Origin of the sequence: Aliivibrio sp. EL58 (genome assembly GCF_900312675.1) — a bacterium.
Lineage (GTDB): Bacteria > Pseudomonadota > Gammaproteobacteria > Enterobacterales > Vibrionaceae > Aliivibrio.
The window spans coordinates 173015-230685 of record NZ_OMPC01000006.1 but is presented as its reverse complement, the minus strand read 5'-3'; the positions used below and the strand labels follow the sequence as shown (position 1 = coordinate 230685).

Genomic DNA, 57671 nt, shown 5'->3' with positions numbered 1-57671 from the left:
TCTACAGTACGAGCATCAATACGTGGTGGAGTACCTGTTTTTAGGCGATCGATCCTAAATGGACGATCTCGTAAACGTTGAGCAAGAGTGATCGAAGAAGGATCCCCTGCGCGGCCTCCTGAGAAATTTTCCATGCCAATATGTATCTGACCCCCTAAAAAGGTACCAGCCGTTAATACAACGGATTTAGCACGGAATTTAAGGCCCATTTGAGTAACAGCACCGATAACTTTATCGTTTTCAATGATCAGATCATCTACTGCTTGCTGAAATAGGGTTAGGTTTGGTTGGTTTTCCAATACTGAACGAACATACGCTTTGTATAAGGCTCTATCTGCTTGAGCGCGTGTTGCTCGAACCGCTGGGCCTTTAGAAGCATTTAGTGTTCTAAACTGAATACCGGCATGATCAGTGGCTTGTGCCATTAATCCACCTAAAGCATCCACTTCTTTTACCAAATGGCCTTTGCCGATCCCACCGATAGCAGGATTACATGACATTTGACCTAATGTGTCGATGTTATGCGTGAGTAGAAGTGTCTTTTGTCCTGTTCTTGCAGCTGCTAATGCTGCTTCAGTACCAGCATGACCACCGCCAATAACAATGACATCAAAGTTTTCTTGGTAAAACATGAGTTGACCTTAGGTGTTATGAAAATAGTGAGAAGAATTTAATTTTAAGAGATCCATTTTACCCTTTTTCTAGCTTGGAAAGAAATGAAAAAGTGACGAAGTTCAAAAAATAAAGATCACTTAATATATATAAGATCTTTTAAAGAGATCTCTTATTAGATCTATTATATAGATCGTCGATCTCTGTGGATAAGTAGTAAATGATCAATAGGATCATATACTTTAGTAAGATCCTAAGTTGTGATGAATCTTTGATCTTCGATCGGACTGCTTGAGGATAAAAGAAGTACTTATCCACAAGGGGGTAGGGCGTTAGATCTTATTCAATGGATAACTATAACTTGATCACTGGATCATTGCCTAGTTATCCACATAGTAGCAGTTTTCTATTTAATAACTTTAACTGATAAATACATACAAAAAATTAACAAATATGTTGTTTTAACCACAATTCAGCAGGCTCTTCAGGAATACTATGTTGAGTTACATCTATCTCTAAAAGTGGGAATTTCTCTATCGCACCTAATTCAATCAATGTATTTTGTAATGATTTTCCTGCTGCACAGAAGGTGTCATAGCTTGAATCACCAATAGCAACGATAGCAAACGAGACTTTTGAAAGATGTTGAGCTTGCTCTGTGAGTTGTTGAATAAAAGGCTTTATATTGTCTGGATAATCACCAGCACCATGGGTGGATATGGCAATAATCCAGAGACTATCTATGTCTATTTCATTCAAATTTGGTTGATTATGGATATCTGTCGCAAACTCCATCTCTTCTAATAAATCGGCAAGGTGATCGCCAACGTACTCAGCGCCACCAAGGGTGCTTCCTGTAATAATAGATACGTTTTTCATGAATTTTTCCTATAAAAAATGGGCCATAATAGCCCATGATTGTTGGTGTGATTTGGGGGATTATTTACCGATACAGAAAGAGGTAAATATTCGACCTAGTAGATCATCTGAAGTAAATTCTCCTGTGATCTCGCTAAGATGCTGTTGTGCAATTCTAAGCTCTTCTGCCAGGATCTCACCGGCCATGTAACCTTCAAGTTGTTGTTGGCCTATATCAAGATGCTGAGCCGCTTTCTCTAACGCTTCTAGGTGACGACGGCGAGCCATAAAGCCACCTTCTTGATTACCTGAGAAACCCATACATTCTTTTAAATGCAGACGTAAAGCATCGACACCTTCCCCCGTTTTTGCAGACAAACGAATAAGGGTAGGATCGTTAACGTGGCAAATACCTAGATCTTCACCGGTTTGATCCGCTTTATTTCTGATCACTGTCATGCCCATGTTTTTAGGTAAGCGATCAAGAAACTCTGGCCAGATTACTTTAGGGTCTGTTGCGTCAGTGGTTGTGCCATCAACCATAAATAAAACGCGATCGGCTTGAGCAATTTCATCCCATGCTCGTTCAATACCAATACGCTCTACTTCATCAGAGGCTTCACGAAGGCCAGCAGTATCAATGATATGCAAAGGCATACCATCAATGTGAATGTGCTCTCTGAGTACATCACGCGTGGTTCCTGCGATATCAGTAACGATAGCGCTGTCTTTACCTGATAAGGCATTTAGTAGGCTAGATTTACCTGCATTAGGGCGTCCAGCAATAACGACTTTCATCCCTTCACGCATGATCGCCCCTTGATTAGCTTCTTGGCGAACGGCATTAAGGTTATCAATGATCCCTTGTAAATCACCACTGACTTTGCCATCAGCTAAAAAGTCGATCTCTTCTTCTGGGAAATCAATGGCGGCTTCAACATAAATTCGAAGGTAAATAAGGGATTCAACTAAGGTGTTAATTTTATTTGAAAAGACACCTTGTAGTGAATTTAATGCAGATTTTGCTGCTTCTTCAGAACTTGCATCGATTAAATCGGCAATGGCTTCGGCTTGAGCTAAATCCATTTTATCATTCAAAAAAGCTCTTTCTGAAAATTCGCCAGGTCGAGCAGGGCGAACGCCATCAATTTTTAAGATGCGTTTAATCAGCATATCCATGACAACAGGACCACCATGTCCTTGAAGCTCTAAAACATCTTCACCGGTAAATGAATGAGGGTTAGGGAAGTAAAGTGCAATCCCTTGATCGAGTTCAAGGCCATTATCATTTTTAAATGGGGTGTATTCTGCATAGCGAGGTTTAAGGGTCTTTCCTACCACTTCTAAAGCGACTTGTTGAGCTTTAGGTCCGGATACACGAATGATGCCTACGCCGCCTCGGCCTGGTGCTGTTGCTTGTGCAACGATGGTGTCTGTATGTAATGTCATGATTATTCTTAATGTCTATTGCTTGAGCATATTGTAAGCCGATAAAACAAAAAAGGCGACCATAGGCCGCCTTTTGTTTACTTCTTTAGAAATTCAACTTACTTAGAATGTAAGCCTTTTTTCTCAAGAGCACGGTAAATCAGCGTTTGCTGAATTAACGTTACGATGTTTGAAACTAACCAGTAAAGAACTAGGCCAGCTGGGAACCATAAGAAGAATACAGTGAACATTACAGGCATGAATGTCATGATCTTCTGTTGCATTGGATCCGTTACTGTTGTTGGGCTCATCTTCTGGATTAAGAACATACTTGCACCCATTAGTAATGGCAGGATGTAGTATGGGTCTTGTGCTGATAAATCCGTGATCCAACCAAAGAATGGAGAATGACGAAGTTCAACTGATTCCATTAGTGCCCAGTACAGAGAAATGAAGATTGGCATTTGAAGAACTATTGGTAAACAGCCACCTAGTGGGTTTACTTTTTCTTTCTTATAAAGCTCCATCATTTCTTGGCTCATACGTTGGCGGTCATCACCAATACGTTCACGCATTGCAGTCAACTTAGGTTGAAGCATACGCATTTTAGCCATTGACGTGTATTGTGCTTTCGTTAGTGGGTACATTGCACCACGAACGATGAACGTTAAGAACATGATCGCCAGACCCCAGTTCCCAACAATACCGTGAATGAAAGACAGTAGTTTGTGAAGAGGAGAAGCGATGAACCATAACCAACCGTAATCAACACTTAAGTCTAAGTATTTAGCAGTTGCAGCCATTTCTGGTTGAAGTTTTGGACCAGTCCAAAGCGTTGCTGTAAGCGTCGCTTCTTGACCAGCAGGAATTGTTACCGAAGGCATACGAACGCCAATGTAACCGTAATCGCCAGCAACACGTGATGTTAGTGTTGCGTCATTCACGTTACGTGGGATCCAAGCTGATGCGAAATAGTGTTGTAGCATACCCGCCCAACCTTGACCATTTGTCATGTCGATAGATAAGTTCTTATCTTCCATGTCGTCAAAGCTGTATTTTTTATAGCGTGTATCTTCAGTAGAGTAAGCACCACCACGGTACGTAGGCATTGTTAAACTGCCGCCGTCATCCAATAAGTTTTGCTTTAGGTTTGCGTACATTTCTACTGTTGCAGGTGCTGAAGATTGGTTATCAACCGTATAATCAACATCAATAGCGTAGCTGTCACGTTTAAGCACTAGTGTTTTAGTATAAGTAATACCATCTTTCACCAATGTTAACGGAACGCGTAATTCGTTTTGGCCATCCGCTAAAACATAATCTGTTTTTTGCGCTGTAAATTGTGCACGACCAGCGTTTGAATCGATGCCTTGAGGACCGATTAAACCACTTTGAGCAATATAGCTGTGATCAGCATCGTTTCTAAGAAGAACGAATTTTGCTTTAGAGTCTAGTTCTGCATCGTATTTATTAAGAACAGATTCAATGATGTCACCACCCAACGTATCTACTTTTAAAGTAAGCACATCAGTTGTGATTGTAATCAGCTTATCAGACTGTGCTGAATCTGCTGGAGTATCACTGTTTGCTGTTGAAGAAGTTGGAACATCACCATCCGTCTGTGTTTGTTGAACGGTACTAACTGTAGCTGGTTGCTGCGGATTAGTTTCTACTTGCCATTGTTGGAAAAGTAAAAAAGAAACTAAAGCCAGTGCTAGCAACAGAATATTACGTTGGGTATCCATCGTTATTGTTCTCTGTCTTTATGCTGCTTGGGTGGGATGGGGTCATAGCCCCCATCATTCAAAGGATGACATTTTAATAGACGTTTGCCAGTTAGCCAACACCCTTTTACTAAACCGTGTGACTTTAGTGCTTCAATTGCATAATGTGAACACGTTGGAGTAAATCGACAGCGAGGTCCAATCATTGGACTGATGACGAGTTGATAAAAACGGATTAGACCGATTGCTATCCACGAGAAGGGCGAGACAGGCGATGCCATAATTTATCTAATAGCTTGTTAAAGTCTTCGTTACTCAGTTCTTGAGCACTCTTTTTAGCGATAACCACAAAGTCTTTCGCAGGTAAGGAATGTTGCTTATTGCGGAAACTTTCACGTGTAATACGTTTAAACTTATTGCGACCAACAGCAGTTTTAATTTGCTTCTTAGGAACAGCAAGACCTAAACGAGGGTGTGATAGTGAGTTTTCTCTGGCAAGAATGGTGAAGTGAGGTGAGCCGGCTCGATGAGCTTGCTTGAAGACTGATTTGTAATCTTCGGGAGTTAACAAGCGTAACTCCCGAGAGAAGTCGTAATTCATCAAAATAATCTATTGATTACTTAGATAGACGCTTACGGCCTTTAGCACGACGAGCGTTGATTGTGTTACGACCGTTCTTAGTTGCCATACGAGCACGGAAGCCGTGAGAACGTTTACGCTTAAGAACTGAAGGTTGGAAAGTGCGTTTCATGGTATTACCTTATTACTGATCAGTAGTTATAGGTTTAATTTAAACCCGGCGTGGGACGTACATTCCGACGCCTCTCAACAAAGAGGCGGAATTGTAATCATTGACAGAAAAATAGTCAATAAGAGGTTCCACGTATTTTCCGGACGATGAATTATACGTTTTGTGAGCGAGAGCGCAAGGATCTTTATGCGATCCCGACTTGATTCAAGAATTTTTGTAATTTTGGATCCTGTGGATAACCAAAAATTTGTTCAGGAGTCCCTTGTTCGACGATCTTTCCATCGGCCATATAGATAACTCTATCGGCGACTTCTTTGGCAAATTGCATTTCGTGAGTTACAACCAGCATCGTTTGGTGTTGAGTCGCTAATTTTTTCATTAATGCGAGAACCTCGCTAACCCACTCCGGATCGAGTGCTGACGTGGGTTCATCAAACAATAATAGCTCTGCTTCAAGAGCCATTGCACGACCAATACCTACTCGCTGCTGTTGGCCTCCAGAGAGGGCCGCAGGGTAGTTATCGCCCTTATCGCCAAGGCCTATATCATCTAATATTTGCTGGGCTTTTCTAAGAGCATCAGCCTTGTTCCACTTGTGGACAGTTATTAGGCCTTCAGCAATATTTTGTCGAGCGGTTAAATGAGAGAATAAGGCATAGTTTTGGAAGATAAAGCCTGTTTTTCGTCGTAAAGCTAATATTTCTGCTTTGGTATTTTTTTCACTGTCCACACTGACATCATCAATACTTATGATGCCCTTGTCTGCAGTTTCAAGAAAATTCACACATCTTAGTAGGGTTGATTTCCCCGTACCACTAGAGCCGATAATGGCAATTATCTCACCTTTATTGATCGTTAGGTCTATACCTGAAAGAACTTCGGTATCACCAAAGCTTTTATGTAGATTCGTTATTTTTATCATCGTACATAGGCCTTATTAAGTTTGGTTTCAGCCCAAGTTTGTACTCGGGTAAGAATAACGACGACACCCCAATAGATTAGAGCGACTGCTAGGAAGGCTTCAAAAAACTTAAAGCTGGAAGAGGCTTCCATTTGTGCTTTAGCCATTATTTCAGACACCCCAAGCGTAAAGGCTAAAGAGGTGGATTTGATCATATCAATGAAATAATTCATTAAAGAGGGCAAAGCCACTCGAGTCGCTTGAGGAAGAATAATACGACGCATCGCTTGAGGCGTTGTCATGCCGATAGATAAGCTAGCTTCCATCTGACTGCGATCAACGCCAATGATAGCGGCACGAATACTCTCAGCCATATAGGCAGCAAAGTGAAGAGTTAATCCAATAACTGCCGCACTAAAGGCATCTAAGCCAACAAAAATTGGAAATACCTGCGGTAAACCATAATAAAGTAGGAACAATTGAACCAGTAGTGGTGTTCCTCGAAAAAAGCTGATGTACAGCTGGCTAAGTTGATCCAATACAGGCACTTTAAATACTCTTAAGTTAGCCAGTACTAACGCCAGAGCCAGTGCAAAGAATAACCCCCATATCGCCATTTCTAATGTCGTACCTAAATACTTAAATAGTATAGGTAGGAGTTCAATCATATACGCAAAATCAAATCCCATGATGTCTCTCTGTTATTTAGTATAAGAAAAGTGATGAGTAAACAGTGTTGACTATATATATTTGATAAGCAATAAACACAAAACCCACTACGTTATGATAGTGGGCTTTATTGTTTACGAAAGTAAATGCTTACTTAGTAATAAGTATGGCTTACTTTGTTACATCAGCATCAAACCATTTTTGAGATATTTTAGCGAGTATTCCATCTTCACGCATCTCAGCTAAAGCCTTATTCACTTCTTGTTGAAGCTTTTGGCCTTTTTCATCTTTTACGAACGGCCATGCATTCTCGATCGTTTCAAATGGTTCACCTGCAAGCTGTAGTGGTAATCCTGATTTTTTAATCAGTTGAGCTGCTGATAGACGATCCATCACAAACGCATCTGAACGGCCTAGTGCCACATCATGTTCAATACCAGTATCGTACGTTTTAATGTTTATTTGACCAGATTTGTCGTTATCTCGCAGTAACTTCTCAAAATTAGAGCCTAAGTTAACAGCAACTGTTTTACCTGCTAAGTCATCAATGCCCTTGATACTGTCGTTACCTTTACGAACGGTAATTTGCGCACCATCGACAACATAAGGGTCTGCAAAAAGGTATTTTGCTTCACGCGCTTCTGTTTTGGTAATCTGGTTTGAAATCGTATCAATACGACCGGTTTCTAATAAGCCAAATAAGCCCGAAAAGCTCGCCGTTACGTATTCAACTTGATAGTCATTACGGCGACCGATCTCATCCCATAAATCGACTTCAAAACCTTGCAGTTTATCTTGCTTAACAAAGGTGAATGGGAAATAACGACCAGACATCCCTACTTTTACTTCAGTTGCCGCTTGTGCAAATTGTGTCGCGGCTAAGGTTAACGCTAATCCTGTAAGAATGTTCTTTGTCCATTTCATGATTGATACTCCCATTATTCATCAGTAGTGAACATAATACTTTTTTTGCGATTGACCTCTAAATACCCTCTGGTTATTTATAATAACTAAACGATTAATAGCGTTTATTTTTTATCCATTGTTGATGGTTTTGGGTATAACTCAGGTAAAAAGTGTGTTGATCTAGGTAAAAAAGCGTGATCAGTGTGAATAACTCCGATCTTATTCACTGGATCATCGATCTAACACTGGCACAATAGTTATCCACAGTATAAAATTAGCGACCTTTTTTAATATTTATGAGTGGGGTTGTCCGTGTCTTCATCGCTTTGGCTGCAGTGTTTACAGCGCCTTCAAGAAGAATTACCTTCCGCAGAATTCAGCATGTGGGTTAGACCACTGCAAGCTGAATTAAATGACAATACCCTTACGCTATTTGCGCCGAACCGCTTCGTATTGGATTGGGTTCGTGATAAATACCTAAATAGCATTAACTCATTATTAAATGAGTTCTGCGGTAGTGATGTTCCTACTTTACGTTTTGAAGTAGGAAGCAAGCCTGTATCTGCTCCACTAGAGCCAAAAAGAACGGCTGCAGATGTTGCTGCCTCAACTTCAGCTCCTGCACAGCTTCAAGCTCGACAATCAGTGAATAAGCCATGGGAATCTCAGGGAGCTGAGCCTGCATCTGCTGATTTAAATCACCGTTCTAATGTTAACCCTAAGCATAAATTTACTAACTTCGTTGAAGGTAAGTCAAACCAGCTTGGTTTAGCTGCTGCTCGCCAAGTCTCTGATAACCCAGGAACGGCGTATAATCCACTTTTCTTATATGGTGGAACTGGCTTAGGTAAAACCCACTTATTGCAAGCGGTTGGTAATGCGATTCTTGAACGTAAACCAGATGCTAAAGTGGTATACATGCACTCTGAACGTTTTGTGCAAGATATGGTTAAAGCACTGCAAAATAATGCGATTGAAGAATTCAAACGTTATTACCGCAGTGTTGATGCATTACTTATCGATGATATTCAATTTTTTGCGAATAAAGAGCGTTCGCAAGAAGAGTTCTTCCATACCTTTAATGCGCTATTGGAAGGCAATCAACAAATTATTCTGACATCAGATAAATACCCAAGAGAAATCAATGGGGTTGAAGACCGTCTTAAGTCTCGCTTTGGTTGGGGTCTTACGGTTGCGATTGAACCGCCAGAATTAGAAACACGTGTTGCTATCTTAATGAAGAAAGCAGAAGATCATCAGATTCATCTGGCCGATGAAGTTGCTTTCTTTATTGCAAAACGTTTACGCTCAAATGTGCGTGAATTAGAAGGGGCATTAAACCGTGTAATTGCCAATGCAAATTTTACTGGTCGCGCAATTACGATTGATTTTGTACGTGAAGCTCTACGAGATTTATTAGCACTTCAAGAAAAGTTAGTCACGATCGATAATATTCAAAAAACCGTTGCTGAGTACTACAAGATCAAAATGGCGGATTTACTTTCTAAGCGTCGTTCTCGTTCTGTTGCTCGTCCACGTCAATTGGCGATGGCGTTATCAAAAGAATTAACCAACCACAGCTTACCTGAGATCGGTGATGCATTTGGTGGTCGAGACCATACAACAGTACTTCATGCTTGTCGTAAAATAGCGCAATTACGTGAAGAGAGTCATGATATAAAAGAAGACTACTCTAACTTAATCCGAACGTTATCATCGTAAGTCATTATCTACTTTTAAATAAACGAGTATTATGAAATTTTCTATTGAACGCAGCTTGCTATTAAAGCCACTGCAACAAGTATCTGGTGCCCTAGGTGGCCGTCCATCATTGCCAATCTTAGGTAATATCTTACTTCAGGTAGAAAATGGTCAACTTTCAATGACCGCAACCGATTTAGAAGTAGAGCTGATCAGTCGAATTACTCTGGAAGGTGATTTTGAAGCGGGTGCCGTGACGGTTCCATCGCGTAAGTTCCTAGACATTTGTCGTGGTTTGCCTGACAGCGCAACGATTACTATTATATTGGAAGGCGATCGTGTATTAGTTCGTTCTGGCCGCAGTCGATTCACATTGGCAACATTACCGGCTAATGACTTTCCAAATATTGAAGGTTGGCAGAGTGAGGTAGAAATTACCCTTTCTCAGGCACAGCTTCGCAAGCTAATTGAAAGCACACAATTTTCAATGGCGAACCAAGATGTTCGTTACTACCTCAATGGTATGATGTTTGAAACGCAAGGCAATATCTTCCGTTCTGTAGCAACCGACGGTCACCGAATGGCAGTATGTAATATGCCTGTAGAGTCTGAGCTTCCTGAACAACAAGTGATCATGCCACGCAAAGGCATCCAAGAGCTGGTTCGTCTACTTGACTCACCAGATCAGAGTGTTACTTTACAGTTTGGTAATTCGAATGTACGAGCTGAAGTGAATAATTTTGTTTTTACTTCTAAGCTTGTTGATGGACGTTTTCCTGATTATCGACGTGTAATGCCGCAAAGCAGCAACAAAACATTAGAAGCGGATTGTGATGAGTTGCGCCAAGCATTTGCTCGAGCGGCGATCTTATCGAATGAGAAATTCCGTGGGGTTCGTGTTAATTTAGCGAACAACCAAATGCGTATTACTGCAAATAACCCTGAGCAAGAAGAAGCAGAAGAAATCTTAGACGTTGATTTCCAGGGCGATGATATCGAGATCGGTTTTAATGTTAGCTATGTTATCGATGTATTGAATACATTAAAATGTGAGCGTGTACGAATCTCAATGACAACTGCGAATGCAAGTGCGTTAGTAGAAGATTGCGCTAATGATGAAGCACAATATGTTGTTATGCCAATTCGTCTATAAGATATTAAATTTCAATGCCATTATCACGCTTAATTATTAATGATTTTCGCAATATAAAGACGTGCGATATTCAATTATCATCAGGATTTAACTTTGTTACTGGTGCTAATGGCAGTGGCAAAACCAGTGTTTTAGAAGCGATATATTTGCTCGGACACGGTCGTTCATTTAAAAGCTCGTTAACAGGTCGAATTATTCGAAATGACTGTGACGAGCTTTTTATTCATGGACGTTTTACCACTCCAGATAAGCTTGAATTGCCAATCGGCATAAATAAACAGCGTGATGGGACAACTGAAGTTAAAATAGGCGGAGAAAGTGGTCAAAAACTGGCACAATTAGCCAAGGTTTTACCACTTCAACTGATCCACCCAGAAGGGTTTGAATTAGTTACTGATGGCCCTAAATTTCGCCGAGCGTTTATTGATTGGGGAGTGTTTCACGTGGAACCTGCTTTTTATGAAGCATGGAGTCGAGTGAAGCGACTAACTAAACAACGTAACGCATTATTAAAAACGGCACACAGTTATCGAGAGTTAAGCTACTGGGATTTAGAACTGGCGCAATTGGCTGAAAAAATAGATCAATGGCGTGTAGACTACATCAATCACATATCTGAAGCGACTCAACAAATATGTCAGGCATTCTTACCTGAATATGACATAAAGCTGTCATACTATCGCGGTTGGGACAGAGAAACCCCATACGCAGATTTGCTCAAGAAAAACTTTGAGCGAGATAAACAGCTGGGCTATACCGTCGGCGGCCCAAATAAAGCCGACTTACGAATTAAAGTTGCAGGCACTCCTGTTGAGGATGTGTTGTCTCGTGGTCAACTTAAGTTGATGGTATGTGCGTTACGATTAGCGCAAGGACAACATTTAACTGAGGCAACAGGAAAGCAGTGCATCTATTTAATAGACGATTTTGCTTCTGAACTGGATAGTCACCGTCGCCAATTGCTGGCTCAATATTTGAAACAGACGAAGGCACAGGTGTTTATTAGTTCAATAACTGCTGATCAGATTGCAGATATGCATGATGAAGAAAGCAAGATGTTCAAGATAGAACATGGCAAAATAGCCCAAGGATAAAAACGCGAGAGTAACTCATGTCAGAAAATTATGATTCATCGAGTATTAAAGTACTAAAAGGTCTGGATGCGGTACGTAAACGTCCGGGTATGTATATCGGCGACACCGACGACGGTACTGGTCTTCACCACATGGTGTTTGAGGTTGTCGATAACTCAATCGATGAAGCTCTTGCTGGTCACTGTAATGATATTATTGTAACGATTCACGAAGATAACTCTGTTTCTGTTACTGATGATGGCCGTGGTATTCCAACTGAAATTCACGAAGAAGAAGGCGTATCTGCAGCAGAAGTTATCATGACGGTACTTCACGCTGGTGGTAAGTTTGATGATAACTCTTATAAAGTATCTGGCGGTCTTCACGGCGTAGGTGTTTCAGTTGTAAACGCATTGTCTGAAAAAGTTGAACTAACGATTAATCGTAAAGGTGAAATCTTTCAACAAACGTATTGTCACGGTGAACCTCAAGCGCCATTAGCGGTTGTGGGCACAACAGACACAACAGGTACTAAAATTCGTTTTTGGCCTAGTGAGCAAACATTTACAAACGTTGAGTTTGTGTATGACATCTTAGCTAAACGTCTACGTGAACTTTCATTCTTGAACTCTGGCGTGTCTATTATTCTACAAGACATGCGTGAAGAAGATAAATCTGATCACTTCATGTTCGAAGGTGGTATTCAAGCGTTCGTTACTCATTTAAACCGTAATAAAACGCCTGTTCACCAAAAAATATTCTACTTTGATGCTGAGCGCAAAGAAGACGGTATTGTTGTTGAAGTTGCTATGCAGTGGAATGATTCTTACCAAGAGAACATCTTCTGTTACACCAATAACATCCCTCAACGCGATGGTGGTGCTCACTTATCTGGCTTCCGTTCAGCGTTAACGCGTACATTAAATACCTTCATGGACAAAGAAGGCTTTTCTAAGAAAGCGAAATCATCTGCATCAGGTGATGATGCGCGTGAAGGTCTAACGGCGGTTGTTTCTGTTAAAGTTCCTGATCCTAAATTCTCAAGCCAAACTAAAGACAAACTGGTTTCTTCAGAAGTGAAGTCTGCGGTTGAATCGGCAATGAATGAAAAATTAGCTGAATTCTTAGCGGAAAACCCAGGCGAAGCAAAAATGGTTTGTTCTAAAATCATTGATGCAGCTCGTGCACGTGAAGCGGCTCGTAAAGCTCGTGAAATGACTCGTCGTAAAGGCGCGTTAGATATTGCAGGTCTTCCTGGTAAGCTTGCTGATTGTCAGGAAAAAGATCCTGCACAATCTGAACTATACATAGTGGAAGGGGACTCTGCTGGCGGTTCAGCCAAGCAGGGACGTAACCGTAAAAACCAAGCGATCCTTCCGCTTAAAGGTAAAATTCTTAACGTAGAAAAAGCACGTTTTGATAAAATGATCTCTTCTCAAGAGGTTGGTACGCTAATTACTGCATTAGGTTGTGGTATTGGTCGTGACGAATACAATCCGGATAAACTGCGTTACCACAACATCATCATCATGACCGATGCCGATGTCGATGGTTCTCACATCCGTACTCTACTTTTGACTTTCTTCTACCGTCAAATGCCTGAGTTGATTGAACGTGGCTACATCTACATTGCTCAACCACCACTTTACAAAGTGAAGAAAGGTAAACAAGAGCAATACATTAAAGATGAAGAAGCGATGGGTGAATACCAAATCACGCAAGCGTTAGATAACGCAGCGTTATTTGTTAATCCAAACGAGTCTATCTTTGGTCAAGAGCTTGAGAATTTAATTCGTACCTTTAATGGTGTGGTTAAGTTGATTGAGCGTATGAGTCGTCGTTACCCATTAGCGCTATTAAATCGTTTAGTTTACACGCCTCGTTTAACTCAAGAAGAGTGTGAAAACGAAGCGACAGTTCAAGCATGGACTGAGGCATTAGTTGCTGATCTTAACGAGCACGAAACTGGTGCAAGCCAATACAATCCAGCGCTAGATTTTAACGAAGAGTTAAATATTCACCAGCCTAAGCTTGTTGTTCGTACTCACGGTGTTCAGCATGAATACGTATTAAGTGCAGATCTGCTTAACTCGAAAGAGTACGGTCGTATCGCTGATTTATCAGAAGCACTTAATGGTCTGATTGAAGAAGGTGCTTATGCACAACGTGGTGAGCGTAAACAACCAGTAGAAACACTGGATGAAGCGATTGCATGGTTGATCAAGGACTCTCGTCGTGGCGTTTACTTACAACGTTACAAAGGTCTAGGTGAGATGAACCCTGAGCAGCTTTGGGAAACAACGATGGATCCTGATTCTCGCCGTATGATGCAAGTAACGATTAATGACGCAGTAAGTGCGGATGAGTTGTTTACTACGCTAATGGGTGATCATGTTGAGCCGCGTCGTAACTTCATTGAAGAAAACGCATTGCGCGTTGCTAACTTAGACGTCTAAGCTGAGTAAATATTTGCTGTAATCACTAATTTCTGCGTCGAAGGTGCTCGCTTATATTCATAAGCTCCGCGCCTTCTCCTTGAACTAAGCGATTACAGCGGCAATTTATCTCAACTTAGAATTTAGAGTTATTAGAAAGCACTGCTAATTAGCGGTGCTTTTTTTTGTCTATTCTCTTGAAAGTAAACCCACTGAGCCGCATATCTAGTTATGAAGAGGATGCCGAAAGGGTCTTTTGAAAATGACTTGTCCAAAATGGAAAGTCTTATAATTTGATAGAGTCAACTAAGGACCCAAGTTTGGGGTAGTTGTGCTCACTATTGCTTAAAGTAAAGGATAGTATTATGCGTAATGTAGATTTCACTCCACTGTACCGTTCAGCAATTGGTTTTGATCGTCTTTTCAATCTAATGGAAAATAACACGGCAAAAACAAATGGCGGTTACCCTCCGTACAACATCGAGCAAAAATCTGAACATAACTACCGTATAACCATGGCGGTGGCGGGTTTTGCTGAAGAACAAATCGATTTAACTCAACACGAAAATATGCTGATTGTACGTGGTGAACGTCCTGACGCTGATGAAACTAAAACCTATTTATACCAAGGTATTGCAGAGCGTAACTTTGAGCGTAAATTCCAGTTAGCGGATTACGTGAAAGTGGTGGGCGCAACCATGGAGAATGGTTTACTGCATGTTGATTTAGAACGTGAAATTCCAGAAGCGATGCAACCACGTAAGATTGCTATTAACGGCAGTAACTTACTGGAAAGCTAATCGTATATTGGTAAAAATTTGAAATGAAGGCGCTGTGATAGCGCCTTTTTTATGTCTGTATTTTATTACCGCGGGTATTAGAAATAGTGATGACTTATTGCTTTGGAATCACCAATGCTGTTTGTCATTGATGATCATTCAACACTTGATATTGCCATTTGTTGGTGATGGAAAAGCAATGAGTCATGAGTACAGTTTATCTACTCTGAATACGCCTTCAACACTTCTTCAGCAATGATATCGATGCCTTTTTGCATCATGGCTTCATCTTGTACGTAGTTCATACGTAAGCATTGGTGAGCATGATCCCAGCTGTCGTCTTGGCCAATAAAGAAGTATTCACCAGGGACAATTAATACGCCGCGTGCTTTCAAGCGTTTGTATAGTTCCATTGTGGTGATTGGCAGTTCATCAAACCATAACCACAAGAAAATAGCGCCTTCTGGTTTGTGAATTCGAAAGCGAGGATCGGTAATCGCCGTTTGTAGCATCTTAACGGCAGCTTGAGATTTGTGACGGTAGAACGGCTGTATTACGTCTTCACTTAAACGCAATAAATCACCCGACTCAATCATGTGCAGACCAATAGCAGGTCCCATACTTCCCGGCGCTAAACTGATAATGCCGTTTAGATTGGTCATCGCTTCTGTCATTTTCTCATTGGCAATCACGATGCCACAGCGTAAGCCCGGTAAACCTAATTTAGAAAGGCTCATACAAAGAATGGTATTTTCATTCCAAAATGGCGTGACTTCTTCAAAGATAATATTCGGGAAAGGGGTGCCATAAGCATTATCGAGAATTAATGGAATATTATTTTCACGCGCTAGTTTATCCAGTTTAATCACTTCATCATCAGTAATTACATTGCCTGTCGGATTTGTAGGGCGAGAAATACAGATAGCCCCAACAGAATCATCAACTTTTAGTTGGCTAAAATCGACATGGTATTTAAACAAACCGTTGTCGAGCAATTCAATCTCTGGACGATAAGAAATGAAGCTATCAACTTCTAATTCAGAATCCGCATAACCAATGTATTCAGGCGCAAGAGGCAATAAAATTTTCTTTTTAGAGCCATCAGCATAAGTACCTGCTAATAAATTGAATAAGCTAAAAAATGCACTTTGAGAACCATTGGTTAGGCTGATGTTTTTAGAGCTGATATCCCAACCGTAGGTTTCTTTAAGTAAATTAGCCAACGCTTTCACAAAGCTGTCTTTGCCTTGCGGGCCATCATAGTTGGCCATTGCTGCTACCAATTCACCTGAATCGAGCATTTTTTGTGAGGCGCCTTTAAAGTAGTCGAGCATGGCGGGAATGCCTGCAGGGTTACCGCCACCGAGCATGATCGCGCCAGGGGTGCGTAAGCCATCATTTAGGTCATCCATTAATTGGGTGATCCCGCTGTAACGAGTAAATTTTTCGCCAAATTGAGTAAACTTCATTACGACTACCGTGATAATTAGAGAGTGGATGTACTGATTGTTTTAACAACATACCTCAACACCAAACAGAGATAAAGAGCCAAGATAAGCCCTTATTTCATTGCTTAGGCCGTAAACTCAACGTGATTTTTCATAAAGTGCTTATTTTTGCTACTCCCAAAGGGGTCAGCGAGGTATACTTCTTGGTTATATTTATCAACCATCGCGCGAATTAAATTATGCAAAAATACGATATCAAAACCTTCCAGGGAATGATCCTCGCGCTGCAGGATTATTGGGCACAACAGGGTTGTACGATTGTACAGCCATTAGATATGGAAGTGGGCGCAGGTACGTCTCACCCAATGACATGTCTGCGTGCACTTGGCCCAGAGCCAATGGCTACCGCTTATGTTCAACCATCTCGTCGTCCTACGGATGGCCGTTATGGTGAAAACCCTAACCGTCTGCAGCACTACTATCAATTTCAGGTAGCGTTAAAGCCTTCTCCAGATAACATTCAAGAGCTGTACTTAGGTTCTTTAGAAGTGCTTGGTATCGATCCTCTTGTTCATGATATTCGTTTCGTAGAAGACAACTGGGAAAACCCAACATTGGGCGCTTGGGGTCTAGGCTGGGAAATCTGGCTAAATGGTATGGAAGTAACGCAATTTACCTACTTCCAACAAGTTGGTGGCCTTGAGTGTAAACCAGTTACTGGTGAAATCACTTACGGTATTGAGCGTCTTGCTATGTACATCCAAGAAGTAGATTCGGTTTACGATCTTGTATGGAACAACGGCCCTCAAGGTGTGGTTACTTACGGTGACATTTTCCACCAAAACGAAGTTGAGCAATCTACGTACAACTTTGAACACGCAGACGTTGATTTCCTATTTGGTTTCTTCGATCAGTGTGAGAAAGAGTGTAAAGAGTTGCTTGAGCTTGAAAAGCCGCTACCTCTTCCAGCGTACGAGCGCATTCTAAAAGCAGGTCATGCATTCAACCTGTTAGATGCTCGTAAAGCGATCTCAGTAACTGAGCGCCAACGTTACATTCTTCGTATTCGTAACTTAACTAAATCGGTTGCAGAAGCATACTATGCATCACGTGAAGCATTAGGCTTCCCTATGTGTCGTTCTAATAAACCGACAGCAACTGAGGAGAAGTAATCATGGCGAAGAATTTTCTAATCGAATTAGGTACTGAAGAGCTTCCACCAAAAGCACTTCGTTCATTAGCTGAAGCGTTTGCTGCTAACTTTGAAGCTGGTCTTAAAGCGGCAGATTTAGCACACCAAGGTGTTAAATGGTACGCAACCCCTCGTCGTTTAGCGCTTAAAGTGGCTGAATTAGACGAAGGCCAAGCAGATAAAATCGTTGAAAAGCGTGGTCCTGCAATTGCTTCTGCGTTTGATGCTGACGGTAACCCGACTAAAGCGGCTCAAGGTTGGGCTCGTGGTAATGGTATTACTGTAGAACAAGCTGAGCGTCTAAAAACAGACAAAGGCGAATGGTTACTTCATAAAGAAGCAGTTAAAGGCCAACCGGTACAAGAGCTTGTTGTTGAATTAGCAGCAAAAGCACTTGCTGGCTTACCAATTCCTAAAGCAATGCGTTGGGGTAACTCAGACATTCAATTCATTCGTCCAGTGAAAACACTGACTATCCTATTGGGTGACGAATTAGTTGAAGGCTCTATCCTAGGTGTTGCTTCTACTCGTACTATCCGTGGTCACCGTTTCATGGGTGAAAGCGAGTTTACGATTGATTCTGCTGACCAATACCCTGCTATCTTAGAAGAGCGCGGTAAAGTAATGGCTGACTACGATGCGCGTAAAGCGATCATCCTTGCTGATGCTCAAAAAGCAGCTCAAGAAGTTGGTGGTATTGCAGATCTAGAAGATGAATTAGTTGAAGAAGTAACGTCTCTGGTTGAATGGCCTGTTGTATTAACCGCTAAGTTCGAGCAAGAGTTCTTAAACGTTCCTTCTGAAGCGCTAGTTTACACAATGAAGGGCGATCAAAAATACTTCCCAGTATATGATCAAGAGAAGAACCTACTTCCTAACTTCATCTTTGTTACTAACATCGAATCTAAAGAGCCTCGTCACATTATCGAAGGTAATGAGAAAGTGGTTCGTCCGCGTCTTGCTGATGCTGAGTTCTTCTTCAATACAGACCGTAAGCGTCCGCTTATCGACCGTCTGCCTGAATTAGAACAAGCTATCTTCCAAAAGCAATTGGGCACAATTAAAGACAAAACAGACCGTATTACTGAGCTTGCTGGCTACATCGCAGAGCAAATTGGTGCGGATGTTGAGAAATCTCAACGTGCAGGTCTACTTGCTAAATGTGACTTAATGACATCAATGGTATTTGAATTTACAGATACTCAAGGTGTTATGGGTATGCACTATGCAACTCACGATGGTGAAGATGCACAAGTTGCATTAGCGCTTTACGAGCAATACATGCCTCGTTTCGCTGGTGATGATCTACCAAGTACTGACGTATCTGCATCAGTAGCAATGGCAGATAAACTAGATACACTTGTGGGTATCTTCGGCATTGGTCAAGCACCAAAAGGTTCTGATCCATTTGCACTTCGTCGTGCTGCACTGGGTATCCTACGAATCATCGTTGAAAAAGATTACAACTTAGACCTAGTTGATCTAGTGGCTAAAGCGCAATCTCTATTTGCTCTAGAAGATGGGTCAACTAAGCTAACGAATGCAAATGTAGACACTGACGTGATTGATTTCATGCTAGGTCGTTTCCGTGCATGGTACCAAGATGAAGGTTTCAGCGTAGACATCATCCAAGCGGTACTTGCTCGTCGCCCAACTAAGCCTGCTGATTTTGATAAGCGTGTGAAAGCGGTATCTCACTTCCGTGAACTAGACGCTGCTGAATCTCTAGCGGCTGCGAATAAGCGTGTAGGTAATATCCTTGCGAAATTCGATGGTGAACTGGCTCAAGAAATCGATCTTGCTCTTCTTCAAGAAGGTGCAGAGAAAGTATTGGCTGAGAAAGTAGAGATCCTAGCTGAAGCACTAGAGCCTGTATTTGCTGCAGGTAACTATCAAGAAGCACTAAGTCGTTTAGCTGAGTTACGTGAACCTGTTGATGCCTTCTTTGATGGTGTAATGGTTATGGCTGATGATGAAGCACTTAAGATTAACCGCTTAACGCTGCTTAACAAGCTTCGTAATCTGTTCTTAGATATTGCGGATATTTCTCTTCTTCAAAAATAAGAAATAACTCTATTTCATGAAATGCCTCGCTTTTGCGGGGTATTTTTTTGTCTAGATCTCGTATTTTCGAAAATTAGAGGTTAATTATATGACTAACAGTGACTACAATTGATGTTCTTCTTTTTTATTAGGCCGCTGGTTTCGATGAAATTATCTGTGTGTGCAACGTTTATCTCTCTTTCTTTTCTGGCCGGGTGTCAAAGTACCTCGTTACCATCTACGGATAATTCAAACGCTTCTATAACAACTGAGGTTACTTCAGCAGATCAAACTATTCATAAAGAGACTGTATGTCCTTCATTAGGTATTCAGCCTGTTACAGTGACGGTTTCTGAACTGTGGTCTGAAGGTGATGTGGTTACAGATGCTTACTCTGGCGATATTGCTCAGGTTAAAGACGGCCAGATAACATTAACGCCAAGCCGTCATAGTGGTGGATTACTTTTATTAGAATCTATATCAGTATTAGAATCAGAAAAAGAGAAGATTGATTTTCAATGGCAGAGTGCCACGTTTTATCATATCGCCACTGATCGTTTTTATAATGGAAACAGTTGGAATGACCACAGTTATGGTCGTCAAACATCAGCTCAAGGCTTTAAAGGCGGTGATATCGCAGGCTTAACGAAGAAGTTAGATTATTTGGCTGAGTTAGGTGTTGATGTATTGTGGCTTTCGACGCCATTAGAACAAGTTCACGGTTGGCTTCCTGGTAAAGATGGAAACACACCTGAATACCCATATGCAGGCGGAGCAACACTAGATTGGACTCAGCTTGATACCAACATGGGTAGCGAACAAGAGATGAGGAGCTTTATAGATTCTGCTCATCAATTGGGAATGCGAGTGGTGTGGAGTATTGATTCAGCACCTTCCAAGCCAAGCCTTGCCGATCTACAGCAATTTACGGTTCAACCGCAAGATGGCAGTGAACTACCAAGTTATTGGAATGATTGGCAACCAAAAGAAGGGCAAAATCTAACTCATTATCTTGATGCATTTAACGATGAGAGTGGTCAAATTCCACAGTGGTGGTCTTCTGATTGGTCTGATCTGAAGTATGAAGGAACCGTGTCGACGCCAGAGTTTTTTATCAATAAACCGACCACAGAAGTGACTCAAGAAAGTAAAAAGAAAGACGCGCTATTAACTCAGTGGGTAACGTCATGGGTGTCTAAATTTGGTATTGATGGGCTTGTTTTATCCCAATCTACACCACAATTAACCAAACAGTTTGAAGCTCAAGGCAGCAAAGCACTTGAAGCGTGGAAGAAAGACAATCAATACAAAGCGCTTGAAGGTTCTTCATTTATTATTGTTGATTTAGAAAACCAAAATCATTTTATTCCCCAAATTCATACTATTGAATCCCAATGCTTACCGTTAAATGATCAAACTAATGCACAAGATAAAGCGCCAATACATGCACTCACTTGGTTTGATAAAGATAAACAACCAGAATTAACGACTGACAATTATGCACAGTATCGAGATGCTGCCTCGACCTTGTTACTGTCTAATGGCAGTGTTTCCATCTGGTATGGCGATGAAAGTGCCAAGCCTGGTGACTTATATAGCATGATGAATTGGGAAGATGCGACAGGCCAATATTGGTCTTTGCGTTCTCATTGGAAGAAATTACTCTCTTTTAGAGGGAATCATTCCGCGATAGTACAAGGTGATTATCAAGTCGTTAAACAAGAGCCTTATTATGCTGTTATACGCAAAAATGAATCAGATAAAGTGATGATTGTGTATACGGGGGAATAGAGGTTTGATTGTGATGAACGGTGTCATCAAACTTTCATAAAATCCGAATAAGAGTGTGATACTAGCCACATAGGTTTTGTAATAGAGGTGGTAATCTATAGCTATAATTAGTTGTATTGGTATCTGTTTCTTAAAGGAAAGGAGCTTATCATGACTCGCTTTTTAGCTATCTCACCACAAAGCCAGTGCTATTTATTTACAGTGGCATTAGCACTTAATTTATTAGGAATGGTATTAACCGATATGTGGGTACCCATGGTAGTAGGGGCGATTGTCACTACTGCATTATCTGTGGATGCTTGGGTTCGTGTTCATTACGTATTACCAATGAAGAAAGAGATGCGTAACTTACAGCATGAGATTGAAAATATTCAGAAACAAGTGCGAGACATCAGTACACAAACTCAATAGCTGTTTGTTTATAATGGAAATAGCATAAAGGCGACCAATAGGGTCGCCTTTATCATTTCTTACGCTGGAAGTCCTTTACGAATTAAAAATCGGTAAGGGAGGGTATCTGTATCTTCAGCGATAAGTTCATGATCCATAAAGCGGCAAAAACTCGGAATGTCGCGAGTTGTGGATGGGTCATCCGCTTTGATCAGCAAGGTGTCACCATCCTCCATCTGTCGAATTGTTTTTCTAACCATCATTACTGGTTCAGGACAGCGTAATCCTTCCGCTTCTAGTATTTGGGTCGCGCTATCAAAGTTGATGGTCATCGTTGTATCTCTTTACAGTTAAAGGCGACCAAGATCATACTGCTGTAAAAAAAATAATCAATACACATTGGAAAAGAACTGGAAAGAGCGTAAATTAATTATTAACAATAAATTAACACTGGACGGTTATTTTGTTGTTTTAGCTACTCTTAGCTATAGATAGAAAGCAACAGAAGGATCGCATTATGCTTACTCAAATTGACCGCTTAACTATTTATTGTGTACTTTGTCTTGTTACGATTTGCTCATTAGTTTTACGCACCCCTGAAAATATCAGTTTATTTCCTTTAATTAGTCTTGCCTCCGTTATGATCGCGCTGACGATTGAGTTAAAAACCTGGTCAGAAAGTGAAACCGCAGAAGAAAAAGATTACTAGAAACACCTTAACAATTAAAAATTACACCACACTCTAACTTTCCCGCCTTTTTATCATTCTTGATTCCAACAAGAAATGAATGAATTGCGGGATTTTTTTTATTTTTAAAACCGTTAAACTACGTAATTACCATTAAGGTATATCAAACATAGGTGTAGATAATGGAATTAGAAGAAGTTTATCGCCGTGATTTAAATTTACTCATTGCACTTAGAGTCTTATTAGAAGAAAACAGTGTTAGTCAAGCAGCTCTTCGACTTAACTTGAGTCAATCAGCAATGAGCCGTGTTTTGGGGCGATTACGAGACTTACTGGGTGACCCATTATTTACTCGACAAGGGCAGCATTTAGTCCCTACTCAAAAAGCCTTAGAGATTAATGCGCAGATAAATCAACCGCTGGAATCTTTGCGTCAATTACTCACGCCGAGTGACTTTACACCTATGTATTGTGATCAGCATTTTTTAATTGCGACCACCGATTATGCGATGCAAACGATCCTGCCTTACGCACTTCCTAAGATTTACGAACAAGCGCCGAACATATCATTGGAGTTTACTTCTCTTAATCATGAGAACTTGTTTAAACAGCTGAGTACTGAAAAAGTGGATATGGCGATATGTCGTCCAATTGGTTCTGTTTCTCCACTAAAACAAGACGTATTGGGACAGGTTGGGGTGCTGTGTTTGTTATCTAAGAACCATTCCCTTGCAGGATCAGCACTGACTCTAGATGATTATTTATCATTACCTCATGCCATGATAGCGATCAGCGATGGCGTAAAAGCATTATTAGATACGGCATTACTAGGTCAAAGAGAAAGAAGGCAAGTACTTAGGGCGTATCACCTAGAAGCTGCGTTGGCCATTGTTGATAAAATGCCACTAGTGATCACAGTTCCTGCGGATCTCGCTTACTTGGTTGCTGAAAGATATGATCTTGTGATTAAACCATTACCGTTTGAATTTACCCCATTTGATTATTCACTTATTTGGCATGCACGCTGCGATACTTCTCCAGCCCAAGCGTGGTTAAGAAAAGTGGTAAAAGAAGAGTGTGGTAAATTGATAGAAAAACGTATTGAAGACATTGGTTTTGTATAAGAAGAATATCCAGCTATCGTTATGTAAAGCATAAAAAAGGCAGCGATTAGGCTGCCTTGGTTTACTGATGTTTTCACATTAATACTAAGCTAGGTAGGGCTTAGTATTAAATTCTTCTAGTGAGTAATACTAAATTTTGATTACCACACGACCAGTGATTTGGCCGTTAGTGATGTCTTCTGCTGCTTGAATTGCTTCATCAAGAGAGACTTCTTTAGTTGCTTGAGCGTAGAACGACTCAGGTAGAAGTTCTGCCAGTTGTTCCCATGCTTTGATGCGTTTTTCACGAGGGCACATTACAGAGTCAACACCTTGCAAACGTATATTACGTAGAATGAATGGCATTACTGTTGTTGGTAAATCAAAGCCACCCGCAAGACCACATATTGCTACTGCACCGTTGTAATCAATTTGCGCTAATACTTTAGCAAGTACCTTGCTACCCACAGTATCAATTGCGCCAGCCCATAGTTGTTTTTCTAATGGTTTTGCTGGTTCTTCTAGTTCGCTACGCTCAACAATGCGTGATGCGCCTAATGATTTAAGCAGTTCACCATTTGAAGAAGCTCGACCCGTTACCGCTGCAACTTTGTAGCCAAGTTGGTTAAGAAGCGTGATTGATACGCTACCTACACCGCCGCTTGCACCTGTTACTAAGATCTCACCATCTTCTGGTTTAATACCCGCATCAACAATCGCTTGAACACATAGCATTGCTGTAAAACCAGCCGTACCGATCGCCATTACTTTTTTAGCGTCTAAGCCTTTTGGCATTGGCACTAACCAGTCACCGTTTAGGCTTGCTTTTTCAGCCATGCCGCCCCAATGACCTTCACCAACGCCCCAGCCAGTAAGTACGACTTCATCGCCAGCTTTATAACGAGCATCGTCTGATTGAGAGACAACACCGGCTAAATCAATACCAGGAACCATAGGGAAATTACGAACAATGCGTCCTTTACCAGTAATCGCTAAGCCATCTTTATAGTTTAGAGAAGAGTAGTTTACATCGATTTTTACATTACCTTCAGGCAGCTGAGACTCGTCGATCTCAGTAACAGCAGCAATGGTATTTCTCTCTTCTTGATTCAGAACTAGTGCTTTAAACATAACGAACTCCAATAAGAATAAATAACGATTATCAAACAGTGCGTTTGACCAATGAGATAAGTGTAGGTGAGTTAGTCAAATAAAAAAAATGATACTTAAACATGAGTAATATGCGTTTTCTGCATAGATCCTCTGCGATATTATTTTTCAAAAAAGAGTAAATAAGATCTTTACTTTTTATTGGATCGTGTTATTTTGCACCCTTGCTCTGATGTATAGAGTTATTAATACAAGCAATAAGTACAAGTAAAACCCTCAGAAAAATATCTTCGAAAAAGCTATTATCTCCGTGTTTCATTTCACTTTTCCAATTATTAATAATTGAACATTTCAGCAGATCGTTAGCAGCGAATAAGCCTAACTGGATCTATTTATAATGTAATATGACCGTGTGCTATCGAAGTTGTGAAAATGCGTTGGCTTTATACCTAATATCGTTATTGGGCTATCTACTTTTTTAAACCGTTATTTTAAGATAAGTAGATTGATGAGGTAAAGAACGTACAACTTCTCTATGTATAAATTACATAAGATAAATATCTCTTCTCAGGCTAAACAAGCGCATCGTATTGATGCATGTTTATACTAAAGTTAAGAAGGATATCTCATGTCTAAATCAACAGGCAGAAAGCGTTTTTGGTTCCACCAAGCGCGTGATACAAAAATCATCTCTAAAAAATAAGATGATAAATACGATACCAAATTAGGTATCAACTCGAAAAAAGTCGCCCAAGAAGGCGACTTTTTTAGTTTTTACGATTTAGAATGTTTTGTCTAAGGTCGTTCGAATACCGTTGCGATACCTTGACCAAGACCAATACACATAGTCGCGACACCAAGTTTAGCCCCAGTACGTTCCATGTTATTGATTAACGTGGTGGCAATTCGAGATCCAGAACAACCTAATGGGTGTCCTAGCGCAATAGCCCCTCCATTTAAGTTAATCTTCTCTTCCATGACATCCATTAAACCTAAATCTTTAATGCATGGTAGGGATTGAGCTGCAAACGCTTCATTCAATTCGAACAAATCAATTTCATCAATCGATAAACCTGCTCGTTTCAGTGCTTTTTGAGTGGCTGGAACTGGTCCATAACCCATGATGGATGGATCGCAGCCAGAGACTGCCATTGAACGAACTTTCGCTCTAATGGTTAAGCCTAATTCATTGGCTTTTTCTTCGCTCATAACGAGCATTGCCGATGCACCATCTGATAATGCAGATGAGGTGCCCGCAGTTACGGTACCATTCGCAGGATCAAAGGCAGGTCGCAGCGCAGCTAACCCTTCAAGTGTGGTTTCTGGGCGAATGACTTCATCATGTTTTACTAAAGTGAGAGCACCATTTTCATCGTGACCTTCAATCGGTAAAATTTCAGAATCAAAATAGCCTTCAACTGTTGCTCGATGTGCTTTTTGGTGTGACGCAAGTGCAAAGGCATCTTGTTGCTCACGAGTAATGCCGTGCATCTTACCTAACATTTCAGCCGTTAAACCCATCATGCCAGAGGCTTTAGCCACACTTTTTGATAAACCAGAATGGAAATCAACACCGTGATTCATTGGTACGTGGCCCATGTGCTCGACGCCGCCAATAATACAAATTTCGGCATCACCAACCATGATAGCGCGAGAAGCATCATGCAGTGCTTGCATAGATGAACCACATAAACGGTTAACCGTGGTTGCAGCGATAGATTTTGGTAAGCCAGCTAATAATGAGGCATTACGAGCAATATTAAACCCTTGCTCTAAGGTTTGCTGAACACAACCCCAGTAGATGTCTTCGATTTGATTCGGATCGACTTTTGGATTTCGCTCTATTAAGCCTTTCATTAAGTGCGCTGATAAATCTTCGGCGCGAGTATGACGAAACACACCATTTTTAGAACGACCCATTGGCGTACGGATACAATCAACAATAACTACATTTTTCATGATAAATCCTTCCCTAGGCTGACGTTAATGGAGTCGATACTGATGGTGACTTAGGGGCAGGGTAATAACACTCACCGGCCGCTGCTTTTTGTTTGATGCTTTCCGGTACTTGATAAACCGCACCAAGTTGCTCAAACTCTTTCGCCATCTCTAGGTAAGTAGATAACCCAATCGCATCAAGGTAGCGGAAAACACCGCCTTTAAATGGAGGGAAACCTAAACCATACACTAACGCCATGTCGGCTTCTGCTGGAGAAGCAATAATGCCTTCGTCCAAGCATCGGATCACTTCGTTAATCATAGGTATCATCATTCGAGCACTAATTTGCTCTGAGGTATAAGGTTGAGTTGTATCGGTTACTGTTGCAATGATCGCACTGGTGCCATCATCAACACTTTTCTTCGGTTTTCCCTTTCTATCAACGCTATAAGCATAGAACCCAGTGCTATTTTTCTGGCCATAGCGATCTTCATCAAACATTGCATCAATAACATCTCGACCGTTTTTAGCCATGCGCTCAGGGAACCCTTGTGCCATCACCGCTTGAGCATGATGCGCCGTATCAATACCAACCACATCAAGTAAGTAAGCTGGTCCCATTGGCCAACCGAACTCTTTTTCCATCACTTTATCGATTTGTTGGTAATCGCCACCATCACGCAGCAATAAACTAAAGCCTGCGAAATAAGGGAAAAGAACACGGTTTACAAAGAATCCTGGGCAGTCATTAACAACAATTGGGGTTTTACCCATTTGAGAGGCGTAAGCGACGACGCGATCAATGGTTTGTTGTGAGGTTTTCTCACCACGAATCACTTCGACAAGTGGCATACGGTGCACTGGGTTGAAGAAATGCATACCACAGAAATTTTCAGGACGCTTTAGTGATTTTGCTAATAGTGAAATTGGAATAGTTGAAGTATTCGACGCTAAAATTGCATTTTCGTTAACTTCATTTTCAACTTCCGCTAATACTGCCGCTTTAATTGTTGGATTTTCAACAACCGCTTCAACAATAACGTCTTTGCTATCTATACCACCGTAGTTTAAAGAGGGAGTAATAGAGGAGAGTACCTGAGCCATTTTCAAACCAGATAAACGCCCACGTTCTAATTGCTTATTAAGCAGTTTAGATGCTTCGTTCATACCTAAATCTAACGATGGTTGAGCAATGTCTTTCATTAAAATTGGTACACCTTTTGATGCAGATTGATAAGCGATACCACCGCCCATGATCCCTGCACCTAAAACCGCCGCGCTTGTTACGGGCTCACTATTTTTCACCGCTTGTTTTGCTTTGCTCTTAACGAACTGATCGTTTAAGAAAATACCAACTAATGATTTTGCTACTTCGGTGCGAGTTAGAGCAACAAAGTTTTTGTTTTCTACTGCTAATGCGTCATCTCGGCTCATTGCAGCACTGTGTTCAATTGATTTAACCGCTGTTAGAGGGGCAGGATAATGCTTTCCTGCCATTTTCATTATCATGCCTTTAGCGACATTAAATGACATTGCCGCTTCTAGTGGAGACAGTTGCAGAGGTGCTTTCTTTTGTTCACGACGTTGTTGCCAATTCAATTCACCTGCAATTGCTTGCTTAAGCATAGAAACAGACGCGTCTATCAAGGTTTCACGTGAAACAACACCATCAACCATACCTAATGTTAATGCGTCTTTAGCACGTTTTGGCTTACCTGTAGTGATGACTTCCATCGCTGGGTCGGCACCAATTAAGCGAGGTAAACGAACAGAACCACCCCAACCAGGCATAATACCGAGTTGTGTTTCAGGTAATCCGATCGATGCTGTTTCATCTGCTAAACGAAAATCGGTTGCTAATACGCACTCACAACCGCCACCAAGCGCAAAACCAGTAATAGCGGTTAAGGTCGGAACAGGAAGGTCTTCTAGCTTATTAAATATTATATTAGCTTGATGTAACCAATCACTAAGTTCTTCTGGTGGGGTATCAAATAGCCCTAGGAATTCAGTAATGTCTGCTCCGACAATAAAGGCATTTTTGCCAGATGAGAGCAGGAGGGCTTGTAAATCCTTTTGTTTGTAGAGTGCATCAATGGCTTCGCCAAGTGAATGTAGGGTAGCAAGGTTGAGCTTGTTTACACTGCCTGTCGCATTAAATACGAGGTGAGCAATGCCTGATTCGATGTAGTCTACAGAGAGGTTTTCACCTTGATAAATCATTTTCTATCTCCATGAAATGATAACCAGATAAAGTATTCGTTATTATGATAATCTGGTTTGACCAGTTAATAGTGATGCTAAAATAAACAGATATCAAATTAAATTTAACATTTTATTTACGTTTGTCTTGGTTGATCACAAATTTACTTTCTTCGATTAACGAATAAATATCAGCTTAAAAAGCGTAAATGTCATGAGAAGTGATACACTTTAAGGTTCCGTTTTTACTATCAGTGTAGTCTATGAATGATCAGCCATATCAAGTGCCAAAAGCGATGGCGGTATTTGAAGAAGAGATCAAAAAAAGTGTCTTTATTACCTACCTTGCTAGAACCGCTTCAATTGATGAGGCCAAGGCGTTTGTTGCTGAAATAAAAGCAAAGCACGCTGATGCTAGGCATAACTGCTGGGGCTTTGTTGCCGGTCGGCCTGAAGATTCGATGAAATGGGGCTTTAGTGATGATGGTGAGCCATCTGGTACGGCAGGAAAACCGATACTTGCCCAACTGAGTGGTAGTGGTATTGGTGAGATTACCGCCGTAGTGACTCGTTACTCTGGTGGTATAAAACTGGGTACTGGCGGTTTAGTAAAAGCTTATGGCGGTGGGGTTCAGCAAGCATTAAAGCTGATTGAAACCGAAGAAAAACGGATTACCGATACCGTGGTTTTACATTGTGATTATAATTTAGTGAGCTTAGTCGAAATCTTGTTGCATCAATTTGAAGGACAACAAGTGGCAGCGGATTATAGTGATAGAGTGACAATGACTGTCGAATTAGAAAAACGCGTTATTAGTGAATTTAAAACCGCGATAATCAATAAAAGCGGTGCAAAGATCGAGTTTCCACCGGAAGTGTGAAATGTTTAATACCAACCATTTAGGATATAAGTGACGCTCGGCGTCCAATAAATCATGCAGTTTCGTTCAATTATTCGAATCGTGGGTATCTTACTCGCGGTGTTTAGTTTTTTCATGTTGGCTCCTGCTTTTATCGCGTTTATATATCGTGATGGTGCCGGTGTACCATTTGTTATTACTTTTTTCTTGTTACTGGCTGGTGGCGGTGCACTTTGGTTCCCAAATCGGGATCATAAACAAGAACTGAAATCGCGCGATGGCTTTCTCATCGTCGTTCTCTTTTGGATGGTAATCGGCAGTGCAGGCGCATTGCCGTTTTTGCTTTCTGGATCTCCTGATATATCGGTAACCAATGCCTTTTTTGAATCATTTTCTGGGTTAACGACAACAGGTGCGACCGTTCTTACCGGTCTTGACCATCTTCCTAAAGCGATTTTATTTTATCGTCAGCTTCTTCAATGGTTTGGTGGTATGGGTATCATCGTATTAGCGGTGGCCATTTTACCGGTATTAGGTATCGGTGGTATGCAACTGTATCGAGCGGAGATCCCAGGACCTGTAAAAGACTCCAAAATGACCCCCCGAATAGCTGAAACAGCAAAAGTACTTTGGTATATCTATCTTACTTTAACTATTGCGTGTGCTTTAGCATTTTGGGCTGCAGGTATGGATTGGTTTGATGCCATTTCTCATAGCTTTTCAACAATAGCGATTGGTGGTTTTTCTACTCACGATGCCAGTATGGGTTACTTTAATAGTCCGGTAATTAATGCTATCACTGTGGTGTTCTTACTTATCTCTGCGTGTAACTTCTCGTTGCACTTTGCTGCGTTTGCTTCTGGTGGCGTGCACCCTAAATATTATTGGAAAGATCCAGAGTTTAGAGCGTTTATCTTTATTCAGGTATTATTGTTCCTTATTACCTTCTTATTGTTACTCAAGCACAGTACTTATGATTCGATAGGAACCGCGGTTGATCAGGCACTATTTCAGACCGTATCCATTTCAACAACGGCAGGTTTTACCACAACTAGCTTTGCTGAGTGGCCACTGTTTTTACCTGTATTACTGCTATTTTCATCTTTCATTGGTGGTTGTGCAGGGTCTACGGGCGGCGGCATGAAGGTGATTCGTATTTTACTGTTATCACTGCAAGGGATGCGTGAGTTAAAACGTCTTATTCACCCAAGAGCTATTTTTACTATTAAAATTGGCAGCAAAGCGCTACCTCAACGAGTGGTTGACGCGGTATGGGGCTTCTTCTCTGCGTATGCCTTGGTGTTTGTGATTTGTATGTTGGCATTGATTGCGACGGGTATTGATGAATTAACCGCTTTCTCTGCGATTGCAGCGACGCTAAATAATTTAGGTCCGGGTTTAGGTGAGGTTGCAGTGCATTTTGGCGAAATAAATGATGCAGCCAAATGGATTTTAATTATCTCAATGTTATTTGGTCGTTTGGAAGTCTTTACCTTGCTTATTTTGTTCACGCCGACGTTTTGGCGTAGTTAGTTTTTAGTATTAAAAAGATAAAAGGGTTTACTGTGGAAAGAGTATTACTTCTTCACTCAAGTCGTGAAGGTCAAACTATTAAAATATTGGATTACATTGCGACTAAGTTAGGAAGTGATGTCCAATGTGAGTTGGTCGATTTACATCAGCCGTTAACGGTTTCACTTTCTGATTATGACCGTGTCGTTATCGGTGCTTCTATCCGTTACGGTCACTTGAATAAGAAGTTGTATCAGTTTATCACTCAACATCAAGTGGCTTTGGAACAAGCGAAGGCTGCGTTCTTTATTGTTAATCTAACTGCTCGTAAGGAGGGGAAAGATACTCCAGAAACCAGTGCATATTTTAAGAAGTTCTTATTGAAGTCTTCTTGGGTTCCCGCTTTGCAAGATACGTTTGCTGGTGCATTATTTTATCCTCGTTATAATTTCTTTGATCGCTTTATGATTCAACTCATCATGAGAATGACGGGTGGAGAGACGGATCCAACTAAAGAAGTTGAATATACAAACTGGTTGCGTGTCGATCAATTTGTTGAAAAGATTAAAAAAGGTTAATTTTCAGCCGTTTTGAAAAGAATTGTGCGATAGAGATAGATATTTTAGTTTAGATGCTATTTTTTAGCATGTTAGCTATGGATTTTCTTGTGAAAGTCATTACAATAGCACGCACAACAGGGGTGTAGCTCCAACTGGCAGAGCAGCGGATTCCAAATCCGCGTGTTGGGAGTTCGAATCTCTCCACCCCTGCCATATTTAAGACCTCAGCAGAAATGCTGGGGTTTTTCCGTTTCTAAAGCATAGAAAAGAGCTGCGGATTCCCCTCACCATAAGAACGCGCGTGTTGAGAGTTTGAATTACTCTAGCTTTGTCATATTTAGAGAAGGCTTGTATCGAAAGGTACAAGCCTTTTTGCTATCTGAAATTTGAGAAAAGAACATGTGATGGGAGTGGGCTCTCAGACTTATTTTTAGTTATTGACTATATTCATATTAGAATTAATTTATTGAGTATAAGTAGAGACAACTCATGACTACATTTCAAAAAGATTTCCTATGGGGCGGAGCGATTGCTGCGAACCAAATTGAAGGTGCATTCCAAACTGACGGTAAGGGCTTATCGACTTCTGATATGCTTCCTAATGGTATTCTTAGTCCATCACAAACCAGAGAAACAAGAACGGATGGCATAAAAGATCTCGCTATTGATTTCTATCATCGATATCCAGAAGACATTAAATTGTTTGATGAAATGGGGTTTAACTGTCTACGTCTTTCTATTGCGTGGACTCGTATCTTCCCAAATGGTGATGATGCCGAGCCAAATGAAGCGGGATTAGCTTATTATGATGCGATCTTTGATGAGTTAGCCAAATACGACATCCAACCTTTTGTCACTCTTTCTCATTATGAAATGCCTTATGCTTTAGTTGAAAACTATGGCGGCTGGAGCAATAGAAAGGTCATCGAGTTCTTTGAGCGATACGCTAAGGTCGTGTTTGAACGTTACCAACATAAAGTTAAACTATGGCTGACATTCAATGAAATAAATATGTCACTACACGCCCCATTTACCGGTGTAGGGTTACCTGATGAGGCAGATGAGCAAAGTATTTATCAGGCGATTCATCATCAATTAGTGGCTAGTGCTCGTGTGGTTAATTTATGTCATCAAATGCTCCCTGATTCTAAAATTGGCAACATGTTATTAGGGGCGCTTAACTACCCATATACGTGTCATCCCGACGATGTACTTGCTGCTATGCATGAGAATAACCAATGGCTTTTCTTTGGTGATGTGCAAGTCCGCGGAAAGTATCCAGGTTACATGTTGCGTTATTTCCGTGAGAATCAGATAAGTTTACACTTTGCAGAGGGTGATCTTGAAGATCTAGCAAAAGCGAGTGTTGATTTTATCTCATTCAGCTATTACGCCAGCGGATGTGCGAGTGCCGATCCAAAGAAAAAAGAGGTTGGTAATATTGTCGCGAGTGTTCCTAATCCACACCTAGAAGCAAGTGAGTGGGGTTGGTTAATCGATCCGAAAGGTTTACGAGTGTTATTGAATGTCCTGCATGACCGTTATCAGAAGCCACTATTTATTGTTGAGAATGGGTTAGGCGCTAAAGATGTAGTAACAGAAGAAAATACCATTGAAGATGATTATCGAATAGCTTATTTGAACGATCACCTAGTTCAGGCTCGCGAAGCGGTTCTTGATGGTGTGGAGTTAATGGGTTTTACTTCATGGGGACCGATAGATTTAGTCAGTAATTCAGAGGCTCAACTTGATAAGCGTTATGGTTACATCTATGTTGATCGCAATGATAAAGGTGAAGGTAGCCTACAACGCATTCCTAAAAAAAGTTTTTACTGGTATCAAGATGTAATTAAAACTAATGGTAGTTCATTAAAATAGATTTATTTTGTGATCTAGATCTTGTTTTTTGAGGCGTAGAGAGTAAAATCTGCTGCTTAATTAATCTCTAAGGTTTTATTACAATGAATTACGATTTAGGTTCTGTCTATCTTGGTCAAGTTGCTGCAAAGAAGATGCTAAACGAAGAAATGTATGGCAAACAGCAAGCAAGAAAGAAAAAATCAGCAGTAATGAAAAAGCTTTGGAAAGGATTCGAAAGTGTAAATACCAAAATGGCTAATGCAGTGAGTGGCTATACTCCAGTATTAACTTGGTAAACTAACATAATAAATGCAAACAAAGGCGCCCTTAATTTAGGCGCCTTTTTTATTCATCTTAGGTTCATAGGGTGTGGTGTACCTTATATGTAGATTAACTTTAGGGATTATTTATTATGAAAAAAACACTTACAGCTCTTGTTTTAGGTTTCAGTTTAATTAGCGCAGTAAATGCCGAATCAATAGCTTTATCTAATGGTGAAGCAAACTATAAAATGCTTTGTACTTCTTGCCATGGTGATAAAGGGCACGGTGATGGAATTGCGGGTGAATCGCTATCTGAGCAGCCATCTAATATCTATGAAGGGTTAACATCATTTTGGGAATCTGAGAGTGAGTTAATAGATACAGTGCTAAATGGTAATGAAGGAATGCCTGCATGGAAAAGCATATTGAACGAAGAGGATGTAAAAGATATCTTTGCTTATATTGATACTATTAATAAGTAATACCTTTGAACTAAGATGGAAGCTAAATAATGTATATGCTTTTTATTTGCCATTTATAAATCATAGGAGTAGCATTTGTTTCGTTGATTGATTCCAATACCAATCACGGGTGATGGATTTCCACCTTTAACTGCTCTAATTTAGAGATAATGATTCCTACTGTAGCGTTATCCTGATCAGTTGTTTCTGGTCGTATCGGGATAGATCCGTCTATAGTAGAGCTGTTTGTTATTTCTCTTCTCTTCTAAGATAGTCTATCCTTTTGATTAACCATTATTAAAAGATAGAAACTCATGGCACATCCTCTAAATCGTAATCTGCAAAACTTTTATCAAATGTTCCGTTGGTCGCTGCTCGTAATTCCTGTTGCGTTACTAGTTGGTTCATTTAATGCCTTTTTTCTTTGGTTATTAAGCGAAGCGACTCAAGCTCGTATTGCCAATCCTTGGTTAATTTATCTTCTGCCGTTGGCAGGTTTAGTGATCGTATACAGTTATCGCAACTGGGGGAGAAACTCAGCAGGTGGTAATAACTTGATCATGGATGAGATAAATGAAGCGGGAGAGGGTGTTCCTGTTCGAATGGGTCCATTGGTGTTAATTACGACGGTTATTACGCATCTATTCGGTGGCTCAGCAGGTCGAGAAGGGACGGCGGTTCAGATTGGGGGGGCAACGACAGATTTATTGTCTAGAGTGTTTAAGCTATCTGAAGATGATCGACGAATGATGCTGACGGCTGGTGTTGCTGCGGGTTTTGCGTCTATCTTTGGCACCCCATTTACTGGCGCTATCTTTGCGCTTGAAGTGTTATTTATTGGTCGTATTAAATTCAATGCCATCATTCCTGCTTTGTTGGCGGCAATTTTAGCGAATGTCGTGGCCTCTGCGTGGGGGGCTCATCATACTCATTACTTAATTAATTTTGATCAAGTCAGTACTTTATTTGGTCATGCGATTGATATCGACCTGGTATTAATGGCGAAGGTGATTGTTGCTGCGATTGCGTTTGGCTTGGCGGGTTATCTGTTTGGTGAATTAACTCACGGCTTTAAAGATGTATTTAATGCCACGCTTAAAAACCCATATTTAATCGTAGTTGTTGGTGGCTTAATGGTTATTGCTATTACGCAGTTAATTGGTAATTACGATTACATTGGTATTGGTGTTTATCCAAGTCGTGATGGTGGTGTGAGTATTACTTCGGCATTCAGTGCTGGTGGGGCTGAGTGGTATAGTTGGATTTTAAAACTACTCTTAACGGCGATCACATTAGCGGCAGGATATAAAGGTGGTGAGGTAACACCTCTGTTCTTTGTTGGCGCGACCTTAGGTAATTTCCTTGCTTGGGTGATGGGTGCTCCTGTTGACCTGTTTGCGGCGTTAGGGTTCTTAGCGGTATTTGCAGCAGCTACTAATACACCGTTGGCTTGTACTATTATGGGGGTTGAGCTGTTTGGCGCGGATTACTTACCTTACTTTGCGTTAGCGTGTTATACCGCATATTACTTTAGTGGTCATACGGGTATTTATTCTTCTCAGCGTGTGGCTGTATCTAAAACGTTAGAGCATGGCCGCGATCATGATGGTTCTAATAAAATTGGCTCTTACCGCGAACATAACTCTTCGTGGCTAAAGCATTTGGCAAACAAGTTGAGTAAAAAATAGTTTTAATGTTTCACGTGAAACGTATTGGTTTAGATTAGAACCTAATGTGCTTCTCCACAAAAAAGAACATTGTATTTGATGGTGTAAGAGCTACGGATGACAAAGGTGTTTTTTGTTACGAAGCACACAAGGTTCAGTATGTAATGATGGTGTGTTTAGAACCTAATGTGCTTCTCCACAAAAAAGAACATTGTATTTGATGGTGTAAGAGCTGCGGATGACAAAGGTGGTTTTTTGTTGCGAAGCACACAAGGTTCAATATGAATTGTTATATACAAAGCTCAATATGCGTTCACTCACAAACTCAGCCAACCACTTGATAACTTCCTTCTCTTCCATTTCATTTCCTCTGTACTTTCTTTATACTCCGGACACATTCAGATTTTCATTAGGAAGATCTGAAAGAAACTTGTCGGAGTGCTTAGTACTTTTATAGTACGAGCTGAGACCGCGTTGCGGGATCCGTAGAACCTGATCAGGCTAATACCTGCGAAGGGAACAAGAGATATTTTTTATCTTAGTTTGTTAATCACTAACCGAATTATTTAATGATAAATCGTAGCTGAATTTTGGCTTTAATTTATTTGTGTAATTCATAACATACAGATATGCAGGTCTATTCTCTGTTGTATCTTAAACTAAGAACCTCTTGCTACAACTCAAATCCGACAAGCAATTATTCTATTTTTATCAAGGAATTTTGCTATGTCGTCAAGTCGCAAACAAGCACGTTTAGATGCTAAAACCAATATTGAATCGCTGTCGGTTCAACCATACCCAAATTCAAGTAAAGTCTATATTGAAGGTTCTCGTTCAGATATTCGCGTACCTATGCGTGAAATTGCTTTGGCTGACAGTTTAGTTGGTGGGACAAAAGAGAATCCGACACTAACGCCAAATGAGTCTATTCAAGTTTATGACACTTCTGGTGTTTATACTGACCCAAACTATGAGATTGATGTTTATCAAGGTTTACCGAAATTGCGTGAGCGTTGGATTGAAGAGCGCAGTGATACAGAAATGTTGAATGGGGTTAGTTCGGTTTATTCTCAAGAACGATTGGCAGATGATACCTTAGACGAACTTCGTTATGGAAACCTGCCAGCTATCCGTCGTGCTAAACAAGGTCAATGTGTTACCCAACTGCATTATGCGCGTCAGGGAATAATTACGCCTGAGATGGAATATATTGCGATCCGTGAAAACATGGGACGTCAAAAGTTTGCAGATGAGCAGTTAAATCATCAACACCCCGGACACAGTTTTGGGGCTAACTTACCTAAAGAAATCACTCCTGAATTTGTGCGTAAAGAAGTGGCAGAAGGCCGCGCTATTATCCCATCAAACATAAACCATCCAGAAGCTGAGCCAATGATCATTGGTCGTAACTTCTTAATTAAAGTTAACGCCAATATTGGTAATTCGTCTGTCAGTTCATCAATTGAAGAAGAAGTCGAAAAACTAGTTTGGTCAACGCGTTGGGGCGGCGATACCGTAATGGATTTGTCTACTGGTCGAAATATTCATGAAACTCGTGAGTGGATTCTACGTAATAGTCCGGTACCCATTGGCACCGTTCCAATGTATCAAGCGTTAGAAAAAGTAAATGGTGTTGCTGAAAACCTAAACTGGGAAGTGATGCGAGATACCTTAATTGAGCAAGCCGAACAGGGCGTTGATTATTTTACGATTCACGCCGGTTTACTGCTTCGTTATGTTCCAATGACGGCAAAGCGAGTGACGGGTATTGTTTCGCGCGGTGGCTCAATCATTGCGAAGTGGTGTTTGGCTCATCACCAAGAAAGCTTCTTATATACGCACTTTCGCGAGATCTGTGAAATCTGTGCTAAGTACGATGTTGCCTTATCTTTGGGCGATGGCTTACGTCCGGGTTCAATTGCCGACGCTAACGATGAAGCACAATTTGCTGAATTAAGAACGTTAGGTGAGCTAACCAAAGTTGCGTGGGATTACGATGTTCAAGTGATCATCGAAGGCCCTGGCCATGTTCCGATGCATATGATTAAAGAGAACATGGACGAGCAATTGAAGCATTGCCATGAAGCGCCATTTTATACCTTAGGTCCATTAACCACAGATATTGCTCCGGGGTATGATCATATTACATCAGGTATCGGTGCTGCCATGATTGGTTGGTATGGCTGTGCCATGTTGTGTTATGTGACGCCAAAAGAACATTTAGGCTTACCAAATAAAGATGATGTGAAGACTGGCTTGATTACTTATAAGTTAGCAGCACACGCAGGGGATTTAGCTAAAGGTCATCCGGGAGCTCAAATCCGTGATAACGCCTTATCAAAAGCCCGTTTTGAATTCCGCTGGGAAGACCAATTTAATCTTTCTCTTGATCCAATCACCGCGCGTGAATTTCATGATGAAACACTGCCGCAAGAGTCTGGCAAGGTTGCTCACTTCTGTTCAATGTGTGGACCTAAATTCTGTTCAATGAAAATTTCACAAGAGGTTCGTGAGTACGCCAAAGATATCGATCAAGTCGCATTAGACCAAGCGATTGAGATCAAAATGATTGATGATCCACTTGAAGGAATGCGTCAGAAATCAGAAGAGTTTAAAGCGTCAGGTTCTGAACTTTATCATCCTGCGATAGAAACGGAATAGCTCATTATCTTTCTTTTAAATCAATATTGAAGATGTAGTAATAAATAGTAAGTGGTGTTTCACGTGAAACATCGCTTGTTTATCGAAGGTTTGAGGAGAGATGAGTATGTATACTTTTCCTGCGATTGATAGAAATAAATTTGGTCTTTACCCCGTGGTTGATGATGTGTCATGGATTAAAACCGTGCTTAGCCTTGGGGTGAAAACGGTTCAATTACGAATTAAGAATCCAGAACAAGCAGACATAGAAGAGCAGGTAATCAAAGCAATCGAACTTGGCCGTCAATATGATGCTCAAGTGTTTATTAATGACTATTGGCAGCTAGCCATTAAACACAAGGCATTTGGAATTCACCTTGGACAAGAAGATATAGAAATCGCTGATCTGCAGGCAATATCAGATGCTGGCATTTGCTTGGGGTTATCTACTCATGATGACAGTGAGCTATTGAAAGTGAAAGATCTCAATCCTAGTTACTTAGCGCTTGGACATATATTTCCTACACCCACGAAAGATATGCCATCACAACCGCAAGGCCTAGTTAACCTAGCAAAAAACCAACAGTTAGCAGGTGATACTCCAACCGTTGCTATTGGTGGCATTGATCTTACGGTCGCAGAGCAAGTGTGGCAAACCGGTGTAGACAGTATTGCGGTAGTTCGCGCGATTACTCAGGCTAGCAATGTCGAAGAAGTTATAACTCAGTTTACCGCTATTCTTGCTAAGCCAAGAGAGAAGAAAAATGTCGAGGCTACTTATGAGTAATTTATTAATGGAGGGGCTCAATGATCAAGACTTCCTCCGCTATAGCCGTCAAGTCATGTTGCCTGATATTGGTGAAAAAGGGCAGTTATCATTAAGAAATAGCACAGTATTGATGATTGGTTGTGGAGGGCTTGGCTCTGCCGTTGGAATGTACTTAGCTGCTGCTGGCATAGGGACCTTGATTGTCGCTGATGGCGATAAACTTGAATTGAGTAACTTACAGCGACAAGTTATTTATCGTAAATCGAATATCGCTCAGAACAAAGCGATTGCTATGGCGCAGCAGATAAAAGATCTAAACAATGCAGTTACGGTTGAGGTTATCAATCATCATTTATCTGAACCTGAATTATCTCGCTTTCTGACTCAAGTCGATGTCGTTCTCGACTGTAGCGATAACTTATTTACGCGTCATGAGATTAATGCTGCTTGTGTAAAAAACGGAGTAGCGCTTATTTCTGGTGCGGCAATCGGGTGGCAAGGACAACTGATGTTGTTCTCTAATCAGCAACAGGATAATCAAAATGCATCGGCTTGCTACCATTGCTTGTTTCCATTTACAGAAAGTCAGCAAACACAAAACTGTCAGTCATTTGGCATTATCGGTCCTGTGGTTGGCATGATTGGCAACCTACAGGCGTTAGAAACCATCAAGTATCTCACTCAGCCAAGTTGGGTTAAGTGGAGTTCGATTCATCAATTTGATGGCAGATCACTTCAATGGTCTTGTATTGATATCCCTAAAGACAACACTTGTTCTGTTTGTTGTCGATCCCAACAGCACCCTCATGTTTCACGTGAAACATTGCAGAGCCAAGAATGTATTAATGGAGAGTTTATTTGTGAGTAATCTAATAACAATAGAGCTGAATAATGTGGTTTATCGAGTAGAGAAAACACACTCCATTCACTCTTTTCTTGCCCTGCATAAGGTTGATACTCAAGGGTGCGCATTAGCGATGAGCAATCAAATAATCCCAAGATCAGAGTGGCAAACCCGTGGTCTTTCTGATGGCGAAAGCATTTCATTATTTCAAGCGATAGCAGGAGGCTAACATGAGTGGCTCATTAATCATTGCCGGTAAATCTTTTTCATCACGTTTGTTTACTGGAACCGGAAAGTTTCCCAACTCAGGCATAATGCAAAAATCATTAATAGAGTCGGGCTCTGAATTGGCGACCATGGCGCTGAAACGTGTGGAGGTGAATAACCCTGAAGACAATATATTAAAACCAATTGTTGATGCTGGTATTAATCTATTGCCGAATACGTCAGGAGCGAAGAACGCTAGAGAAGCTATTTTTGCTGCTCAACTTGCCAGAGAAGCCCTGCAAACCAATTGGCTAAAATTAGAGATTCATCCAGACCCTAAGTATTTAATGCCCGATCCAATTGAAACATTAAAAGCAGCAGAAGAATTAGTTCGTCAAGGTTTTATCGTCTTACCGTATTGCCATGCTGATCCTGTTTTGTGCAAGCGTTTAGAAGAAGTGGGTTGTGCTGCAGTGATGCCTCTAGGGGCTCCCATTGGTTCGAATAAAGGCATTGCAAGTCGTGACTTTTTAGAAATTATTATTGATCAAGCTCGCGTACCTGTTGTGGTTGATGCCGGTATCGGTGCGCCATCTCATGCTGCGTTTGCGATGGAAATGGGAGCAGACGCAGTGCTGGTGAATACGGCGATTGCAGCAGCCAAAAATCCTATTGCGATGGCGACGGCTTTTAAGTTAGCGGTTCAGTCAGGACGACTGGCTTACGAGAATGGCTTAGCCTCCGTAAATACTCAAGCAGTTGCTTCCAGTCCATTGACTGCATTTTTAGATTGATAAGGTGAGTGAAAATGACATTTACCGATGAGTGGAAAAAGCTGAATTGGGATGAGGTGAAACTCTCAATTTATAGTAAAACGGCTGATGATGTAGAGCGAGCACTGAATAAACCTAAACGTGATCTTGAGGATTTTAAAGCGTTGATTTCTCCTGCAGCGGAAAGTTATCTTGAACTTATGGCTCAAGAATCTGCGCGCTTAACTCGCCAACGCTTTGGGCATACTATTGGGTTTTATATCCCTCTCTATCTTTCTAATCTATGTGCCAATGCATGTACTTATTGTGGTTTTTCAATGGAGAATCGAATTAAGAGAAAGACCCTTAATCAAGACGAAATAGCACAAGAAATTTCAGCAATTAAAACGATGAACTTTGATAGTGTTCTTTTGGTAACGGGTGAACATGAAACCAAAGTCGGGATGAATTACTTTCGTCAAACATTACCACAAATAAAGCAGTCGTTTAATTACTTGGCAATGGAAGTTCAGCCGCTTGAGCAAGACGAGTACGCAGAATTAAAAACCTTAGGCTTAGATGCGGTGATGGTTTATCAAGAAACGTATCACCCATCGACGTATGCGGAGCATCATCTTCGTGGTAATAAAATGGACTTTGAATATCGTTTAGAAACACCAGATAGATTAGCGAAAGCGGGGATAGACAAAATTGGAATTGGTGCTCTTATTGGGTTAGAAGAGTGGCGAACGGATTGTTTTTTTGTTGCTGCACATTTGGATTATTTAGAGCGTCGATATTGGCAAACTCGTTATTCAATTTCGTTTCCAAGGTTACGTCCATGCGAAGGGGCATTTCAACCTAAATCACTCATGAATGATAAACAGCTTGTACAATTAATTTGTGCTTACCGTTTATTCAATTCAGAGGTTGAGCTATCGCTGTCTACTAGGGAGTCAGAACACTTTAGAGATAATGTATTACCTTTAGGGATCACTTCTGTGTCTGCTGCATCAAAAACTCAACCGGGTGGGTATGCTAATGACAATGAAGAGTTAGAGCAGTTTTCTATCAGTGATGAGCGTTCTGCTTTAGCGGTTGCAGAAGCTGTTCAGGCTAGAGGGTTTGAGCCTGTATGGAAAGACTGGGAGCGGAGCTTTACTGTGGACTGAAAGAAATGTCGCTTTCAAAGTGAAACGGTGATCGAGTGTGTTTGGCTACTCAGTAAATAAAAAGTACCACTCTATATTGAGTGGTACTTTATATGGTTTGATTACTTTGATTTTAAGTTAGTTAATTAATGTTTATTTGCGTAATTGACGAACCAACTCTTCTGTTGGACGCACGATAGCGACAATCATCTCATCATACATTCCTGATGCATTGGTAGTGATCGTTAATAGATTATCCAGTTGCTTTGATGTCGGCTTCTTACCTTTTTCAAGCTCTTGAATAACCGCTAATGCTGCTGTTGCTACTTCGATATGTTTTGCTGCTAACGGTGCAGTATCAAGAGAAGCGATATTGTTGTTAAAGATCACTTCTGATGTTTGTGCACTCTCTAGAACAGTTTGATAGTGCTGCTTCAGCGCTTTTAAATCAGCTTTATTGTTTACTGCCGTTTCTGCCAGTTTCATCATATCTAGTACCGCGAAGCTTTCTACAGGAACAGCGTCAGCAAAACGATTCAATCTTTCATATTGATTGTATAGTTCACCCTTAGGTTCGGTTGAATTAAACTTAGCCCAGTTTCGAGCGTAGTACTGCGCAGGTTCTGCGTAGTTTGCAAAGCTCATTAATGCAGAGACATCACCGCCGTTAGCAATACGTAGATACTGTTTATAGCTGTTGGTTTGATGCTGTAAGCCAACAGAAATGGTTGCCCAGTTATCCATAGCTTGAAGACGTTGATACATACTGTCTTCATCGGTAAGCGCTTCAGCAGACCATAAGCGTTCAGCAACTGCATAAGTTCGAGGCCAAATGCGACCTTCAACAGTTAGGTCATCGTAGTTCTCTGCCCAGATAGCCGCTTCGCCACCAAGAATCAGTTTTTGCTCATCTTTATCTAAAGCAACAGGGTAACCACCATTAGGTGCTGGGATCTCTGAGTTTTTGATTGATGAACTTGCTGTCATTTCACCTGTGGTTGGCCAACGAACATTACCAACAAGTTGGTAGCTCGCTTTTTCAATACTGCCGCTATCAAAGGTTAGGTTAAATTCAGTGTAAGACATGAAGTTATCAAAGTGACCACGGAATGATTCACCTTTGGTGTATTCAATGATATCGACTTTTGCACGTGACTTGCCGTTGTAATCGGTAAAGGCACGAGCATCACCATTCTTATCAGTAATGATGGTTAGCGTTCCTTTACGCGGGCCACCTTTGCCTCTTGGTTTCTGCCAAGTGTAGGTTTCGAATGTTTCACCCGTGTTCAGTTGGTCATCGACTTGCGGGCCCTTTGGCATAGGGTCGTTGCGGTAATGGTAGCTTGTTGGTTGTGGTTGATCTAAATAGAAGCCGGTTGATAGTAATCCGGCATAGCCTTCTTTTGCTGCACGACCAATACTGTCATGACCACGCCAGCTTTGAATCACAATTGAGGTTGGTAGGTCTTTATGCCAAATCTCATCCCAACCCATGATTTTTTTACCTTTGCTGTTCAGCATTTTTTCAATACGTGCATTTAGGTATGACTGTAGACCACGGTTGCCATCAATATTATTCTCTTTGATGAATGCTTGGATTTCTTTATTGTCACTCCATTGTTGGTAGTTTGGTTCATCACCACCAATATGAATATACTCATCAGGGAAGAGTTCAGTCACCTCACTGAATACTTTGTCGAAGAAGACATAGAGTTCAGGATTAATTGGATTCATTAGAGGAACAAATACACCCCAAGCTCGTTGTTGGTCATACGATTGTTTGCCTTCACCAGACATTAATTCAGGGTAAGCGTGTGCAACTGCTGAAGCATGACCTGGTAGTGAGATTTCTGGGATCACTCGAATACCGCGTAGGCGTGCGTATTCAACAACGTCTTTGATTTCATCTTTCGTATAGAAGTCACCGTCCGCGGTTTTCTCCCATAATTTCGGATAGCTTTCGATTTGAATTCGGATAGCTTGGTCATCCCATAAGTGCCAATGGAAGACATTCATTTTTGCTGAAGCAAAGCCGTCGATTTGACGTTTAATTGTGTCGATGGTGACAAAGTGACGAGAGGAGTCAAATGATGCGCCACGCCATGGAAAGCGAGGTTCATCTTCAATATTAATTTGAGGAACGAAGTAACCGTCTTTGGTGGTGTTAATTAATTGAAGAAAGGTTTCTGCGCCACGAATCGCACCGTAAGGGCGTTCTGACTCTAAAACGATTTGGTTTTTATTAATGGTTAACTCGTATGACTCATTAATATTGATGTCTTGAATTTTGTTTTTTGCTGCCTTGCTAACATCAATAACGAATGTGGCTTCCTTTTTTGAGGTTGCAAACGGTGTCAGTAATGGTAATCCTGTTTGAGCTTCTACACGCTGAATGATACGTTGCGCTAATTGTTGAATGCGTTCAGATTTATAGCCATCAATATAAATACTGAAGTTGTGGTTAATGGCTAGCTGACCTGATTTTAACTCTACTGATTGAGGATATGGCATCAAATTTAAGTCGGTGTTTGGCGCGGAGGCGATTGATGATGCACTAAAAAGAAGGCTTGAAACAGTAAGAGTTAACAGAGTTTTTTTCATTATGTGTAGTCCTATATTCCTTTAAATTCGAAGGGAAGGATTACTTATAATGGATTAACTGTATGTGATCGGTTTATCGTTCTGTATTAGTTGTATTGAGTGAAATATCACTAATGAGATGCTGTGCGGAATAGTCTTAGGTTCGATACATTATGTTGCAGTGAAAGCGTGAAGTTAAAGGTGTTTCACGTGGAACCTTTATTTGTTTCAAAAAAAATGCCACTGTAAAAAGTGACATTTAAGTTTATTTAAACGGTAGAGTTAATCGGCAGTTAACCTTCGTAACGTAACTCTGCTGTTGCTTGTTTTAGCCACTCTTTTACATCACCTTCAACTAATGGGCTTACTTCATCCCATACTTTTTGGTGATAATTGTTTAACCAAGTAAGTTCTGGGCGGTTCAACATATCAACATTGATTAAACGCTTATCGATAGGGCAACGTGTTAATGATTCAAAACCAAGTACAGAGAAATCACCCTTAGTTTCAATCTCAACCACTAACTCTAAGTTTTCAATACGAATGCCAAACTCATCTGCACGGTAATAACCTGGTTCATTAGATAAAACCATGCCTGGAAGTAGAGCGACAGTATTTACTTTCTTAGAAATGCCTTGCGGACCTTCGTGAACACTTAAGAAGTGACCCACACCATGACCCGTGCCGTGATCGTAATCGTAGCCTTGAGCCCACAAATGTTGACGAGCAAGGATATCTAATTGATGACCGCAGGTGCCTTTAGGGAATCGAGCTGAAGCCAAACCAATATGACCTTTTAGTACCAAGGTGAATTGCTGTTTGATTTCATCACTTGGTGTACCAACTGGCAGTGTACGAGTAATGTCGGTTGTGCCATCTGGGTACTGACCGCCTGAATCAACAAGATACAAGCTATTCATTTGTAGCTGACCTGGCTCTGGTTGGTTCTCATGATTGTAATGACACATTGCCGCATTGCCGGCAGCCGCTGATATTGTATCAAAGCTTAAATCGGCCAGTGTTTCATCTTCTTCACGGAAGGCTTGTAGTTTGTCGGCTAATACCGCTTCATTATGCAGGGTGCCTGATTCAACTTCAGCGTCAAACCAAGTTAGGAATTTAACCATCGCCGCACCATCACGAATATGACACGCTTTCATTCCTGCTTTTTCTGTTTCATTCTTTGCTGCTTTTGGCAGTAAACATGGATCAACCGCTTCGATAAGTTCTGCGCCTGCATCGGCAAGTACTAATGACATCCACGCATTTGATGTTGCTGAATCAACCATTACTTTCTTACCTGAAAGTGATTCTAATGTTGATTGCAGTGCTTCTGGGTGATGAACTCGCACACCTTGGCCTACATGCTCACTGAAATTTACAGGAAGACGAGCTGGGTCTAAGAAGAAGTCGACTGTTTCATCAGCATGAATGATGGCATGAGACAGAAGTACTGGTAGGCGAGATACATCTAAACCACGTACATTCAATAGCCAACAGATTGAATCTAATTGCGTTAATAAAGCAGCATTCGCATTTTTCTTTGCGACTGCTTGAGCGATTTGTTTGCGTTTATCAGTGCTTGATTGACCAACCAGTTCCAACTCCATTAAACGAACATCCGAGACTTTAACGTCTGGACGGTCATTCCAAATAAGATCGATTGGGTTGTTACTTACGGTTTCTAATGTCACTGCACCTTCAACGGTTTGTGCTGCATTTTTTAACCATTGAGCGGTATGCATACGAGGATCAATCGCTACTTTTGCGCCAGTATTTAGAGTTTCTTTAATCCATTCTAATAATGGTTCTTCGTGCAGGTGACGATATTCAAATACATCTGCAGGTACTTGTTTGCGAACTTGAACGGTATAACGACCATCAACAAAAATGGCGGCTTTATCTTTCGTGATAACCGCGGCACCAGCAGAGCCTGTAAATCCTGTTGCCCATAATAGACGTTCATTATGTTCAGGAATGTACTCACCTAAAAATTCATCTTCATGTGGAATGATTAGGGCGTCGAAATCTTGTTGTGCAAGCCAAGAGCGAAGTTGCTCAATGCGTTGAGAAGTTTGAGGATGCATCTGGATAGTCCTTATTATTGTTCTGTCCGTGTCGTGTCGAGGCAGAAAGCGTTATTTGTATTCGAGCTATAACCTAGCGCTTTTATTGAGTATCTGCAATTGTTGATGCTGATAAATCTTGGCAGTGGCTGATAATGATATTGCGTAGCCAACAATTGGCAGCATCATTGTCTTTTTGTTGATGCCAAAAAAGTGTGTAGGCCATTTGTGGTAACTCTGTTGGTAGAGGCAATACGACCAAATTTAATTGCTTAGCGACCAGTTTAATAAAGTGACTTGGGGCGGTGAACACCAAATCAGTATGGGTACATAAACTGGCTGCACTGTTAAAATCAGGCACTATGATACCAATGCTTCGTTCCAATCCTTTATCAGCTAATTTGTAATCAAGTAACCACTGATCTTTACCATCACAGCGCACTTGAACATGACGTTGTTGAAGGTAAGTATCTAATGTCCATTCTTGAGTGAGTACCGGATGGTCTTGACGAACCAAGCACATTTGGCTATCTCGATAAATCTCTTGGCCTCGAATATCAGCAGGCATTTGCATTGTGATGTTGGCGTATTTTGGGTCTAAATCTTTACCTGTAATACCAATGTCCATTTCGCCAGATTGCAATTTCTTTAAAGTATGGGCATCCCATGCATGGGTATCGAGCATGACATTAGGCGCTTCATTTAAAATGTAGGACATGAAGTGTGGCAAAAGCAATGGATAAGTACTTTCAACTAAGCCTGCACGAAAGCGGTAATGGCTGTGTTGAGGGTCAAATGTGGCTGACTCGGTAATACTTTCTAAATGACTTAATAGTGTGTGCAACTGTACCTGAAGGTTACGAGCCTTAGCTGTGGGCTGCAGACCGTAAGCGGTACGAGTAAATAGAGGGTCGTTAAATTGTTCACGTAATTTCGCTAAGTTTTTACTCACCGCAGACTGGCTTAAACAGAGGCGTTGAGCTGCACGTGTGACGCTTTTTTCTTCCAATAACAAATGGAGAGTCAGTAGTAAGTTCAGATCGACTTTACTCAGCTTTTCAAAAAACATAGAGATATTCCAAAACAGAATGTTAGATCTGAATATAAACCATTTCTGTTCATATCTCTAATTACGTACACTCCACTGACTATTTTAGGAGTTACACATGCACACGCCAGTTTCTGCACTACCAACGCAACAATCAGATAAAAAGATTATCGCTTTAATGGTTATTTTGGTTTTATTTAGCCCATTAGCGATTGATATCTATCTTCCTGCCTTACCTTTAATGGTAAGTGAATTTCAAGTGGCTTCAACATTAGGTCAAGATACCATTACGTGGTTTATGTTTAGTATGGGTCTTGGGCAATTATTTGCGGGCCCATTGGCTGATCGCTATGGACGTCGACCAATAGCCTTAACGGGTATTGTTATTTATGGCTTGAGTGCTGCACTTGCGTATTCAGCTCAAGAAATGGAAATGCTGCTCATCGCTCGATTACTGCAAGGTTTTGGTGCCTGTGCGACTTCAGTTGCTGCTTTTGCTTCGGTACGTGATTCGTTTGGTGCAGAAAAAAGCGGTCGAATGATCAGTTACCTTAATGGGGCAATCTGCTTTATTCCGGCATTAGCACCTATTTTGGGCAGTTACTTAACCATTCATTTTGGCTGGCGTTCAAACTTCAGTTTTATGGCCGGATTTGCACTTGTCGCTCTAGCGTTGATTGCGATTAATTACAAAGAAACAAAACCGACAGATACAGTACAAACAGGGCGTTTAATCAGCCCATCTCGTTACTGGTCGGTACTACAGCATCCAACATTCTTATTCCACGCAACCTTATGTATGTTAGCGATGGGAGTTATCTTAGCTTACGTTACTTCTGCACCAGTATTTCTGATTGATAAGCTTGGGCTGACAATGCAAGAATTTACTAATTGGTTTGCGGTAAATGCGGTATTAAATATCGCGGCGTGTTTTGCAGCACCTAAATTTATGATCAGATTCGGAACTCGAAAAGCACTCCTTTTTGGCTTGAGCGTACTTATTGTCGCTGGCGGACTAATGCTAGGGTTCCAACATATTCAGCAAGCTTGGGCGTTTATGATCCCGATTTTCTTCTCGTCAGTAGGCTTCGCATGGGTACTGGGTTCGGCGGCAGGTAAAGCATTAGCACCTTTTGGTGATAGAGCGGGCACTGCTGCTGCATTATTAGGGTTGTTCCAAATGAGTGGTGCAGGCGTCATTGTTGGCACAATGCAAAGATTAGCACTCCCTTCTGCACAGCTTTTAACGCTAATGATGTGGTTTCTTATCCCAGGCTTGCTGATCCTATTAAGCAAAAAAGGCAAAGTATGGCATTCAGAGAAAATAGCGGAGTAAGTTGAACTCTCTATTATCTAATGTGACCTTGTATCGATTGAGGTTAATCGCATAATTTGTACATAAATAGAGCGCTTTTGGCTTTTAATATATTCAGTTAGTTTTCGTTTCAGTGTATATTCAGCACTTAGATTATTATTGGTTTATTATAAAAACAGGGCAAAACACGCAATGTCGATGTCTATTATTGAAATGGCTCGTGTTCTAGAGCAGATGGAAGAGTCGCCAGAGAAACTTATGTTTGGTCGACTTCTTTCAGAACTTGGTAATCAAAGCCAAGAACGAGTACGAAGTGCTGCACGACAAGTGTCTGTACCAACATTGCGTGATCTTATTTACCAATTCCAAGTGGTAATTGAAGAGCGCAAAGGCGAAACAACAAAAAAATTAGCCGAAGAAATGGCCAAAGAAGGCGTCTCTTTAGAAGATTTTCAAGCTTATTTATCAAGCAAATAGTTTGCGCTTAATATAAATAAGTCACACAAATTAAAAAGCAGCGAATAAACGCTGCTTTTTTTGTGCCTGATAAACCGTTATCTATTCACTTTCAATTGCAATCTCTGTCTCTTTTTTCTTACCATAAAATTGCTGAACTAATAATCCACACACAATCATAACCAAGCCAATCAATGTTGATGGATGGATCTCTTCACCAATGATATTTGCCAATAGTAATAAAGAGATAAACGGAGAAGCAAAAATCAGGTTACTGATACGCGCTGTATTTTGAGTTAAACGCAGTGCTGATAACCACAATACAAACGTTATGCCCATCTCAAACAAGCCGACATAAGACACCGCTAGCCAACCACTCATTGGGATTTGTGCCCAAGGTGCACCTTCATAGATACTCAACCCAATCGCAACCGGAAGTGCAACCAAGAAGCCAAGTAATAGCCCTAAAATAGGATCCGCTTTATTTTTTGCATTTAAAATCCAGTAACTCGCCCACAATAAGGTTGAAACGAGAGCCAATCCAACACCTAAAGGACTGTCAAACTCTAAGCCTAATACATCGCCTTTAGTGGCAATAACAATCACACCAGCATAGCCAAGAACACAAGCAATCCAATCTTGTTTACGTATTTTTTGACCAAGAAAAACCGCCGCCATTAAAGTCAGTGTGATTGCCCAGCTGTAGTTGATTGGTTGCGCTTGAGAAGCCGGTAATAAATCGTAAGATTTGAAGAGAACCAAGTAATAAGCCAGTGGATTAATCGCGCCAAGTAAAATGTAGTACAAAGGGTTGGCAACGAAGGTATTCACTAATTGCGATAAGGTTTTTTGGTAAGCCGCAACACCCGCTAGTGCAAGAATAGAAACGGCACTGGCAATGGTGAGCATTTGGGTCGGGGTAAAGTGTTCTAAAGTGATTTTAAAAGCGGTTGCTACAGTTGACCATAAGAGAACCGCAGCTATTCCAAAGCCTAAAGCACGACGTTCATTCATTGTTATTATTCTCAGTTAGAAATCCATTTAGATCAGGAGTGTACCTGCGCTTGATAAATAGTGTTAACTGGACATTTATCCAGTATCAAAATATCCTATAAGAATAAGTTTTTGTATTGAGTGAGTTATGGAATTTTTTAATCAATTTGGTGGGCACTTATTGTTTGGTTTTGCCGGGGCAAGCATTGCTTATGCCGTTGCACATGTACTAACAAAAAGTCGTAATCAACAAGAATTAGCCTTATTAGAGCATGAATTAGAATCAGAAAAAAAACTCGCATCAACTCAATTAAACCAACTCAATCTGCAATTAGAGAAACAACAAAGTGAGTTGGATGAATTGGATCTCGAAAGAGATAAGCTTGCCCAAGAGCAAAAACAATCTCATGGTCGTTTAATGGCTGCCATGGAAAAGCTGCGTTATTTTGAAGCCATCCAAAAAGAGAAAGAATTTTTAACTCAACAATTAGAGTTTTCACGCCAAGCCAATTCCAATGTAGAAGCGGAACTGCGAGAGCAAGAAGCGCGTCATGAAGAAGAGCGTAAATCGAGCCAAGAAAAACTTGAGATGCTAGAGCGTGCAGAGTTGCGCTTAAAGCAGCAGTTTGAAAACTTAGCGAATCAGTTATTTGAACAAAAAACCAAAACCGTTGATGAGCAAAACAAAGTCAGTTTAGAGGGCTTGCTGTCACCTTTAAAAGAACAGCTCGAAGGATTTAAAAGACAGGTTAACGACAGCTTTGGTTTTGAAGCGAAAGAACGCCACACTTTGGTGCATGAAATTCGTAGCTTACAACAGCTGAATGAACGAATGACACAAGAGGCGGTAAACCTGACCAATGCCCTTAAAGGTGACAATAAACAGCAGGGTAGTTGGGGTGAAGTTGTCCTTGCTCGTGTACTGCAAGAATCAGGCTTACGAGAAGGCCATGAATACGATACTCAAGTCAGTATGGATGACGAAGACGGTAAGCGTTTTTATCCCGATGTGATTGTTCACTTACCTGATGAGAAAGATGTCGTGGTCGATTCAAAAATGACCTTAGTGGCGTATGAGCGATTTTTTAACAGCGACGACTTTAATCAAAAAGAGCAAGCGCTGGATGAACACTTGATGGCCATTCGTGCTCATTTACGTGGATTAAGTAAAAAGGATTATCATAAGTTAAATGGCTTACGTAGTCTTGATTATGTCTTAATGTTTATTCCTGTAGAGCCAGCATTCCAAGTAGCTATTGAAGCGGATCCCTCGTTGATATCAGATGCCATGGAACAGAATATTATAATTGTAAGTCCTACAACTTTACTCGTAGCGCTAAGAACTATTAGCAATTTATGGCGTAACGAGAGACAAAACCAAAACGCAAAAATCATTGCCGATCGCGCCAGTAAGCTATACGACAAAATGCGTTTGTTTGTTGATGATATGGAAGCTGTGGGTGGTTCATTAGATAAAGCCAATCAAAGCTACCAAGGTGCAATGAATAAACTGGCAAGTGGGCGTGGTAATCTTATTCGTCAGGCTGAAAGCTTTAAAGAGCTAGGTGTTGAAGTAAAGCGAGATATAAATCGTAAATTTATTGAGCAATCTTTTGAAGCAGATACGATGCAAACACTTGGTGATAATGGCTTGGATAAAGTAGACTAGAGCGCTGCTGAATTCAGAGTATCGGGATTTAGCGTACAATCTCTAGAGGACTTAAAATGACGGACAAGATGCAAGCGCCTGAAGAAACAACACACTTCGGTTTTACCACAGTCGCGAAAGACGAGAAAGTTGCGAAAGTTGCGGAAGTATTTCACTCTGTAGCCGCAAAATACGACATCATGAATGACCTTATGTCTGGTGGTGTGCATCGCGTATGGAAACGATTCACGATTGATTGCAGTGGCGTACGTCCTGGTCATAAAGTTCTTGATTTAGCTGGTGGTACTGGTGACCTTACGGCTAAATTCTCACGTATTGTTGGTGATACAGGCCAAGTGATTTTAGCGGACATCAACAACTCAATGTTGAACGTTGGTCGTGATAAATTACGCGATATGGGTATTGTTGGTAACGTAAATTACGTACAGGCGAACGCCGAAGAATTGCCATTCCCAGATGATTTCTTTGATTGTATTACGATTAGCTTTGGCCTACGAAACGTAACGGATAAAGATAAAGCCTTACGTTCTATGTTCCGTGTATTAAAGCCGGGCGGTCGTCTATTGGTCTTAGAGTTCTCAAAACCAATCATTGAACCATTATCGAAAATCTATGATGCGTACTCTTTCCATTTGCTTCCTAAAATGGGTGAACTGATCGCGAATGATGCTGAAAGCTACCGTTATTTAGCTGAATCTATTCGTATGCACCCAGATCAAGAAACCTTAAAAAGCATGATGGAAGACGCGGGTTTTGAACAAGCAAATTACTATAACCTAACCGGTGGTATTGTTGCATTGCACCGTGGTTACAAGTTTTAAAGGATAAAACGATGCCATTAGAACCGTTTGTAACAGGTGTGATGGAAACAGGGTTAAACACTCTGTTGAAAGAATCACCGGATAGTAAAGTCGCTTTATTGCGCTTAAAAGGCAAAATTATTCATGTTCATTTAAATGAAGTGAACAAGGATCTTTTCTTTGTCTTTAGCCATCTACAAGTTGATATTCTTTCTAAGTTTGAAGGCCAAGCTGATTGCTATCTTGCTTTAAATCTTTCTGTTCTGCCGCAATTGCGCGATCAAAACAATATTACTCAACTTATCAAACAAGATAAGTTGGTATTAGAAGGAGATTTAAAACTTGCCCAACAATTTTCAGGGTTACTTGAAGAGTTAAAACCTGATGTAGAAGAGAAGTTATCTCAATACACTGGTGATATTGTTGCTCATACGTTAGTTAGTAGCGTGAAAGGCAGTGCGTGTTGGGTGAAAAAACAAATCACTCGTCAAACTCGTCATGCGGCAGAAGTATTAACTGAAGAGTGGAAAATCGCACCAGCACCATTAGAAATCGCACATTTCTGTGACCAAGTGTCTGATGTTGAAACTCAACTATCCGAGTTAGATGCACGTTTAACACGATTATTAACCAATAATCCAATGGAGCGCGCATGACGCCATCAGAGCTAAAACGCCTATATCATATTACCAAGGTTCAGCTTGAGTATGGATTGGATGAATTACTGCCTGATCATGCGTTAACTCAATTACCGAAACGTTTACGTCGTGGCCTTTTTTGGATTAAAAACAAACATCCAGAAAAACCATTGGGTGAACGTTTACGTTTAGCGTTACAAGAGCTTGGCCCTGTTTGGATTAAGTTCGGTCAAATGATGTCGACTCGTCGTGATCTCTTTCCTCCTCATTTAGCAGATCAGTTGGCTCTATTACAAGATCAAGTGGCTCCATTTGATGGTCAATTAGCGAAAGACCAAATGGAACTATCACTAGGTGGACCATTAGAAAACTGGTTTACTGATTTCGATATAATCCCATTAGCGTCTGCGTCTATTGCTCAAGTGCATACCGCCAAGCTTAAAGAGTCGGGACGTGAGATTGTTCTGAAAGTAATTCGCCCTGATATTCGCCCTGTGATAGAAGCAGATATTCGTTTAATGTATCGCATGGCAAGATTAGTTGAGCAACATGTTCCAGAAGCTCGTCGTTTAAAACCGATTGAGGTGATTGAGGAATACGAAAAAACCTTAGTGGATGAACTAGACTTAAGAAGAGAAGCCAGTAATGCAATGCAGCTACGCCGAAACTTCGAAGGTAGCGAAGAGTTGTATGTTCCTGAGGTGATTTTGGATGTCAGTTCTGAGCACTTAATGGTGTCTGAGCGTATTTATGGTATTCAAGTATCAGACATTGCGCAGCTAGAAAGAAATGGCACTAACATGAAGCTATTAGCTGAGCGTGGTGTATCGGTCTTCTTTACTCAAGTATTCCGTGACAGTTTCTTTCATGCCGATATGCACCCAGGCAATGTTTTCGTTAACCCAGATAATCCAGATAATCCACAATGGATTGGATTGGACTGTGGTATTGTTGGAACACTCAATAAAGAAGATAAGCGCTATTTAGCTGAAAATCTACTGGGTTTCTTTAATAGTGATTATCGTAAAGTCGCACAATTGCATGTTGATTCAGGTTGGGTTCCGGCAGACACTAATGTCGAAGAATTTGAGTTTGCGATCCGCATGGTGTGTGAGCCAATTTTTGCTAAACCATTAGGGGAAATCTCTTTTGGTCACGTGCTATTGAACTTATTTAATACCGCACGTCGCTTTAATATGGAAGTGCAGCCACAACTGGTATTATTGCAAAAAACATTATTGTACGTAGAAGGATTAGGACGACAGCTTTATCCTCAACTCGATCTATGGGCAACCGCTAAACCGTTTTTAGAAACGTGGATGGCAAAACAGATTGGACCGGCAGCCTTTATGACTGCTTTGACTGAGAAAGCGCCATTCTGGGCAGAAAAACTACCTGAACTACCTGATTTAGTTTATGACAGTTTGCGCCAGGGCAAAGTTCTCAATCAACGAATGGATAAACTCTACGCAGGTTATCGTCAAAGTAAGCGCCAACAAGCGAAAGGGCAATTCCTATTTAATGTTGGAGCAACTCTGCTGATTTGTTCTGCGGTGTTATTAACCAGTAACATTACTGCGTTAGCATCAATTAGTGCTGCTACAGGAGTCACGTTTTGGCTATTAAGCTGGCGAGCATATCGTTAATAAGCGTTACTCTATTTAGCAATTTTTTAACCCCTAACACGCTGAGGAAATAAGCATGGGTGGTATTAGTATTTGGCAACTTCTTATTATTGCAGTAATTATTATTCTACTATTTGGTACGAAGAAATTACGCGGTGTAGGCAGTGATTTGGGTTCTGCAGTTAAAGGCTTTAAAAAAGCAATAAGCGATGAAGACACAGCAAAAGATGCGAAAAAAGACGCAGACTTTGTTGCTCCTCAAAACTTAGAGAAAAAAGAAGCAGAAACAGCAGAAAAACAAAAGCAAAACGACAAAGAGCAGGCATAACACGTGTTTGATATCGGTTTTTGGGAACTGATACTGATCTCTGTTGTTGGGCTCGTTGTATTGGGACCTGAGCGCTTGCCAAAAGCGATTCGTTCGGTTGTTCAATTTGTGAGTGCAGCAAAAAGCATGGCGAATAACGTCAAAGATGAGCTGTCTCAAGAGTTGAAAATACAAGAGTTACAAGAAAATTTGCGTAAAGCAGAACAGATGAATATGGAAGACTTAGCACCTGATCTTAAAAAGTCAGTTGAAGAGTTAAAACAAGCGGCAGCCGATGTCACTCGTCCATATGCAAAACCAGAAGAAAAAGCAGACACAGTAAAAGTGGATGCAGAAACTTCGGTGGTATCTGATTCAACTTCTAAAACAAAAGCAGAGTAATTATGTCATCAGCTGAACACTCTCAACCGTTGTTAACTCATCTGCTAGAGCTAAGAAATCGTCTATTAAAGGCATTAATTGCCGTTATAGTAGTATTTTTAGGTCTGGTTTGGTTTGCTAACGACATTTATGAGTTCTTATCTGCACCCTTGGTAGAAAGATTACCTGCCGGTGCAACGATGATAGCAACTGATGTCGCGTCACCCTTTTTCACGCCCATAAAGCTGACTTTGGTGGCATCGGTATTTGTTGCTGTACCTATGATTCTTTATCAGGTGTGGGCATTTGTGGCTCCAGGACTGTATAAGCATGAAAAGAAACTCATCATGCCATTATTGTTCTCAAGCTCTTTATTGTTTTATGCCGGCGTATCGTTCGCTTACTTTGTTGTTTTTCCTTTGGTGTTTGGTTTCTTTACCACAATTGCACCAGAAGGGGTTCAAGTAGCAACGGATATTGCCAGTTATCTTGATTTTGTTTTAGCACTGTTTATGGCTTTTGGTATTGCGTTTGAAGTACCTGTTGCCATTATCTTACTGTGCTGGACAGGAGCAACGACTCCTGAAATACTCAGAGAAAAGCGTCCATATATTGTCGTGGGTGCTTTTGTTGTTGGTATGATGCTGACGCCTCCAGATATTATTTCTCAAACTCTACTCGCGGTACCTATGTGTATTTTGTTTGAGTTTGGTTTGTTCTTCTCTCGTTTTTATGTGAGAGAGAAAAATGAAGATGATATGGAACAAGATGAAGCGTAATGCTTGATTAAGAACTAAGAAGTAATAGCTAAAAAGCGCTGATATCTGTCAGCGCTTTTTTTATGTCTTTAGAAAACAAAGGTGACTAGGATCACCTTTTAATTTTAAGCTTATAAGAAGTAATAGAGACAAAGTGGAAGAGTCTTGTGCGAGATCTCTCACAAGAGAGTGAGATTTAACGCTTTATTTGTGGGTTTATTTTTACTTAAAGTTAGTAACTAATTGAAAAATATGAATTTGTGTTTTTATCTTCAATTTCTCATATTTTTTTTTGCAAAAATAGTGAAATAGTCTATTGCTGAAAAAAGGCAAAAGCGTAATCTTATTGGTGTCGGAAGGATGCTGACACGGAACAGGAACTAGCCAAGGATTTGGTACGCTTCAGGATGAGGCACTCGGTTACTTAGGATTAGTAATCGGCAAGGATAGCGAAACGGACATTGAATGGACGCAATAGTAACTAGGATGGTTGCTACTAAGGAAAGACAATGGACACCTCTAGGATTGAGGGAAAGGATTGCACATCAGGATGATGTAAAGGACACCGCTCAAGGAACAAGCGAAGAGAGTT

General features: G+C 40.9%; 51 protein-coding genes, 1 tRNA gene, 1 pseudogene and 2 riboswitches (1 of these 55 cut by a window edge). Of the genes and pseudogenes, 34 read left to right on the top strand and 19 right to left on the bottom strand.

The window, feature by feature from the left end:
- The 10 genes from mnmG to ED622_RS08345 all read right to left on the bottom strand — a co-directional run.
- Positions 1-632, bottom strand: partial view of a tRNA uridine-5-carboxymethylaminomethyl(34) synthesis enzyme MnmG gene (mnmG, locus tag ED622_RS08390; protein ID WP_122033445.1) — the beginning only. It extends 1258 nt beyond the left edge of the window; 632 of the gene's 1890 nt are visible here — the first part of the coding sequence; it begins with the start codon at positions 630-632; its stop codon lies off the left edge, out of view.
- A 424-nt stretch (positions 633-1056) separates the two neighbouring features.
- Positions 1057-1491 (bottom strand): FMN-binding protein MioC, encoded by a 435-nt coding sequence (mioC, locus tag ED622_RS08385; RefSeq protein WP_122033444.1) that lies wholly within the window; start codon positions 1489-1491, stop codon positions 1057-1059.
- A 60-nt stretch (positions 1492-1551) separates the two neighbouring features.
- Positions 1552-2919, bottom strand: coding sequence for a tRNA uridine-5-carboxymethylaminomethyl(34) synthesis GTPase MnmE (gene mnmE / locus ED622_RS08380; protein WP_122033443.1), 1368 nt, complete (start codon positions 2917-2919; stop codon positions 1552-1554).
- A gap of 98 nt (positions 2920-3017) precedes the next feature.
- Complete coding sequence (gene yidC, locus ED622_RS08375; protein WP_122033442.1) at positions 3018-4643, bottom strand: membrane protein insertase YidC; 1626 nt, start codon at positions 4641-4643, stop codon at positions 3018-3020.
- A 2-nt stretch (positions 4644-4645) separates the two neighbouring features.
- A complete protein-coding gene (gene yidD / locus ED622_RS08370; protein ID WP_122033441.1) occupies positions 4646-4903 on the bottom strand; it encodes a membrane protein insertion efficiency factor YidD in 258 nt (85 codons plus the stop codon).
- Complete coding sequence (rnpA, locus tag ED622_RS08365; RefSeq protein WP_012548914.1) at positions 4870-5223, bottom strand: ribonuclease P protein component; 354 nt, start codon at positions 5221-5223, stop codon at positions 4870-4872. Before rnpA ends, yidD begins: the two co-directional genes overlap by 34 nt.
- 16 nt (positions 5224-5239) lie before the next feature.
- Positions 5240-5374, bottom strand: a complete 135-nt coding sequence (rpmH, locus tag ED622_RS08360; RefSeq protein ID WP_012548915.1) for a 50S ribosomal protein L34 — start codon at positions 5372-5374, stop codon at positions 5240-5242.
- Positions 5375-5558: 184 nt separating this feature from the next.
- A complete protein-coding gene (locus ED622_RS08355; RefSeq protein WP_122033440.1) occupies positions 5559-6296 on the bottom strand; it encodes an amino acid ABC transporter ATP-binding protein in 738 nt (245 codons plus the stop codon).
- The gene (locus ED622_RS08350) at positions 6293-6964 is read right to left on the bottom strand and encodes an amino acid ABC transporter permease (RefSeq protein ID WP_122033439.1); all 672 of its coding nucleotides are present in this window, start codon (positions 6962-6964) and stop codon (positions 6293-6295) included. The genes ED622_RS08355 and ED622_RS08350 overlap by 4 nt, the downstream gene beginning before the upstream one ends.
- 151 nt (positions 6965-7115) lie before the next feature.
- A complete protein-coding gene (locus ED622_RS08345) occupies positions 7116-7868 on the bottom strand; it encodes an amino acid ABC transporter substrate-binding protein (protein WP_122033438.1) in 753 nt (250 codons plus the stop codon).
- Between the two features lie 294 nt (positions 7869-8162).
- Here ED622_RS08345 and dnaA point away from each other — a divergent pair, with 294 nt between their 5' ends.
- The 5 genes from dnaA to ibpA all read left to right on the top strand — a co-directional run bounded on the left by dnaA (position 8163) and on the right by ibpA (position 15012).
- Positions 8163-9572: a chromosomal replication initiator protein DnaA gene (gene dnaA, locus ED622_RS08340; protein WP_122033437.1), complete on the top strand. Its 1410-nt coding sequence runs from the start codon at positions 8163-8165 to the stop codon at positions 9570-9572.
- Between the two features lie 31 nt (positions 9573-9603).
- Positions 9604-10704, top strand: coding sequence for a DNA polymerase III subunit beta (dnaN, locus tag ED622_RS08335; RefSeq protein ID WP_122033436.1), 1101 nt, complete (start codon positions 9604-9606; stop codon positions 10702-10704).
- A 14-nt stretch (positions 10705-10718) separates the two neighbouring features.
- On the top strand, positions 10719-11798 hold the full coding sequence (gene recF, locus ED622_RS08330) for a DNA replication/repair protein RecF (protein WP_122033435.1): 1080 nt from the start codon (positions 10719-10721) through the stop codon (positions 11796-11798).
- 17 nt (positions 11799-11815) lie between these two features.
- Positions 11816-14233, top strand: coding sequence for a DNA topoisomerase (ATP-hydrolyzing) subunit B (gyrB, locus tag ED622_RS08325; protein WP_122033434.1), 2418 nt, complete (start codon positions 11816-11818; stop codon positions 14231-14233).
- 344 nt (positions 14234-14577) lie between these two features.
- The gene (ibpA, locus tag ED622_RS08320) at positions 14578-15012 is read left to right on the top strand and encodes a small heat shock chaperone IbpA (protein ID WP_017020776.1); all 435 of its coding nucleotides are present in this window, start codon (positions 14578-14580) and stop codon (positions 15010-15012) included.
- 200 nt (positions 15013-15212) lie between these two features.
- Here the strand turns inward: ibpA and ED622_RS08315 are convergent, their stop codons facing one another.
- Positions 15213-16460, bottom strand: a complete 1248-nt coding sequence (locus ED622_RS08315; RefSeq protein WP_122033433.1) for a valine--pyruvate transaminase — start codon at positions 16458-16460, stop codon at positions 15213-15215.
- Positions 16461-16678: 218 nt separating this feature from the next.
- On the opposite strand from ED622_RS08315, the gene glyQ reads away from it, so the two are divergent.
- The 4 genes from glyQ (at position 16679) to ED622_RS08295 (ending at position 21876) form a co-directional block, all read left to right on the top strand.
- Positions 16679-17611 carry a glycine--tRNA ligase subunit alpha gene (gene glyQ / locus ED622_RS08310; protein WP_122033432.1) on the top strand — a complete coding sequence of 311 codons (933 nt, stop codon included), beginning with the start codon at positions 16679-16681 and terminating at the stop codon, positions 17609-17611.
- A 2-nt stretch (positions 17612-17613) separates the two neighbouring features.
- Complete coding sequence (glyS, locus tag ED622_RS08305; RefSeq protein WP_122033431.1) at positions 17614-19695, top strand: glycine--tRNA ligase subunit beta; 2082 nt, start codon at positions 17614-17616, stop codon at positions 19693-19695.
- A gap of 144 nt (positions 19696-19839) precedes the next feature.
- On the top strand, positions 19840-21465 hold the full coding sequence (locus ED622_RS08300; protein WP_122033430.1) for an alpha-amylase: 1626 nt from the start codon (positions 19840-19842) through the stop codon (positions 21463-21465).
- A 150-nt stretch (positions 21466-21615) separates the two neighbouring features.
- Positions 21616-21876, top strand: coding sequence for a hypothetical protein (locus tag ED622_RS08295; RefSeq protein WP_122033429.1), 261 nt, complete (start codon positions 21616-21618; stop codon positions 21874-21876).
- A 59-nt stretch (positions 21877-21935) separates the two neighbouring features.
- Here the strand turns inward: ED622_RS08295 and tusA are convergent, their stop codons facing one another.
- The gene (tusA, locus tag ED622_RS08290) at positions 21936-22187 is read right to left on the bottom strand and encodes a sulfurtransferase TusA (RefSeq protein ID WP_122033428.1); all 252 of its coding nucleotides are present in this window, start codon (positions 22185-22187) and stop codon (positions 21936-21938) included.
- Between the two features lie 185 nt (positions 22188-22372).
- Here tusA and ED622_RS08285 point away from each other — a divergent pair, with 185 nt between their 5' ends.
- Together ED622_RS08285 and ED622_RS08280 are read left to right on the top strand one after the other, a co-directional pair.
- Positions 22373-22564 (top strand): hypothetical protein, encoded by a 192-nt coding sequence (locus ED622_RS08285; protein ID WP_122033427.1) that lies wholly within the window; start codon positions 22373-22375, stop codon positions 22562-22564.
- 161 nt (positions 22565-22725) lie between these two features.
- Positions 22726-23667, top strand: a complete 942-nt coding sequence (locus ED622_RS08280) for a LysR family transcriptional regulator (RefSeq protein ID WP_122033426.1) — start codon at positions 22726-22728, stop codon at positions 23665-23667.
- Between the two features lie 129 nt (positions 23668-23796).
- Here ED622_RS08280 and ED622_RS08275 read toward each other — a convergent pair whose 3' ends face one another.
- The 3 genes from ED622_RS08275 to fadB all read right to left on the bottom strand — a co-directional run bounded on the left by ED622_RS08275 (position 23797) and on the right by fadB (position 28918).
- Positions 23797-24777: an MDR family oxidoreductase gene (locus ED622_RS08275; RefSeq protein ID WP_122033425.1), complete on the bottom strand. Its 981-nt coding sequence runs from the start codon at positions 24775-24777 to the stop codon at positions 23797-23799.
- Positions 24778-25551: 774 nt separating this feature from the next.
- Positions 25552-26715 carry an acetyl-CoA C-acyltransferase FadA gene (gene fadA, locus ED622_RS08270; protein WP_122033424.1) on the bottom strand — a complete coding sequence of 388 codons (1164 nt, stop codon included), beginning with the start codon at positions 26713-26715 and terminating at the stop codon, positions 25552-25554.
- A gap of 13 nt (positions 26716-26728) precedes the next feature.
- Positions 26729-28918, bottom strand: coding sequence for a fatty acid oxidation complex subunit alpha FadB (gene fadB, locus ED622_RS08265; protein ID WP_122033423.1), 2190 nt, complete (start codon positions 28916-28918; stop codon positions 26729-26731).
- Positions 28919-29160: 242 nt separating this feature from the next.
- Between fadB and ED622_RS08260 the strand changes: the two genes are divergently transcribed.
- The 14 genes and pseudogenes from ED622_RS08260 (at position 29161) to thiH (ending at position 42464) form a co-directional block, all read left to right on the top strand.
- Positions 29161-29778, top strand: coding sequence for a YigZ family protein (locus tag ED622_RS08260; RefSeq protein ID WP_122033422.1), 618 nt, complete (start codon positions 29161-29163; stop codon positions 29776-29778).
- A 54-nt stretch (positions 29779-29832) separates the two neighbouring features.
- A complete protein-coding gene (locus ED622_RS08255) occupies positions 29833-31290 on the top strand; it encodes a TrkH family potassium uptake protein (RefSeq protein WP_122033421.1) in 1458 nt (485 codons plus the stop codon).
- Between the two features lie 32 nt (positions 31291-31322).
- A complete protein-coding gene (hemG, locus tag ED622_RS08250; RefSeq protein WP_122033420.1) occupies positions 31323-31847 on the top strand; it encodes a menaquinone-dependent protoporphyrinogen IX dehydrogenase in 525 nt (174 codons plus the stop codon).
- Between the two features lie 118 nt (positions 31848-31965).
- Positions 31966-32042, top strand: a tRNA-Trp gene (locus ED622_RS08245).
- A gap of 276 nt (positions 32043-32318) precedes the next feature.
- Positions 32319-33707, top strand: a complete 1389-nt coding sequence (locus ED622_RS08240) for a glycoside hydrolase family 1 protein (protein WP_122033419.1) — start codon at positions 32319-32321, stop codon at positions 33705-33707.
- Between the two features lie 83 nt (positions 33708-33790).
- Positions 33791-33985, top strand: coding sequence for a hypothetical protein (locus tag ED622_RS08235; protein WP_122033418.1), 195 nt, complete (start codon positions 33791-33793; stop codon positions 33983-33985).
- Positions 33986-34101: 116 nt separating this feature from the next.
- Positions 34102-34434, top strand: a complete 333-nt coding sequence (locus tag ED622_RS08230; RefSeq protein WP_122033417.1) for a cytochrome c — start codon at positions 34102-34104, stop codon at positions 34432-34434.
- Between the two features lie 99 nt (positions 34435-34533).
- Positions 34534-34600, top strand: a riboswitch (Fluoride riboswitch).
- A 127-nt stretch (positions 34601-34727) separates the two neighbouring features.
- Positions 34728-36101: a voltage-gated chloride channel family protein gene (locus ED622_RS08225; RefSeq protein WP_122033416.1), complete on the top strand. Its 1374-nt coding sequence runs from the start codon at positions 34728-34730 to the stop codon at positions 36099-36101.
- Between the two features lie 403 nt (positions 36102-36504).
- Positions 36505-36616: riboswitch (TPP riboswitch) on the top strand.
- 190 nt (positions 36617-36806) lie between these two features.
- Positions 36807-38741 carry a phosphomethylpyrimidine synthase ThiC gene (thiC, locus tag ED622_RS08220; RefSeq protein WP_122033415.1) on the top strand — a complete coding sequence of 645 codons (1935 nt, stop codon included), beginning with the start codon at positions 36807-36809 and terminating at the stop codon, positions 38739-38741.
- 112 nt (positions 38742-38853) lie between these two features.
- Positions 38854-39507: pseudogene (thiE, locus tag ED622_RS08215) on the top strand (thiamine phosphate synthase); the annotation flags it as partial.
- Positions 39500-40357: a HesA/MoeB/ThiF family protein gene (locus tag ED622_RS08210; RefSeq protein WP_122033413.1), complete on the top strand. Its 858-nt coding sequence runs from the start codon at positions 39500-39502 to the stop codon at positions 40355-40357. The pseudogene thiE and the gene ED622_RS08210, both read left to right, overlap by 8 nt.
- Positions 40350-40562 (top strand): sulfur carrier protein ThiS, encoded by a 213-nt coding sequence (gene thiS / locus ED622_RS08205; RefSeq protein WP_122033491.1) that lies wholly within the window; start codon positions 40350-40352, stop codon positions 40560-40562. The genes ED622_RS08210 and thiS overlap by 8 nt, the downstream gene beginning before the upstream one ends.
- 1 nt (position 40563) lies before the next feature.
- On the top strand, positions 40564-41334 hold the full coding sequence (locus ED622_RS08200; protein WP_122033412.1) for a thiazole synthase: 771 nt from the start codon (positions 40564-40566) through the stop codon (positions 41332-41334).
- A gap of 14 nt (positions 41335-41348) precedes the next feature.
- Positions 41349-42464, top strand: a complete 1116-nt coding sequence (thiH, locus tag ED622_RS08195; protein WP_122033411.1) for a 2-iminoacetate synthase ThiH — start codon at positions 41349-41351, stop codon at positions 42462-42464.
- Positions 42465-42596: 132 nt separating this feature from the next.
- Here thiH and ED622_RS08190 read toward each other — a convergent pair whose 3' ends face one another.
- The 3 genes from ED622_RS08190 to ED622_RS08180 form a co-directional block, all read right to left on the bottom strand.
- The gene (locus ED622_RS08190) at positions 42597-45044 is read right to left on the bottom strand and encodes a family 20 glycosylhydrolase (protein ID WP_122033410.1); all 2448 of its coding nucleotides are present in this window, start codon (positions 45042-45044) and stop codon (positions 42597-42599) included.
- Between the two features lie 272 nt (positions 45045-45316).
- On the bottom strand, positions 45317-47110 hold the full coding sequence (locus ED622_RS08185) for an aminopeptidase P family protein (RefSeq protein WP_122033409.1): 1794 nt from the start codon (positions 47108-47110) through the stop codon (positions 45317-45319).
- 82 nt (positions 47111-47192) lie between these two features.
- Positions 47193-48158, bottom strand: coding sequence for a LysR family transcriptional regulator (locus ED622_RS08180; RefSeq protein WP_122033408.1), 966 nt, complete (start codon positions 48156-48158; stop codon positions 47193-47195).
- 97 nt (positions 48159-48255) lie between these two features.
- On the opposite strand from ED622_RS08180, the gene ED622_RS08175 reads away from it, so the two are divergent.
- Positions 48256-49473 carry a multidrug effflux MFS transporter gene (locus tag ED622_RS08175; RefSeq protein ID WP_122033407.1) on the top strand — a complete coding sequence of 406 codons (1218 nt, stop codon included), beginning with the start codon at positions 48256-48258 and terminating at the stop codon, positions 49471-49473.
- 171 nt (positions 49474-49644) lie between these two features.
- Positions 49645-49929: a hypothetical protein gene (locus ED622_RS08170; RefSeq protein WP_122033406.1), complete on the top strand. Its 285-nt coding sequence runs from the start codon at positions 49645-49647 to the stop codon at positions 49927-49929.
- 81 nt (positions 49930-50010) lie between these two features.
- Here ED622_RS08170 and ED622_RS08165 read toward each other — a convergent pair whose 3' ends face one another.
- The gene (locus tag ED622_RS08165; protein WP_122033405.1) at positions 50011-50922 is read right to left on the bottom strand and encodes a DMT family transporter; all 912 of its coding nucleotides are present in this window, start codon (positions 50920-50922) and stop codon (positions 50011-50013) included.
- A gap of 127 nt (positions 50923-51049) precedes the next feature.
- Between ED622_RS08165 and rmuC the strand changes: the two genes are divergently transcribed.
- Genes rmuC through tatC form a run of 7 tightly spaced genes read left to right on the top strand, consistent with a single transcriptional unit; the run spans position 51050 to position 57100 of the window.
- Positions 51050-52570, top strand: a complete 1521-nt coding sequence (gene rmuC, locus ED622_RS08160; RefSeq protein ID WP_122033404.1) for a DNA recombination protein RmuC — start codon at positions 51050-51052, stop codon at positions 52568-52570.
- Between the two features lie 56 nt (positions 52571-52626).
- On the top strand, positions 52627-53391 hold the full coding sequence (ubiE, locus tag ED622_RS08155; RefSeq protein ID WP_122033403.1) for a bifunctional demethylmenaquinone methyltransferase/2-methoxy-6-polyprenyl-1,4-benzoquinol methylase UbiE: 765 nt from the start codon (positions 52627-52629) through the stop codon (positions 53389-53391).
- Positions 53392-53402: 11 nt separating this feature from the next.
- The gene (locus tag ED622_RS08150) at positions 53403-54026 is read left to right on the top strand and encodes an SCP2 domain-containing protein (protein WP_122033402.1); all 624 of its coding nucleotides are present in this window, start codon (positions 53403-53405) and stop codon (positions 54024-54026) included.
- Positions 54023-55654: a ubiquinone biosynthesis regulatory protein kinase UbiB gene (ubiB, locus tag ED622_RS08145; RefSeq protein WP_122033401.1), complete on the top strand. Its 1632-nt coding sequence runs from the start codon at positions 54023-54025 to the stop codon at positions 55652-55654. The genes ED622_RS08150 and ubiB overlap by 4 nt, the downstream gene beginning before the upstream one ends.
- Positions 55655-55709: 55 nt before the next feature.
- On the top strand, positions 55710-55961 hold the full coding sequence (gene tatA, locus ED622_RS08140; protein ID WP_122033400.1) for a Sec-independent protein translocase subunit TatA: 252 nt from the start codon (positions 55710-55712) through the stop codon (positions 55959-55961).
- Positions 55962-55964: 3 nt separating this feature from the next.
- Positions 55965-56342 carry a Sec-independent protein translocase protein TatB gene (gene tatB, locus ED622_RS08135; protein WP_122033399.1) on the top strand — a complete coding sequence of 126 codons (378 nt, stop codon included), beginning with the start codon at positions 55965-55967 and terminating at the stop codon, positions 56340-56342.
- A gap of 2 nt (positions 56343-56344) precedes the next feature.
- Positions 56345-57100: a Sec-independent protein translocase subunit TatC gene (tatC, locus tag ED622_RS08130; RefSeq protein WP_122033398.1), complete on the top strand. Its 756-nt coding sequence runs from the start codon at positions 56345-56347 to the stop codon at positions 57098-57100.
- The last annotated feature ends 571 nt before the right edge of the window (positions 57101-57671 follow it).

What these genes read in the sequence shown, in the direction of transcription:
- mioC (WP_122033444.1), bottom strand. Translation starts at nt 1,491, where the DNA reads ATGAAAAACGTATCTATTATTACAGGAAGCACCCTTGGTGGCGCTGAG.
- mnmE (WP_122033443.1), bottom strand. Translation starts at nt 2,919, where the DNA reads ATGACATTACATACAGACACCATCGTTGCACAAGCAACAGCACCAGGC.
- yidC (WP_122033442.1), bottom strand. Translation starts at nt 4,643, where the DNA reads ATGGATACCCAACGTAATATTCTGTTGCTAGCACTGGCTTTAGTTTCT.
- yidD (WP_122033441.1), bottom strand. Translation starts at nt 4,903, where the DNA reads ATGGCATCGCCTGTCTCGCCCTTCTCGTGGATAGCAATCGGTCTAATC.
- rnpA (WP_012548914.1), bottom strand. Translation starts at nt 5,223, where the DNA reads ATGAATTACGACTTCTCTCGGGAGTTACGCTTGTTAACTCCCGAAGAT.
- rpmH (WP_012548915.1), bottom strand. Translation starts at nt 5,374, where the DNA reads ATGAAACGCACTTTCCAACCTTCAGTTCTTAAGCGTAAACGTTCTCAC.
- ED622_RS08355 (WP_122033440.1), bottom strand. Translation starts at nt 6,296, where the DNA reads ATGATAAAAATAACGAATCTACATAAAAGCTTTGGTGATACCGAAGTT.
- ED622_RS08350 (WP_122033439.1), bottom strand. Translation starts at nt 6,964, where the DNA reads ATGGGATTTGATTTTGCGTATATGATTGAACTCCTACCTATACTATTT.
- ED622_RS08345 (WP_122033438.1), bottom strand. Translation starts at nt 7,868, where the DNA reads ATGAAATGGACAAAGAACATTCTTACAGGATTAGCGTTAACCTTAGCC.
- dnaN (WP_122033436.1), top strand. Translation starts at nt 9,604, where the DNA reads ATGAAATTTTCTATTGAACGCAGCTTGCTATTAAAGCCACTGCAACAA.
- recF (WP_122033435.1), top strand. Translation starts at nt 10,719, where the DNA reads ATGCCATTATCACGCTTAATTATTAATGATTTTCGCAATATAAAGACG.
- gyrB (WP_122033434.1), top strand. Translation starts at nt 11,816, where the DNA reads ATGTCAGAAAATTATGATTCATCGAGTATTAAAGTACTAAAAGGTCTG.
- ibpA (WP_017020776.1), top strand. Translation starts at nt 14,578, where the DNA reads ATGCGTAATGTAGATTTCACTCCACTGTACCGTTCAGCAATTGGTTTT.
- ED622_RS08315 (WP_122033433.1), bottom strand. Translation starts at nt 16,460, where the DNA reads ATGAAGTTTACTCAATTTGGCGAAAAATTTACTCGTTACAGCGGGATC.
- glyQ (WP_122033432.1), top strand. Translation starts at nt 16,679, where the DNA reads ATGCAAAAATACGATATCAAAACCTTCCAGGGAATGATCCTCGCGCTG.
- glyS (WP_122033431.1), top strand. Translation starts at nt 17,614, where the DNA reads ATGGCGAAGAATTTTCTAATCGAATTAGGTACTGAAGAGCTTCCACCA.
- ED622_RS08300 (WP_122033430.1), top strand. Translation starts at nt 19,840, where the DNA reads ATGAAATTATCTGTGTGTGCAACGTTTATCTCTCTTTCTTTTCTGGCC.
- ED622_RS08295 (WP_122033429.1), top strand. Translation starts at nt 21,616, where the DNA reads ATGACTCGCTTTTTAGCTATCTCACCACAAAGCCAGTGCTATTTATTT.
- tusA (WP_122033428.1), bottom strand. Translation starts at nt 22,187, where the DNA reads ATGACCATCAACTTTGATAGCGCGACCCAAATACTAGAAGCGGAAGGA.
- ED622_RS08285 (WP_122033427.1), top strand. Translation starts at nt 22,373, where the DNA reads ATGCTTACTCAAATTGACCGCTTAACTATTTATTGTGTACTTTGTCTT.
- ED622_RS08280 (WP_122033426.1), top strand. Translation starts at nt 22,726, where the DNA reads ATGGAATTAGAAGAAGTTTATCGCCGTGATTTAAATTTACTCATTGCA.
- ED622_RS08275 (WP_122033425.1), bottom strand. Translation starts at nt 24,777, where the DNA reads ATGTTTAAAGCACTAGTTCTGAATCAAGAAGAGAGAAATACCATTGCT.
- fadA (WP_122033424.1), bottom strand. Translation starts at nt 26,715, where the DNA reads ATGAAAAATGTAGTTATTGTTGATTGTATCCGTACGCCAATGGGTCGT.
- fadB (WP_122033423.1), bottom strand. Translation starts at nt 28,918, where the DNA reads ATGATTTATCAAGGTGAAAACCTCTCTGTAGACTACATCGAATCAGGC.
- ED622_RS08260 (WP_122033422.1), top strand. Translation starts at nt 29,161, where the DNA reads ATGAATGATCAGCCATATCAAGTGCCAAAAGCGATGGCGGTATTTGAA.
- ED622_RS08255 (WP_122033421.1), top strand. Translation starts at nt 29,833, where the DNA reads ATGCAGTTTCGTTCAATTATTCGAATCGTGGGTATCTTACTCGCGGTG.
- ED622_RS08240 (WP_122033419.1), top strand. Translation starts at nt 32,319, where the DNA reads ATGACTACATTTCAAAAAGATTTCCTATGGGGCGGAGCGATTGCTGCG.
- ED622_RS08235 (WP_122033418.1), top strand. Translation starts at nt 33,791, where the DNA reads ATGAATTACGATTTAGGTTCTGTCTATCTTGGTCAAGTTGCTGCAAAG.
- ED622_RS08230 (WP_122033417.1), top strand. Translation starts at nt 34,102, where the DNA reads ATGAAAAAAACACTTACAGCTCTTGTTTTAGGTTTCAGTTTAATTAGC.
- ED622_RS08225 (WP_122033416.1), top strand. Translation starts at nt 34,728, where the DNA reads ATGGCACATCCTCTAAATCGTAATCTGCAAAACTTTTATCAAATGTTC.
- thiC (WP_122033415.1), top strand. Translation starts at nt 36,807, where the DNA reads ATGTCGTCAAGTCGCAAACAAGCACGTTTAGATGCTAAAACCAATATT.
- ED622_RS08210 (WP_122033413.1), top strand. Translation starts at nt 39,500, where the DNA reads ATGAGTAATTTATTAATGGAGGGGCTCAATGATCAAGACTTCCTCCGC.
- ED622_RS08200 (WP_122033412.1), top strand. Translation starts at nt 40,564, where the DNA reads ATGAGTGGCTCATTAATCATTGCCGGTAAATCTTTTTCATCACGTTTG.
- thiH (WP_122033411.1), top strand. Translation starts at nt 41,349, where the DNA reads ATGACATTTACCGATGAGTGGAAAAAGCTGAATTGGGATGAGGTGAAA.
- ED622_RS08190 (WP_122033410.1), bottom strand. Translation starts at nt 45,044, where the DNA reads ATGAAAAAAACTCTGTTAACTCTTACTGTTTCAAGCCTTCTTTTTAGT.
- ED622_RS08185 (WP_122033409.1), bottom strand. Translation starts at nt 47,110, where the DNA reads ATGCATCCTCAAACTTCTCAACGCATTGAGCAACTTCGCTCTTGGCTT.
- ED622_RS08180 (WP_122033408.1), bottom strand. Translation starts at nt 48,158, where the DNA reads ATGTTTTTTGAAAAGCTGAGTAAAGTCGATCTGAACTTACTACTGACT.
- ED622_RS08175 (WP_122033407.1), top strand. Translation starts at nt 48,256, where the DNA reads ATGCACACGCCAGTTTCTGCACTACCAACGCAACAATCAGATAAAAAG.
- ED622_RS08170 (WP_122033406.1), top strand. Translation starts at nt 49,645, where the DNA reads ATGTCGATGTCTATTATTGAAATGGCTCGTGTTCTAGAGCAGATGGAA.
- ED622_RS08165 (WP_122033405.1), bottom strand. Translation starts at nt 50,922, where the DNA reads ATGAATGAACGTCGTGCTTTAGGCTTTGGAATAGCTGCGGTTCTCTTA.
- rmuC (WP_122033404.1), top strand. Translation starts at nt 51,050, where the DNA reads ATGGAATTTTTTAATCAATTTGGTGGGCACTTATTGTTTGGTTTTGCC.
- ubiE (WP_122033403.1), top strand. Translation starts at nt 52,627, where the DNA reads ATGACGGACAAGATGCAAGCGCCTGAAGAAACAACACACTTCGGTTTT.
- ED622_RS08150 (WP_122033402.1), top strand. Translation starts at nt 53,403, where the DNA reads ATGCCATTAGAACCGTTTGTAACAGGTGTGATGGAAACAGGGTTAAAC.
- ubiB (WP_122033401.1), top strand. Translation starts at nt 54,023, where the DNA reads ATGACGCCATCAGAGCTAAAACGCCTATATCATATTACCAAGGTTCAG.
- tatA (WP_122033400.1), top strand. Translation starts at nt 55,710, where the DNA reads ATGGGTGGTATTAGTATTTGGCAACTTCTTATTATTGCAGTAATTATT.
- tatC (WP_122033398.1), top strand. Translation starts at nt 56,345, where the DNA reads ATGTCATCAGCTGAACACTCTCAACCGTTGTTAACTCATCTGCTAGAG.